47 protein-coding genes and 1 pseudogene are annotated in these 54,833 nt (G+C 39.8%); 24 read left to right on the top strand and 24 right to left on the bottom strand.

Going from position 1 to position 54,833, the window contains the following annotated elements:
* A pseudogene (gene cca / locus FNZ24_RS21495) lies at positions 1-191 on the top strand (multifunctional CCA tRNA nucleotidyl transferase/2'3'-cyclic phosphodiesterase/2'nucleotidase/phosphatase); the annotation flags it as partial.
* Between the two features lie 39 nt (positions 192-230).
* On the opposite strand, the gene FNZ24_RS12330 reads toward cca, so the two are convergent.
* Both FNZ24_RS12330 and FNZ24_RS12325 read right to left on the bottom strand, forming a co-directional pair.
* Complete coding sequence (locus tag FNZ24_RS12330) at positions 231-800, bottom strand: hypothetical protein (RefSeq protein ID WP_153914784.1); 570 nt, start codon at positions 798-800, stop codon at positions 231-233.
* 258 nt (positions 801-1,058) lie between these two features.
* Complete coding sequence (locus FNZ24_RS12325; protein WP_153914783.1) at positions 1,059-3,296, bottom strand: acyl-CoA dehydrogenase; 2,238 nt, start codon at positions 3,294-3,296, stop codon at positions 1,059-1,061.
* Between the two features lie 319 nt (positions 3,297-3,615).
* On the opposite strand from FNZ24_RS12325, the gene FNZ24_RS12320 reads away from it, so the two are divergent.
* Entirely contained in the window at positions 3,616-4,182 is a 567-nt protein-coding gene (locus FNZ24_RS12320) for an SOS response-associated peptidase (protein ID WP_153914782.1), read from the top strand.
* A gap of 607 nt (positions 4,183-4,789) precedes the next feature.
* Positions 4,790-5,020 (top strand): cytochrome c3 family protein, encoded by a 231-nt coding sequence (locus FNZ24_RS12315; RefSeq protein WP_153914781.1) that lies wholly within the window; start codon positions 4,790-4,792, stop codon positions 5,018-5,020.
* Positions 5,021-5,220: 200 nt separating this feature from the next.
* On the opposite strand, the gene FNZ24_RS12310 is transcribed toward FNZ24_RS12315, so the two are convergent.
* A complete protein-coding gene (locus FNZ24_RS12310; protein WP_153914780.1) occupies positions 5,221-5,850 on the bottom strand; it encodes a DsbA family protein in 630 nt (209 codons plus the stop codon).
* 193 nt (positions 5,851-6,043) lie between these two features.
* On the opposite strand from FNZ24_RS12310, the gene ppiC reads away from it, so the two are divergent.
* The 4 genes from ppiC to FNZ24_RS12290 all read left to right on the top strand — a co-directional run bounded on the left by ppiC (position 6,044) and on the right by FNZ24_RS12290 (position 10,944).
* Positions 6,044-6,322, top strand: coding sequence for a peptidylprolyl isomerase PpiC (ppiC, locus tag FNZ24_RS12305; protein WP_153914779.1), 279 nt, complete (start codon positions 6,044-6,046; stop codon positions 6,320-6,322).
* 84 nt (positions 6,323-6,406) lie between these two features.
* Positions 6,407-7,048, top strand: a complete 642-nt coding sequence (locus FNZ24_RS12300) for a sulfotransferase family protein (RefSeq protein WP_153914778.1) — start codon at positions 6,407-6,409, stop codon at positions 7,046-7,048.
* A 522-nt stretch (positions 7,049-7,570) separates the two neighbouring features.
* On the top strand, positions 7,571-8,269 hold the full coding sequence (locus FNZ24_RS12295) for a DUF2057 domain-containing protein (RefSeq protein WP_153914777.1): 699 nt from the start codon (positions 7,571-7,573) through the stop codon (positions 8,267-8,269).
* A gap of 407 nt (positions 8,270-8,676) precedes the next feature.
* A complete protein-coding gene (locus FNZ24_RS12290) occupies positions 8,677-10,944 on the top strand; it encodes a penicillin acylase family protein (RefSeq protein WP_324187475.1) in 2,268 nt (755 codons plus the stop codon).
* 197 nt (positions 10,945-11,141) lie between these two features.
* Here the strand turns inward: FNZ24_RS12290 and FNZ24_RS12285 are convergent, their stop codons facing one another.
* On the bottom strand, positions 11,142-12,104 hold the full coding sequence (locus FNZ24_RS12285; RefSeq protein WP_153914775.1) for a TDT family transporter: 963 nt from the start codon (positions 12,102-12,104) through the stop codon (positions 11,142-11,144).
* Between the two features lie 186 nt (positions 12,105-12,290).
* Between FNZ24_RS12285 and FNZ24_RS12280 the strand changes: the two genes are divergently transcribed.
* Positions 12,291-13,187 carry a LysR substrate-binding domain-containing protein gene (locus FNZ24_RS12280; RefSeq protein ID WP_153914774.1) on the top strand — a complete coding sequence of 299 codons (897 nt, stop codon included), beginning with the start codon at positions 12,291-12,293 and terminating at the stop codon, positions 13,185-13,187.
* 239 nt (positions 13,188-13,426) lie between these two features.
* Positions 13,427-13,849: a thiol-disulfide oxidoreductase DCC family protein gene (locus FNZ24_RS12275; protein WP_324187476.1), complete on the top strand. Its 423-nt coding sequence runs from the start codon at positions 13,427-13,429 to the stop codon at positions 13,847-13,849.
* A gap of 126 nt (positions 13,850-13,975) precedes the next feature.
* Here the strand turns inward: FNZ24_RS12275 and FNZ24_RS12270 are convergent, their stop codons facing one another.
* From FNZ24_RS12270 to FNZ24_RS12255, 4 genes are all read right to left on the bottom strand, one after another.
* A complete protein-coding gene (locus FNZ24_RS12270) occupies positions 13,976-14,347 on the bottom strand; it encodes a hypothetical protein (protein WP_153914772.1) in 372 nt (123 codons plus the stop codon).
* Between the two features lie 129 nt (positions 14,348-14,476).
* The gene (locus tag FNZ24_RS12265; RefSeq protein WP_153914771.1) at positions 14,477-15,241 is read right to left on the bottom strand and encodes an alpha/beta fold hydrolase; all 765 of its coding nucleotides are present in this window, start codon (positions 15,239-15,241) and stop codon (positions 14,477-14,479) included.
* A 51-nt stretch (positions 15,242-15,292) separates the two neighbouring features.
* Entirely contained in the window at positions 15,293-16,312 is a 1,020-nt protein-coding gene (locus FNZ24_RS12260; RefSeq protein WP_153914770.1) for a M14 family zinc carboxypeptidase, read from the bottom strand.
* 281 nt (positions 16,313-16,593) lie between these two features.
* On the bottom strand, positions 16,594-17,016 hold the full coding sequence (locus FNZ24_RS12255; protein ID WP_153914769.1) for a PACE efflux transporter: 423 nt from the start codon (positions 17,014-17,016) through the stop codon (positions 16,594-16,596).
* A gap of 141 nt (positions 17,017-17,157) precedes the next feature.
* Here FNZ24_RS12255 and FNZ24_RS12250 point away from each other — a divergent pair, with 141 nt between their 5' ends.
* Both FNZ24_RS12250 and FNZ24_RS12245 read left to right on the top strand, forming a co-directional pair.
* A complete protein-coding gene (locus tag FNZ24_RS12250; protein WP_153914768.1) occupies positions 17,158-18,072 on the top strand; it encodes a LysR family transcriptional regulator in 915 nt (304 codons plus the stop codon).
* 418 nt (positions 18,073-18,490) lie between these two features.
* Positions 18,491-20,401 carry a putative bifunctional diguanylate cyclase/phosphodiesterase gene (locus tag FNZ24_RS12245; RefSeq protein ID WP_228768467.1) on the top strand — a complete coding sequence of 637 codons (1,911 nt, stop codon included), beginning with the start codon at positions 18,491-18,493 and terminating at the stop codon, positions 20,399-20,401.
* Between the two features lie 91 nt (positions 20,402-20,492).
* Here the strand turns inward: FNZ24_RS12245 and FNZ24_RS12240 are convergent, their stop codons facing one another.
* On the bottom strand, positions 20,493-21,959 hold the full coding sequence (locus FNZ24_RS12240) for a carbon starvation protein A (RefSeq protein ID WP_153914767.1): 1,467 nt from the start codon (positions 21,957-21,959) through the stop codon (positions 20,493-20,495).
* 1,075 nt (positions 21,960-23,034) lie between these two features.
* On the opposite strand from FNZ24_RS12240, the gene FNZ24_RS12235 reads away from it, so the two are divergent.
* The 4 genes from FNZ24_RS12235 to FNZ24_RS12220 all read left to right on the top strand — a co-directional run bounded on the left by FNZ24_RS12235 (position 23,035) and on the right by FNZ24_RS12220 (position 30,142).
* Positions 23,035-24,858: a polysaccharide lyase family 7 protein gene (locus tag FNZ24_RS12235; protein ID WP_153914766.1), complete on the top strand. Its 1,824-nt coding sequence runs from the start codon at positions 23,035-23,037 to the stop codon at positions 24,856-24,858.
* Positions 24,859-25,475: 617 nt separating this feature from the next.
* Positions 25,476-27,533: a TonB-dependent receptor plug domain-containing protein gene (locus tag FNZ24_RS12230; RefSeq protein ID WP_416384835.1), complete on the top strand. Its 2,058-nt coding sequence runs from the start codon at positions 25,476-25,478 to the stop codon at positions 27,531-27,533.
* A 7-nt stretch (positions 27,534-27,540) separates the two neighbouring features.
* Positions 27,541-28,080 carry a YfiR family protein gene (locus FNZ24_RS12225; RefSeq protein WP_153914765.1) on the top strand — a complete coding sequence of 180 codons (540 nt, stop codon included), beginning with the start codon at positions 27,541-27,543 and terminating at the stop codon, positions 28,078-28,080.
* 4 nt (positions 28,081-28,084) lie between these two features.
* On the top strand, positions 28,085-30,142 hold the full coding sequence (locus tag FNZ24_RS12220) for an EAL domain-containing protein (RefSeq protein ID WP_153914764.1): 2,058 nt from the start codon (positions 28,085-28,087) through the stop codon (positions 30,140-30,142).
* A 150-nt stretch (positions 30,143-30,292) separates the two neighbouring features.
* On the opposite strand, the gene FNZ24_RS12215 is transcribed toward FNZ24_RS12220, so the two are convergent.
* Positions 30,293-31,318 carry a sodium-dependent bicarbonate transport family permease gene (locus tag FNZ24_RS12215; protein ID WP_153914763.1) on the bottom strand — a complete coding sequence of 342 codons (1,026 nt, stop codon included), beginning with the start codon at positions 31,316-31,318 and terminating at the stop codon, positions 30,293-30,295.
* Entirely contained in the window at positions 31,309-31,530 is a 222-nt protein-coding gene (locus FNZ24_RS12210) for a hypothetical protein (protein ID WP_153914762.1), read from the bottom strand. Before FNZ24_RS12210 ends, FNZ24_RS12215 begins: the two co-directional genes overlap by 10 nt.
* 181 nt (positions 31,531-31,711) lie before the next feature.
* Here FNZ24_RS12210 and FNZ24_RS12205 point away from each other — a divergent pair, with 181 nt between their 5' ends.
* Complete coding sequence (locus tag FNZ24_RS12205; RefSeq protein ID WP_153914761.1) at positions 31,712-32,659, top strand: LysR family transcriptional regulator; 948 nt, start codon at positions 31,712-31,714, stop codon at positions 32,657-32,659.
* 45 nt (positions 32,660-32,704) lie between these two features.
* Here FNZ24_RS12205 and FNZ24_RS12200 read toward each other — a convergent pair whose 3' ends face one another.
* From FNZ24_RS12200 to FNZ24_RS12180, 5 genes are all read right to left on the bottom strand, one after another.
* Positions 32,705-33,280 carry a hypothetical protein gene (locus FNZ24_RS12200; protein WP_153914760.1) on the bottom strand — a complete coding sequence of 192 codons (576 nt, stop codon included), beginning with the start codon at positions 33,278-33,280 and terminating at the stop codon, positions 32,705-32,707.
* A 445-nt stretch (positions 33,281-33,725) separates the two neighbouring features.
* The gene (locus FNZ24_RS12195) at positions 33,726-34,730 is read right to left on the bottom strand and encodes a hypothetical protein (protein WP_153914759.1); all 1,005 of its coding nucleotides are present in this window, start codon (positions 34,728-34,730) and stop codon (positions 33,726-33,728) included.
* A gap of 228 nt (positions 34,731-34,958) precedes the next feature.
* Positions 34,959-36,452, bottom strand: a complete 1,494-nt coding sequence (locus tag FNZ24_RS12190; RefSeq protein WP_153914758.1) for an FUSC family protein — start codon at positions 36,450-36,452, stop codon at positions 34,959-34,961.
* Positions 36,453-36,495: 43 nt separating this feature from the next.
* The gene (locus FNZ24_RS12185; RefSeq protein WP_153914757.1) at positions 36,496-37,359 is read right to left on the bottom strand and encodes an HlyD family secretion protein; all 864 of its coding nucleotides are present in this window, start codon (positions 37,357-37,359) and stop codon (positions 36,496-36,498) included.
* 23 nt (positions 37,360-37,382) lie between these two features.
* The gene (locus FNZ24_RS12180; protein WP_198589612.1) at positions 37,383-37,586 is read right to left on the bottom strand and encodes a DUF1656 domain-containing protein; all 204 of its coding nucleotides are present in this window, start codon (positions 37,584-37,586) and stop codon (positions 37,383-37,385) included.
* 448 nt (positions 37,587-38,034) lie between these two features.
* Between FNZ24_RS12180 and FNZ24_RS12175 the strand changes: the two genes are divergently transcribed.
* The 4 genes from FNZ24_RS12175 (at position 38,035) to pdxY (ending at position 44,056) form a co-directional block, all read left to right on the top strand.
* Positions 38,035-38,937 carry a LysR family transcriptional regulator gene (locus FNZ24_RS12175; RefSeq protein ID WP_153914756.1) on the top strand — a complete coding sequence of 301 codons (903 nt, stop codon included), beginning with the start codon at positions 38,035-38,037 and terminating at the stop codon, positions 38,935-38,937.
* Positions 38,938-39,389: 452 nt separating this feature from the next.
* Positions 39,390-41,093 carry an aspartate-alanine antiporter gene (aspT, locus tag FNZ24_RS12170; RefSeq protein WP_153914755.1) on the top strand — a complete coding sequence of 568 codons (1,704 nt, stop codon included), beginning with the start codon at positions 39,390-39,392 and terminating at the stop codon, positions 41,091-41,093.
* Between the two features lie 112 nt (positions 41,094-41,205).
* The gene (locus FNZ24_RS12165) at positions 41,206-42,822 is read left to right on the top strand and encodes a bifunctional aspartate transaminase/aspartate 4-decarboxylase (RefSeq protein WP_153914754.1); all 1,617 of its coding nucleotides are present in this window, start codon (positions 41,206-41,208) and stop codon (positions 42,820-42,822) included.
* Between the two features lie 379 nt (positions 42,823-43,201).
* Positions 43,202-44,056 (top strand): pyridoxal kinase PdxY, encoded by an 855-nt coding sequence (gene pdxY, locus FNZ24_RS12160; RefSeq protein ID WP_153914753.1) that lies wholly within the window; start codon positions 43,202-43,204, stop codon positions 44,054-44,056.
* A 117-nt stretch (positions 44,057-44,173) separates the two neighbouring features.
* Here the strand turns inward: pdxY and FNZ24_RS12155 are convergent, their stop codons facing one another.
* The 3 genes from FNZ24_RS12155 to FNZ24_RS12145 form a co-directional block, all read right to left on the bottom strand.
* Positions 44,174-45,370 (bottom strand): alginate export family protein, encoded by a 1,197-nt coding sequence (locus FNZ24_RS12155; protein WP_153914752.1) that lies wholly within the window; start codon positions 45,368-45,370, stop codon positions 44,174-44,176.
* A 305-nt stretch (positions 45,371-45,675) separates the two neighbouring features.
* The gene (locus tag FNZ24_RS21880) at positions 45,676-46,170 is read right to left on the bottom strand and encodes a pilus assembly FimT family protein (RefSeq protein ID WP_153914751.1); all 495 of its coding nucleotides are present in this window, start codon (positions 46,168-46,170) and stop codon (positions 45,676-45,678) included.
* 186 nt (positions 46,171-46,356) lie between these two features.
* Positions 46,357-46,887: an NUDIX hydrolase gene (locus FNZ24_RS12145; protein ID WP_153914750.1), complete on the bottom strand. Its 531-nt coding sequence runs from the start codon at positions 46,885-46,887 to the stop codon at positions 46,357-46,359.
* A 333-nt stretch (positions 46,888-47,220) separates the two neighbouring features.
* Between FNZ24_RS12145 and FNZ24_RS12140 the strand changes: the two genes are divergently transcribed.
* Together FNZ24_RS12140 and FNZ24_RS12135 are read left to right on the top strand one after the other, a co-directional pair.
* Positions 47,221-47,631, top strand: a complete 411-nt coding sequence (locus tag FNZ24_RS12140) for a putative porin (protein WP_153914749.1) — start codon at positions 47,221-47,223, stop codon at positions 47,629-47,631.
* Between the two features lie 120 nt (positions 47,632-47,751).
* Positions 47,752-48,234, top strand: coding sequence for a hypothetical protein (locus FNZ24_RS12135; protein ID WP_153914748.1), 483 nt, complete (start codon positions 47,752-47,754; stop codon positions 48,232-48,234).
* Positions 48,235-48,443: 209 nt separating this feature from the next.
* On the opposite strand, the gene FNZ24_RS12130 is transcribed toward FNZ24_RS12135, so the two are convergent.
* From FNZ24_RS12130 to FNZ24_RS12120, 3 genes are all read right to left on the bottom strand, one after another.
* On the bottom strand, positions 48,444-48,848 hold the full coding sequence (locus tag FNZ24_RS12130) for a YgiW/YdeI family stress tolerance OB fold protein (protein ID WP_153914747.1): 405 nt from the start codon (positions 48,846-48,848) through the stop codon (positions 48,444-48,446).
* A 187-nt stretch (positions 48,849-49,035) separates the two neighbouring features.
* Positions 49,036-49,356 carry a hypothetical protein gene (locus tag FNZ24_RS12125; RefSeq protein ID WP_153914746.1) on the bottom strand — a complete coding sequence of 107 codons (321 nt, stop codon included), beginning with the start codon at positions 49,354-49,356 and terminating at the stop codon, positions 49,036-49,038.
* 506 nt (positions 49,357-49,862) lie between these two features.
* Positions 49,863-50,408, bottom strand: a complete 546-nt coding sequence (locus FNZ24_RS12120) for a prepilin-type N-terminal cleavage/methylation domain-containing protein (protein ID WP_153914745.1) — start codon at positions 50,406-50,408, stop codon at positions 49,863-49,865.
* A 536-nt stretch (positions 50,409-50,944) separates the two neighbouring features.
* Here FNZ24_RS12120 and FNZ24_RS12115 point away from each other — a divergent pair.
* On the top strand, positions 50,945-51,748 hold the full coding sequence (locus FNZ24_RS12115; RefSeq protein ID WP_153914744.1) for an SDR family NAD(P)-dependent oxidoreductase: 804 nt from the start codon (positions 50,945-50,947) through the stop codon (positions 51,746-51,748).
* Between the two features lie 308 nt (positions 51,749-52,056).
* The gene (locus FNZ24_RS12110; RefSeq protein ID WP_153914743.1) at positions 52,057-52,932 is read left to right on the top strand and encodes a radical SAM protein; all 876 of its coding nucleotides are present in this window, start codon (positions 52,057-52,059) and stop codon (positions 52,930-52,932) included.
* 126 nt (positions 52,933-53,058) lie between these two features.
* Here FNZ24_RS12110 and FNZ24_RS12105 read toward each other — a convergent pair whose 3' ends face one another.
* Positions 53,059-54,051 carry a hypothetical protein gene (locus FNZ24_RS12105; protein WP_228768466.1) on the bottom strand — a complete coding sequence of 331 codons (993 nt, stop codon included), beginning with the start codon at positions 54,049-54,051 and terminating at the stop codon, positions 53,059-53,061.
* Between the two features lie 389 nt (positions 54,052-54,440).
* The coding region (locus FNZ24_RS12100; RefSeq protein ID WP_194945059.1) for a substrate-binding domain-containing protein at positions 54,441-54,833 on the bottom strand (393 nt) is incomplete at its 5' end.

The raw sequence follows: 54,833 nt of genomic DNA, 5'->3' as shown, positions 1-54,833 counted from the left end.
AAGATAAAGACTATGTGGTCGTTGGCGGCTCAGTCGAAGAAATGTTTGATTTAGGCTTTAGCCAAGTTGGTAGAGACTTTCCTGTATTTTTACACCCTAAGACCCAACAAGAATATGCGCTAGCTCGAACAGAGAGAAAAAGCGGTCAAGGCTATGGTGGTTTTAGTTGCGAGGCCAACAAAGAAGTAACATGTATCTTAAGCAAAGTAAAATAATAACACTCAGCCAGTTTAAAAAATAAAGTCCACTCCCCAATACACTTGCTCTGCATCATTAACAGATAAAGAAATTGCATCGATACTTTGATCTGAAGAAGTAAAATTGTGCTTTAAATAGCGAAATCCTATTTCTGAAGTAAACGCATTACCAAAATCAAACATCAAACCTGTTTGACCGCCGTAAACGTAACAGCTGCTTGAATCATAATAAGTTTGATCAATATCAGCCATTTGAAATTCATGACCACTTAACCCTGCAGATGCACCGATAAACCAACTGATTTGATCGGTTTCATCTAAAGAAAACAATCGGTCATAAGACACCAATAAGCCTTGATGCTGGATCATATCTTCAGAATTGAATGAGTAAGTGCCATAAAGTCGGCTAATATCATTCAGTTTGTAACCATTCTTTATTTGATAATTTATGCCACGTTCTTGAGCACTCGATAAACCTGAAGAAGATGAAGTACTGTGAGTTTGATAACCCACAGTTCCCCCAATAATGGTATCTGCAGCGTGTGAAATCCCAGGAAGTAAACACATCACAATGACATTAGTCATCAAAGATAATCGTGCCATTTTGCCTCCTAGATTAGTAATAAGTACTTTATTATTTACCAAACTAAGCTAAGAAAAATGCTGCCAAGCTCAAATTTTCACCTTATTAAATATCCAAAAGGTAAAATTGATCGCAAATTGTGATCCGCTTAAAATTTACTCAGCAGCAAACCTAATGACACTTTGTTAGTTTCTTTAAGGCACAAAAAAGCCGCCTATCAATTTTAGATGGCGGCTTTAAACAATATCTCTTGTTATAAGTCTAACAAAAGCATCAGCTTAGTTTGCGATTTTTAAGTCTGCTTTGTCTGAGATTAAGTTTAAGTCAAAATCAAACTCATCAACACGAATAGCACGTTCACGCTTTAAATTATAATCTTGCAATAGCTTGTGCTCATCAGCTGTAATGACATTAGCTTCAAGTGCATTATCAAGTGTAATAGAGAAGCGAACACCCGCTTTAAATACACGTTGTTTAAGTGCTTTTTTCACTTTAGAAAGTAATGGTAAGCACGCCATTTTAGCAAGGTAAGCTTGCTCATTAATGTAGTTACCATCACCTGCAACAGGTTTAATCAAATGAGTCAGCTGCTTCTTAAACGCGGTATCAAGCTGTGCTTGCTCAGCAAGTTCGCGCACTAAGTCATCATTCACTTTTACCATTTTACCTGAGTAAGTCATGGTAATTAAACGCATGAACTGACCAGTTGGCTTAGATGGGAAGTTTTCTAAAAATGCTAACAAGGCTTCTTCAGCTTTACATAATGACCAACGCGTAGCGTATTCAAAATATGGCTTAGCTTGGCTGCGCTCACCAGCAGAAACTTTTTGCTCGTAAAAACGAATCGATGCCATAGCTGCATACAAGTAACTCATCACGTCACCTAAGCGAGCAGATAGCATTTCAGCCTGCTTAAGTTTGCCACCAAGTACCAGTAACGAGAAGTCAGCATATACAGCCAGTTTTGATGCAAGCTTATGAACTGATTTTTCATAACCAATCACTTCAGGCAATTTTGACTGAGCTGGCGCTGTAAACGGCAACAAGCCTAATTTAAATGCGCGTAAGCTATTACCCACACTGTAACCAATCGTTTGTCTAAAGATGCGGTTAAAGGTTTTATCAGCATCACTTTCATCGCTGTGAATAGATTCAACCATGCTTTGTAAATGTGGATGACAACGCATCACACCTTGACCAAAAATCATTAAGTTACGTGTAAGGATGTTAGCACCCTCAACCGTAATAGCGATTGGCTGAGCAACATAACCTGAAGCTAGAGTATTTTGTGGGCCACGCTGGATCGCTTTACCCGCTTGAATATCCATCGCCGAGTCTAAAATATCACGACCTAATTCAGTCATGTGGTACTTAGCAATCGCTGTAACAACAGACGGTTTTAATCCTAAACCTAATCCTTCTGTGGTTAATACACGCATCGCTTCTTGTAGGTAGGTTTTACCCGCTATATCAGCAAGCTTTTCTTGGATACCTTCAAACTTACCAATAGATAAACCAAACTGTTCACGCACAGCGGCATATTCAGCAGAAGACTTAAACGAGCACTGACTTACTGACACACCAAGTGCAGGTAATGAAATACCACGACCCGCGCCTAGACAGCTCACTAGCATCTGCCAGCCACGACCAATTTTCTCTTGGCCACCAATAATAAAGTCCATTGGGATAAATACGTTTTCACCACGAGTCGTACCGTTGTAAAAACGGCAGCCCATAGGATCATGACGATTACCTAATTGCACACCTGGATGCGCTTTAGGGATCAACGCACAAGTGATACCAAGTTGTTCTTTACCGCCAAGCAAACCCTGTGGATCTTCAACTTTAAATGCTAAGCCCAATACTGTCGCGATTGGCGCTAAGGTAATGTAACGTTTGTCCCAAGTTATCGATAAACCCAGTACTTCTTTACCTTCGTATTCGCCCATGGTGACAGTCCCGATGTCAGGAATACCACCAGCATCAGAGCCCGCTTCAGGACTTGTAAGCGCAAAACAAGGGATTTCTAAACCATTAGCTAAACGTGGTAACCAAAAATCACGTTGGCTATCTAAACCGTAATGCATCAATAACTCACCTGGGCCTAGGGAGTTAGGTACCATTACGGTTACAGCTACAGCTGAACTTTTGGCAGCAATTGTCGCTACAATCGTTGAGTTTGCATAAGGGCTAAACTCTAATCCGCCGTATGATTTAGGAATGATAAGTGAGAAGAACTTGTTCTCTTTAAGGAAGTTAAGCACATCTTCTGGCAAGTGTTTACCATTTTGAATATCAAAATCATCGACCATTTCAATCAATGTTTGCACAGGACCGTCTAAGAAAGCTTGTTCATCAAGACTCAATGTCGCATTTGGAATATCACGCAATGCGGCGAAGTCTGGAATACCTTGATAAATTGAGCCTTCTAACCAAACATCTCCCGCATCAAGCGCTTCTTGTTCAGTCGTTGAAATACTCGGCAATACTTTTTTAAATGTTGTTCTTATGCTCATAGTTCTACACTCATCAGACCAGAATAATAGTGTGCATTACGTCACAAAAATTAAATTAGATCAAATATTCTAATTGTAAAATAAAGCTAATATTTACAGTAACAAAGCACTCACTAAAAATAATTATCGCCATTTCATGAACTTACACGTGTACGCTGAAGATAAAAATAATTTAAAAATTTATACGCTCGTTTGAATTTTTATAAAAATTGACCAATTATCGAGAGGTTTTTTATGAAAATAATCGCAAGAAATGGTTTTATAATGCTAACGTTAACGGGACAATATTGTTCAAGAACTGAAATGGAAAGGACAAATTATGTGTGGCAGATTGGAGGTCTTACTTGATGGAATGAAAGGGCTACTCGATCCACTATTTGACCAGCCATTGAGTATTCAAACGAATCTCGATTTAAGACCGACAGATCCAGTTACTGTGCTGAGTTCTACAGATGGTGAGCTTATTACCACTCAGCAAAGTTGGGGCATACAACCTGAATGGTCTAAAAAACTCATCATTAATGCCCAAGCTGAAACTGCCGCAGAAAAAGCCACCTTTGCTCGCGCCTTTGAGCAACATCGCTGCATAGTGCCTTGCAGTGGCTGGTTTGAGTGGCGGGATGAAGGTAAAGCCAAAAAACAAAAATATCGCTTTTCTCATGCTGCTAATAAACCTTTATTCATGGCTGGCGTTATTTATCCAGAGCTAAAGCAATTAGTCACTTTAACCATTAAACCTAATGATAAGTGCGCCCAATATCATCACCGCATGCCGCTATTTATCCCCTCCACAGCCATTAGCAGTTGGCTCAACGATACCCCAGAGCAAGTCAGTGAATTGATTCAGGCATTACCTGATAAATGGATCAAAGTTTCAGCAGCATAAACCCCTGAGCCTACGATTTAAGTCAACTATTATAGCCGTCATGAATTTATAGCCGTCATGAATGTCGCAACCAAGCATTTCAATACCTGTGATTTCAAGCCTATAAATTCAAAAGCCTGTTAATTCAAAAGTCTGGAATTTCAATGGCTGTAATTTCAATGGCTGGAATTTCGAGAATGGCAATTCGTTCATCTTAGGTTCATCTAAGTACCAATATACTGCACATAAACAGATCAATTGATGCTTAGATACGATCCTCAAAACACATTTTAAAGTTTAAGAATTTTATTAAGCAGATCACAACCTTGAAATTTAACTATGCTAGAAGATGTAAAAAAGTGGCTTTAAGCGCTCTTTTAAGTTTTAATTAACATAAATCAATAAGATGGTTTCGTAGATAAAGTAATTTAAGTTTAGGAGCTTGCTCTTTTTCTGAAAGTTACATTACGAATACTAAATTAAAATGTGCTAACCAATATTCAGTGTCCTTAGTTATTAAGTAACGGATTTATTTTCATTAAGAGATGCGGTCATTGAGTCAGCGCGAATTGCTAAGGTTACCACTTAGCATGGGCGATACAGCCCCTTAACTGATGATGGAGTTACTATGAAATATTTAGCTATGATTGCTGCACTTATGTTTGCAAGTTCTGCTTTTGCTGTTGACTGTGTTGATTGTCATGAACCAATCAATGTTGAAGAACATGCTGAAATGGAAGCAAACATCGAAACTTGTAATGATTGTCACAGCTTTGCTGACGCTCACGAGTTAGATACTGACTTACACACACCAGACCTAACAATCACTGAATGTGCTGATTGTCACGGTGTAGACTAATACCTTAAGGTAATTTAGTCCTTTAACCTTGATTTAAGCACTGCAATTTGCAGATTGACCATTACCAGATTTGGCCAAGCTAGTTCACTAAATCAAGCGTTAACCTCTCTGTAAGAGAATAAAAACCAGTTGATCGCTCAGCTGGTTTTTTTATGCCTGTCTTTTAACAAATCATTTATGTATTTAATCACTAGCTAAATTTAGCCTATTGCTTTCACTATGGCATCAAAGCTAGTTTGTGGGTTGGTATAATCCAAAGGTACGCCAACTGCTTGACCGTTCACTTCAAGTACCAAAGATGGAAAACCTCTAATAGGTAGTTGATGCACTGCGTGTAATTCAGTAATGAATTTTTGATTCAGTTCAGTTGACAACAATCGTGCCTTAAATGCTTGTTCATCTATGCCGATATTCACAGCCGCATCAATCAGTGTATCGATATCTGAAGGGTTTTTAGCCTGTAAATAATAAGCCTGCTGAATGGCCAATATCATTGCTTGTTCAAGCCCAAACTCACGTGCAATTAAACACGCACGGCAAGCGGGATATGTCGAACGTCTTGGTTGGCACTCTTGCCAAAATGCGTGATTAAATTCTGTCCCCAACTGGGCAGAAATCTTATGCCAAGTTTGCGATAAAAACTGCTGCATATCTTGTGGCATAGCAACATCAGAGTCCGGTGCCAGCCCGCCAAGACGATAATCAATTTTCAGCGATGGTATTTGTTCATTTAGCTGTTGCTGCAGCGCAAGCCATGTTGGCTTGTAGCCCCAACACCAACTACACATAGGATCGTAAACATAGATGAGTCGTGCGGATTCTGTTGTCATTTTTTTCTCTTTAGAATCATTTTATGAATGCAAAAATCTGCATCCATCTTATCCCAAAAAAGCAAAATAAGCTGACTTTAGCTTAAGCAATATTTATCACTCTCATCTAATTCACCCGTTAAATTTACTCGCTATGGCTTGCTAACAGGGAATCACGTTATAATTAGCGCCAACATTTTTGGAGAGTAATATCATGGCCAGAACAGCCGCAGCATTGCATATTTTAGTTAAACACAAACAACAAGCTGAAGACCTCATTAAACAACTTGAGAAAGGCGCAAAGTTTGACGTTCTCGCTAAAAAACACTCTTCATGTCCATCAGGTAAAAGTGGTGGCAACTTAGGTGAATTCAAAAAAGGTCAAATGGTGCCTCCGTTCGACAAAGTTTGTTTTACTGGTGAGCTCATCACCCCACACCTTGTTAAAACTAAATTCGGTTGGCATGTGATTAAAGTCTTGTACCGCACTTAAATTGAATAAATTATTTGAAAGAAATAGTTGAATCAAATAGTTGAATTACAGCGCTCACCTCAATTTAAGGCTGCTACCCAGTTTATGAATAAAGTGTTTATCATCGGTTTACCAAGAACCGGCACCACCAGCGTCAGTGTCGCTTTACTTGAACATGGCTTTAAAGTCGCTCATATCGGCCTAACAAAACGCGCTTTTGAAGTGGCTGATGTGGTGTCTGATGTGCCTTGTTTTTGTGATTACCCTCAGTTAGACAAACTTTTTCCAAATGCCAAGTTTGTGTATGTTGACCGACCAATCGATGCTTGGGTTAACTCTATACAGATGTTGCTGACAAAAATGGCGCCCAACTTGGCAGATAAAACAGGCACTTTTCACCCAATATTAAAACGTTGTTTTAAGCAGACATTTGGCGATTTAAAGGCTAATGACTTATTAGATGAAACTCGACTGAAGCAATGTTACCTCTCCCACCAGCAAGCTGTTTTTGACTACTTTGAAGGCCGCAATGATTTGCTCACCATCGCGCTAGATGATCCCAATAGCTTGCAAACCTTATTGCGCTTTATTGGCGTAAGCGACGAAGCGATTACACGTAATGACACTGTAGACTTTCCAGTCCTCAACGTAGGTACTCATGTGGCTAGCTGGGGAGAATATAAGCACCCAAATAAAGTGAACACCAATTTAGCTGGCCCTGAACATAGAAAGTTCTTTGATTATTAGGGGCTGCTGTTCTTTGCTGGTTAAGCTTTGTTCGAAATAAAAGCGTTTTAATCGAGGCGAATGAATTAATGCCTAGTCATCTAAGCACCTTTCATTCACAAAGATGCATTCAACAAAGAGTAAAACGCTTTTAGGCGACCCCTTCGGGCAGCGTTTGTTGGCCATTTTTACTGCGTTATCTACTTTTTATGTAGAATAACTACACACACAAAGTCTCTGCCTTGTACAAATGACCTACAATTCGCTGCAAAAACAACCTTAAAAGATCAACAGGCCCTAAAAACTAGGTTTAGCCAATTACTCCGCAAATTAATATTTTGTCATTATGTAACTGTCGCTAGATTTGCTATAACTTAACTCATAATGACTTATATCCTGAGGCAATGTGTTGCTCATCACTCGCAAAGTAAGTGTGTAACTCATCGCTCACTGAAAATGTGTAGCTCATTAATCATTGAAAATGCTTAACAGTAAATTCCTTACTGTATGCTCACCTAACCGTCATAGCCAAAAGAGAACCCCATGAACAGCAAAGCCTTTTTTATCGGACTATTTATTTTTGCTATTAGCCCAATGTCGTTTGCGGCAAGTGTATTAGAACTGCCCAATACCGTTGAAGTGCAAGTCTTTAATGGCAAAGCATATGAGGGAAATGACGATATCGCCCTTGTGGAGGGGCAAAACCAAATCGTATTTCGTTACGTAGTGAATTACCGTGACAGCGGAATGCAGACTCAGTTTAATTCAAGTGCCATCGTGCTGACCTTCGATGCTGATGATGCTCAATACCAACTTACACTGCCCAGCATTCGTAATAAAAATGCCGCTAACCAATTCAATCGAGAACCTAAAGTCAATTTGAGCAGTAATCAAAGTGACTCAACTCCGCACCAAATTGATGTATTACGTAAATCAGGCATGCAGATTGGCCGAGACTATACAGAAGAAATGCTGAGCTACAATCAAACTCAGCAAGTCGCAGCTGTAGCCGCTTTCGCTCCAGCTATAACAGTCCCAGCAGTCAAAGTAACTGAAGCAACGCCCCCTGTAGCAGTTGCTCCTGTTGTGGCAACATCTGCTGCAATTGCAAGCCAGCCTAAGATCGTGACACCAAAAACCATTGCTGAAGATCAGGCTGAAATTAGCGAGATGCTAGATTACTGGTATAACAAAGCAAACCCAGACACCAAGGCGAAGTTTAAAGCTAAGATAAATCAGTAATTCTAAGCTGATTAACCCTAAGCCCTTTAAGAACACTTTAAGAACACTTTAAGAGTGCTTCAGTTAGCTCAATGCTAAATATCAATGGCTATTTGGCCATTTACTATTTGGCCGTTTACTTTTTAGCATTGAGCTTTAATGTATTGTCCCAATTTAGAGCAAGCATCACCTTAAACTGCAACTAACCAATTCATTCTGCATTACTTTTTATCAGCTAAATTCAAAAACAGCTTTTAACATTTCGGCAACCTTGGTTATGATAGACAAGTCATTCCAATGGGTAACTAAACATGTCTTTCAGCCTGACTAGGGTTTTACAATCAAAGCTAACCAAGTACACGCTTGCGACAATACTGCTATTGTCTTCAGGGCTCATCTTAGCTGTTTACTGTATTTTAAGGCTCAGTATGCCGAGCTTATCCACCACAGTTAATAGTTCAGACATTGTCAAACCCGTCACCATTGAACGAGATATCTTAGGCACCGCGATAATTACCGCCAGTAACCGTATTGATGCATCTTATGCCATAGGTTACGCCCATAGCCAAGACCGTTTTTTTCAAATGGATTTACTTCGCCGAAATTCAGCTGGTGAGTTATCAGAAATATTTGGTAAAGCGGCATTAGAACTCGATAAAAGCCGTCGATTCCACCAACTTAGAAAACGTGCTCAAACCATTTTCGAAAAACTTCCAGAGCAAGATAAAGCCTCCCTAAGTGCATACACTAAAGGTGTAAATCAAGCCTTAGCTGATCAAACAGTATTATCTTTTGAATACTTGCTGACAAACTCAACCCCTCGTGAATGGCATGAAACTGACAGCTTATTAGTGATTTACAGCATGTACCTTGATTTACAAGGCAACACGATTAAGCGTGATATGGCACTCACTCAACTTCAGCAAGCTTTTGGTAATGAAATGCTCGATTTTCTAATTCAGCCCAGTCATCACCAAGCTGCACTCGATAATAGCCAAATCCCGCTCTATCAAGGTGATATTCCTGAGTTAGAAGAGCAAATACTCATAAGTGCACTCAAACAAGATATTGAAGAGCCAGTCGAAGTCGGCAGTAATAACTGGGCAGTGACAGGCGAGTTAACCCAGTCAGGGAAAGCAATGCTATCTGATGACATGCATCTATCATTTGCGGTTCCTATTATTTGGTACCGTGCTCAGCTCAACTATCCTGAATCATCAAATAGCAACAGCACTGAAGAAATGATGCAAATAACTGGAGTATCATTACCCGGTGCCCCTGCTATTGTTGTCGGCTCTAATGGCAAGTTAGCTTGGGGCTTTACCAACAGTTATATCGATACTGCGGATTGGATTGAAATTAGTTCAGATACTGAAATAGAGCTTGAATACGAACCAATCAATTTACCAGAAGACCAAGTAAATTATACCGTTCAAGTATCAAAATACGGCCCAGTAAAAACCGTCGCAGGCATTAGCTACGCGTTATCTTGGGTTGGCCATACAGACTATGCAGTCAATATGGCTCTTATCGAATTAGAAAATATAGAAACCGTCGAGCAAGCCGCTGAGCTTGCCACGCAATTGGGTATTCCGGCGCAAAATATGCTGCTTGCAGATGATCAGGGTAATGCTGGCTGGATAATCGCTGGCGCAGTGCCTGCACGTAACAACCCATCTGATACGGCTCAGTCAACTAATGGTTATCAAAGTAATAACTGGCAGCAACAGCAACAAGTCATGCCAGAAGTTATTAACCCTGATAACCAACGTATTTGGACCGCAAACTCAAGAGTTCTCTCTGCCGAAGAGCAATTAAGGTTCGGAGATGGAGGTTATGCTCTTGGTGCGAGATCTGCCCAAATTCGCTATAGATTGATGCAAAAAAACAGCTTTAATGAAGATGATTTTTATCAATTACAGCTTGATAACGAAGCATTGTTTTTAGCACCTTGGCAGCAATATTTACTTGAAGTATTAAGTGAGCAACCTGTCGTGTTTGCAGAGGATATTAAACTGATAGCAAACTGGGGCAATTGCGCCTGTGCAGACTCTGTCGGTTACACCTTAGTTAGACACTTTAGAACTGCATTAATCGATCAAACATTTGCCCCTATTGAAACTGAACTAAAAGAGCGTGATAGCGGCTTATCAGTAATAAAGCGTTATTTAGAAACTCCGATGTGGCAGCTTATTAAGCAGCAACCAAGCAGTTGGCTCCCGCGTGAACACAGTAATTGGCAAGCGTTTGCCATTAGTGCATATCAAGACTCAACAACGTCGCTACTGGAAAAACATAGTAAAAAACGCAGATTAGCAGATTTACGCTGGGGTAAAGTTAACCAACTCCATATACAACACCCGTTTTCAAAACAGTTACCACAATTAAGTCGCTGGTTAGATATGCCAACCATCGAAGGCTTTGGTGATAGCTTTATGCCTGCAGTGCAACGCAAATCATTTGGCGCATCACAGCGCTTTATTGTTCAACCAGGAGCTGAGCAAGATGCCATTATGTCGATACCTGGTGGACAGTCAGGCCACCCGTTATCGCCTTATTACCGCAATGGCTTTGAGCAATATGTAAAACAACAACACACGCCATTATTGCCGACGGAAATTGAACATAGGTTAGTCATTAACCCGCTCACAGATAATCAAGTAAAGCTGTCTAACTCTGAAATAGCAGATGACTAATTAAACAAATTCAATAGACCAAATAGCAAAGTAATCAAAATTTATTAAAACAAACAAAAAGCAACGAGTGACTATCTCGTTGCTTTTTTTGTCTAAAATCTTTTAGAAACCGATTGATTGGATGTTATGAGCGAATACTGAAATAGATAAAGAGATAAATAACGGGATATGTACCGAAATAAATCCCCTCAAAAAAGTTACCCACTCACCTTGCGATTCACTTGAAAAAAGTTGGCATATCTTAATGCCACATAAGCGACTACGACTGTGGCAATAGCCAATTCAACACTTGCCAGTAATCTCACTTGCTGAACATATTCATCCGCGATTCCAATAGTTTCCATCCAAGTAACCATTTTAAATAGTGCCGTCGCGCCTATCACAATAGGGAAAGTAAACGCAGCGTAACCTGGGCTAAAAGGCAGTCTCAGTAATTTAAAAAAAGCGAAGTAAATTATTGCCGTCATCAACACAGCGATACCAAACAACAAAGCGATGATCACTGGTGAAGGCTCAGGTGTCACTGTGAGATATCCCGCAAGTGATAAACTTGCAGGCGCCGCAAGAATAGCTAGCGTAGGTTTTGCTGCATCTGGTATTTCATGGGTAAACATCAATCGATAAATCATCATAGGCAGCATAATGGCATAGGCCAGCATCCCAAATACTAAGGCTATCTGGGCTAAAAAGGCTAAATGCGGGTTACCTGAAAATGAAACATCGGCAACAATAATTCCAACTGGCGGGACAAACCAGCTTGGCACCATATGATGTAGCTCAAATGCTTTAGCACGGTGATATAAAAAACTCACCAAGAAAACTATGTGTAATCCAAGCCCAATAAGCCATAACGCATCACCCGCAAGCGCTGATAAATGTCCTAATGAATTAGACACTACCATGAGCGCCATAGCAAAGGTAGGCACGACACTACCCACAACAGGATGAGCCAAATCTTGTTTTAATGTGTGAGTATGAATTAAGTACTTAAACGTCAACACCAGCAGTAAAACACTGGCAATTAACGCACTAATCCACTGGCCTAGCCCATGTAAATTAACAAGGTTTTCCCAGCTCCAACCTAAACTGGCAATACCTAAAGCGAGACCCGCCATTGGCGTTGGAGCGATGAGTAACTTAAGCTTCGCTGACTGGATCATATTGACCTCTTAATAATTGATGTTCATTGAGCTAAATAACGTTCTATGAAACGAGTAAAAATGAATTAAGTTAAGTTTACGCTTGCCATTCGTTTATTTATATCCAACAATTTAAAACCATGGTTAATAAAAACTTAACGATTATCAAAATAAGATATCGCTGATATCAGAATTTAGGCCAGCATCATGACTCCAAATATATCGTTCAAGCAGCTCAATGTTTTTAGCTCAATCACTCGATACAAAACCCTTACAGCGGCTGCTGAACACCTTTTTGTTTCAAAGGCTGCAGTGAGCCTCGCATTAGCTGAACTTGAAAAACAACTTGGGCATCAATTATTTGATAGGGTTAATAATCGCTTAATCCTTAATCAAGAAGGAACCAAACTATTACCTTTAGCAGATGAGCTCATTCATCGTCTGTCGTATATCAATAGCGTGTTCGCCGACAGTCAAGCGTTAACAGGACAGCTTCGCATAGGCAGTAGTGACACTGTTGGTAATCATTTAACGCCTAATATCCTCAGTGCTTTCAGGCAGCAATATCACCATGAATCACAAAGTTTGTTCGTATCAAACTCAGCACATATCTGCCAAAAACTGGTGGATTTTGAACTAGACATAGCCCTAATTGAAGGCGAGCACCATCACCCAGATATTATCGCCATTCCTTTTAGCCAAGATGAGATGTGTGTGATTAGCGCGCCTAATCATCCTTTAGCAGCAAAAAGCGTGATTGAGTTAAGCGCATTAGATAACAGTCACTGGGTATTACGAGAACAAGGCTCAGGCTCGAGAGACTGCTTTATGCAAAACCTAGCACCCTACATTGACCATTGGCATCAAAGTGTTGAGCTCAATACTACTGAAGCGTTAATTAACTCAGTCGCAGCTGGATTAGGGTTTGGCTGCTTATCTAATATTGCAGCGCAATATGCATTAGAGAGCCAACGCGTCAGTAAAATAAATGTGTCGATTGAAATGCCAAGGAAGTTTTGGATATTGATCCACAAAGATAAATACCAAAGCCCATTATTAAAGGCTTTTATCGAGTTTTGTATGGAGTGGGGAAAAAACCGATAATTACATTATCAAACCCATATTTAGTTAAAGATTTGTCTCAAATAGAAGTTATTGCTTATAAAGCTTAAATCTAACACCCCCAATTCATTGCTAAAATAAAAGCTGAACGCGTTGTGACTGCAGCTTGAATTGGGGAAATAATAGCCAGCTACCATTCAGCTAAACCTATAAAAAAGTAAAAGCTCAGATATGATAATATTTGCGTATAAACAAGCTCTCTCCCCTTTCTTAATCACCGTATCAAGCGTCATAAGGAGCCAATTATTTCAAAGTACATTATTATCTTTGATGGCGTTTGTAATCTATGCAATGGCGCAGTCAACTTCATCATTAAACGTGACCACAAAGATGTATTTGCTTTTACGCCTATGCAAAGTAAAACCGCGCAGGCATTAATGACTGAATATCAATTGGAAGATATTGGATTTGATTCGTTCATTTTAATAAAAGATGGAAACTATTTACTAAGAAGTGATGCTGCTTTAGAGATAACTAAAGATCTGTCAGGGCTTTGGTTTTTATGTAGGGTATTTAAGGTGTTACCCACTGGGTTTCGGGATTACTTTTACCGTCTATTAGCTAGAAATCGTTACCGTATCTTTGGAAAAAAAGAGACTTGTATGCTGCCTACACCTGAGCTGAAAAGTAAATTTTTAACATAGTGAGTTTATTAATACTCAGTTACTAAAGCTCAGCGACTAAAGCTCAGCGACTAAATCCCAGCTACTATATCTCAACTACTATATCCTAGGTGCTAGTTACTAGCTAAGTAAACGAAGTTAAATCGCTTACTGATTTTCAGCCGATTTGACCGTAATACGTTCTTGATTTGATAAGCGGATTTGAATGCCATCAACGGTAGTAATTCGCTGTGCTTCAATATCTTTTTTACGCACTTGATAACTGGCTGACATGGCTTCGACAGGTGATGATATCGTCACTTCTACTACAGTATTATCGTCATACCAAGTCCAGCCCCAGAACCCCGCTGATGCAATCATCGACACTGCTATCATGGCATAAATAACTGCACGGCTTAAAAACGGCGAGCTTTCAACAGCAAGTGCTTCGCTGCGACTCACTTTACTGCCACGGCCACTGCGCAAATATGCAAAAGCACCTACTATCACTAAAAGTGTGACTAAAATTTTTGTCAGCACGTCATCTTCCACCCGTCATTAATTAAACTCGATTATAACTAATCTAGATTAATTTAACGTTATCTAGCCCACATCACCAGTGCATGATTGAGTTGATAAGCGAATATGCACTGGGCTGGATAACAAAATCTATGATGTCGGTTCTGAAATCGCAGCTTGAATCAATTGTTTTATTTGCTCTGGGTGGTCAAGTGTAGCGTCATGACCGCACTGCTCCACTTGCAGTAATGGGGTATGATAAAATTCCGCTAATGCTTTACTGCATTTAGGGTTCGCCAATTTGTCTTGATTAGCTCCGATAATGCTCACACGGCAATGACCAAACCAAGTACATTGATAACGTGCGGCGGCGTAAATTTGTCTCGCACCATTGAATAAACTGGTGTGCAATTGACTGCGCATTTTGCCCCAATCGCTAATAACCCTTTCGTCATGGGCTTTTGTCACTGTGGTGTAGTTGAGAACACAAGACTCAATAAAGCTTAAATTAGCTGCTTTATGTCGATGCCAAATTGAACTGATTAGTGGTCTTAATTGAAAACGTTGATACCAAGGTGACAAGTTACCGGCACTGGAATTAATCAAAACCACATGACGCACTTGTTTATGGCGTTGTCTGGCCATCTCTAAAGCAATCATGCCACCCATCGACACGCCAATGATCACTAATTCTCGGCTAAACTCAGGGTTATCGTTAAGTCCTTTATCAATTTGCTGCCAAATATCATCGCTGTAATTACCAATCGTTAAATGACTTGGCTTTGAAGCTAAAATTCCATTGCCTGTTGCATCGGGGGTTAATACGTCTATACCTTCATCTCGCAACTGATCATCAAAACCATACCAATGACGACTATCTCGCATCAATCCACGCAATAACACCCAAGTTGCCATCAGAATACTCCTTTGCTTCGCCAGCGAATTAAGCTGTTACTATCAAGATGCTTAAGACTTTTTAGCCCAATATCGCTCAGCGTCAGTTTGTAAACGCTCAAATTGTGCTTGGTTAATGTTTTCAAGCACATTAGCGTATGCCGCTTCAATTAAGAACTGCATTAATACCACGTGTCGGCGTAATATTCGATGATGTCGATGTGTTTTTTGCGGATTAAAATAACCAGAGAAATTAAAAATTTGCCGTGGATTCTTCTTTACCCATGCCCAAGACCCCATCTCAAGCGTTAATGGAATAAAAGGCGTTTCACTTTGATTAGTTTTAGCAAGGTAGTCCCAGATATCACCATGAGTCTGATAAAAATGACTCTGAGGCGACAATTTATAATGACCATGATGAGGATAACCAAGATCAAATAATTGCTTCAAATGATAGATATAACCCATACCTTCGAAAGGCTGGCGGGTGTGGGCATAAGGGAACCAAATATGATCACTGAGACCAAACCCAGAATGAGCATCTAACGCAATCACACTGGTGCTGCTTTGTTGTAGTTGGTGAACGTAATCGACCAGCACTTGGGTTTCATCTTCCATGCCTTTGTTACCACGAAACCAGGGGAGTTTATTACTAATGCGGTGACCGCCAACAAGAAAGGTCACTTTTTCTTCTGCATCTATGGGGGCATTGCGCATTAGGTCGACATAATTACCATTACTGCGTGAGCCTTGTAAAAAGCCTACAGGATTTGCCACAGGTACAAACGCAAGCCGCACCTCTTTTAACAAGTTCTGCAGGTGTTTATCCCAAGACATACGATTAAGTAAACTGCCTAAAAATGACAACACTACCTGTGCACCAATTCGTTCAACACCATGCACACCACCGACAAACAGCACTGTAGGGCAAGGTTTATCTTGCTGGCCTAACTCGATTGCAGTCACTGACAATGACTCACCACGGTAGTGTAAATCGAGCAGAGATTGGTGGCGAAATAGCCCTTGATGCTTGGCGATTAAGCGCTTGAGCGTATCTATTTCAAAACTGTGCTCGAATGAAAATTTTCCCATTAACCTCGCCTATTCACCCATTAAGATTAAGCCTGAACGTATCCCCCCAATAATTAACTTAATACTTAAATAAGACAGACTTATGACAAGTGAGTAAACCCAAAAAGCAACCCACAGTACATGACCAAACGGATTGCTTTAATGGGTTCTTATTGATAATAAAAGTGATGACAAAATTGATGATAAAAGTGATGCAACACCGCTAAATTTATAGCCCTTAAATCTACAGCTCTAAATCTAAAGCTCTAAATCTAAAGCTCTAAATCCACAGCTTTCTAGGACTAAGCCATTTGACGGTTAAGCACAATGCGAGCACGAATATGATCGTAAGCATAGTTATAAACATAAGCATAAATGGTGATAAATATGGTCACACTGATATCCAACCAGAATGCTTCGATAAGCGAAATATTAAGAATGAAAGCCATGACAGGAATAGTGAGTAGCAATAAGCCACTTTCAAACCAGGCAATATACAAGACTCGCTGTTTTACCGTTCTTTGTTCGCGGGGCGCATCATAAAACTTATCGAAAATAATATTAAAAACAAAATTCCAGCCCATCGCAATGGTGGCAATTGCTATCATTGTTCCTGAAAGGGACACTAATTCATAATCGGTGAACATCATTAAACCAATGACCGATCCGATAATGGCCAAAAATTCAAATAACACAGCATGAAACACACGCTCTAGGGTAGACATCTCAACCTCAACTCTCTCAAAATTTCTAACTTCAGGATTAAATCAAGGCTGATTATGCCAATTGGCAATAGTATTCAAAAGTTAACAGCTATCACAGTTCGTGATACCTTGAGTTAAACAAAACAAACCTAAAACAATGCCATGTATAGCTTTGAACAACTGAAAATATTTATCACAGTCTGTGAAACGGGTTCTTTCTCTGCAGCGGCCAGAAAACTCAAGCGGGCTCAATCAGGTATAAGCCAGGCGATTGCCAATTTAGAAATTAGCATCAATCAAACCTTATTTGATCGCAGTGGAAATACTCCCACACTGTCTAAAGAAGGCGAAGCACTATTGCCCGTCGTTAAAGCCTTGATGCTGCAACAACTTCACTTTGAACAAAAGATAGCTTCACTTGAGCAGCAACACGAGCACGAGTTAATTATCGCCATTGAAGAAAGCTTAATTAGCCCAGCATTATTGTCTCACTTAGCTGTTTTAGCTGATGAGTTTCCTATTACTAATATCGAAATCATTGCGGAATCGACATTAGATATCGGTCAATTAGTGGAAGATGGCTGTGCTCACATAGGTATTGTTTATGCTGACGGTAAAATTCATCATCAAGTGGACTTTACCACCATAGGCTATACCCGTTTCATAACTGTGGCAGCGCCCACTCATCCGTTATCAAGCATGAAAAGCATTAAAGATATCGACCTACGTCATCATCGCCAAGTTGTCTTGCGGGCAACCGCAGGTCAAGAGTTATGGTTTAGTAACGGTATTAGTTCACAGCTATGGTACGCCAATAATCACAACACCATTAACGAGTTAACTCAGCAAGGAATTGGTTGGGCAATATTACCTGAAGAAATGGTAACCAGCCCCATTGAAGCGGGTAAGCTCATCAAGCTCGATATCGATTACGAACCCAATGGCTGGATTAACACCGTTGATTGCTTATCTAGCCGCAGGCACCCTTTAGGCCCCGTATACGAGCGCGCTATGGTGTTACTGAAACACTATATGAATCAACAAAATCAGCATAATAGCTTTCATATAGACCATTAGTTTTAAAGCATATTTTAGCTAAAACTTGATGAATAGCGTGATAAATACACTAGCGCCCTACCAGTTATTCAGCCGCAGTATTTTCTTCGTCACGCTCGCGTAAAGATAAGTGATTAAAGTTAGTTATCATTAAGCCGATAGCATGAAGGTAGACTACTTGAAGGCAGAATACCTGAAATTAGAACACATAAATTCACTGCTTATCTGTTATCGCATCGTCTTCTTCATTAGCTTAACCAGCTAAAAAGACTTGCACCCCCAACTTACCTCAAATTCTTGAATTTATTAACCTTTTAACAAATAGGTACACATTTCATTATTGTGTTCATTGTTGTTTCCCCATATAATCCCAAATCACAAAAAGTAAACACCCTTTAAACCACAAACCAACATTTAAAACATTGCATTAAGATATTTTATGACCCGAATTTCCAAGTTTATAGTGACTTTTTTAAGCTTCTTAATGATGCTTTATGTCCTGTTGGTCATTAGCTTTAGCCAAGGTTTAGAAGCTATTCACAGCGATAATTTTCACCATAAAATCACTTCAGTAAAAATGACTGACGTGGTGAATGCGAATGCCAGCTGGGAAACCTTACTTTTCCTTGAAAGCGATATAGTCAAGTCAGAGCTGTATTATTTTGCCGTGTTAGAACGTACAGAGCAGATGTTAAGCGTTGTTAGGGTAAAAGATGTATTCAGTGAAATGCTCATGTTCAGCAATATTCCATTACTACTAATGGTTCTACTCGCTTACGCGATTCCTTTTTATATCAAGTCCAAATCAGATCGAAAGAATAGCGCTTCACTCGGTTTCATTATTAACGAAACCGATAAACTACTATCAAACTTTAATATTAAGCTCCCTCAAGACAAGCAACCTAACACCCTCAGCCAAATTAGCGTGGCCCTTAACGAGTTAAATAAGCATGTTAAAGAACATAATATTAAAACCCAATTAAGTATCTATCAGGATAAACTGACAGGACTTATCGACCGTCATGCTTACCTAGAACATCTAGAAAACCAATTACAAAAAGCAGAAAAAAACGGAATTCGACAAGCATTATTATTTATTGATTTAGATGGTTTTAAGCAAGTAAACGATTCATTCGGTCATAGTTTTGGTGACGAGATATTAATTCAAGTTGCCCAGCGACTTAGCACTGTAGTACGCAATAATGATCTGAGTAGAGTCAGTGAGTCTTTTGAATTAGAACTCAACTTATCCCGTTTAGGTGGTGATGAGTTCTCAATATTCATTGAAAATATTGAAGATGATTTACGCGCAGTAGAAGTATCAAAAAATGTCTTACAAGAAATTGAACGCGACTTTGTACTGGGTAATAAAGTCATCAAAATTGGCGCGAGCATTGGTATAGCAACCTACCCTGATAGCGCTTCAAATCCGAATACTCTATTGCAAATGGCCGATGTTGCCATGTATCGAGCCAAGACTGATGGTCGTGGTATCTTCAGAGTATACTCACCAGAAATGGGCAGTAAAATTCGTCGTTTCCATTATCTACTTGAAGAAATGCGCCTCGCTATTACCAGCCAAAATTTCACGCTTTCTTTTCAGCCTATCGTTAATGTAGATGACTGCAGTATCGACTATTTCGAGTCTCTTGTTCGCTGGAATCACCCAGTTGAAGGACCTATTTCACCTGCTGAATTTATACCAATTGCGGAAGATTCAAATCTTATCCTCGAACTGGGTAACTGGATTTTATTTGAAGCCTGCCGTCAAATGTCAGCCTGGCATAGCGCAGGAATGAATAAGGTCAGAATGTCAGTGAACATCTCTGGTGTGCAACTGAAGCATTTACCTATTTATGACTGGGTAATGGACACCCTTGCTAAAACAGGCTTACCCGCACGTGCTCTAATGCTTGAAATCACTGAGTCTTGTTTATTCCACGCATCGGAAAAAATCATCGAAGATCTTGAAAACCTGCGTAAGCAAGGAGTGTTGATTGCGATTGATGACTTTGGAACTGGCTTTAGTTCATTATCAACTCTAGGTAATTTACCAGTAGATATCATTAAAATTGATAAACTGTTTATCGACCAAGCGACGATCAACCCTAAATACGAGAAGATATTGAATTCAATTAGTGATTTAGGAAAGACCCTTAACTTAAAAGTGGTTGCTGAAGGGGTTGAAGTGGCGTCGCAATTTGAACTGGTTAAAAACCTCGGTATTCATTGTGTTCAAGGTTTTCTCATTAGCCGCCCAGAGTCTTCCTACGATGTTGGCTCCAATTTGATTAAAAAGAACCTTAACCACATAGCATTAACGGGGACAGGTGTTTGTAGTCCTAAGTAAAACTTATCAAGTACTCACATATCTTAAAGTGACTACCCTCTAGGTACAAAAAAGGACTGCATTTGCAGTCCTTTTTGATTAAAGCTAAATCTTATTGAGTCACTGCTTTGCGCTTATTATGGGTAATAATAAGTCCGACTAAACACACAATACCAGTTGCAATACCCACAGGCTGACCAAACGATTGCGGTAAGCCAATACCAATGCCCGCTGTCATAATGTAAGACACTGTCACACATGTACCGATAATAGCAGGTAAGCTTACAATCCAGTGGAAGGCACCACGGTCAAATAAGTACTTAGTCGCTAGCCACAATACACTGGTTGAAAGCAGCATATTTGAGAAGGCAAAGTAGCGCCAGATCAGTGAGAAATCAATCTTAGTCATGAAGTAAGCAATGATTAAAATCGGGATTGCCACTAACAGACGGTTGCGCATATTCTGAGGAATACTAAACGCATCAATGATGGTTAAGCGCAGTGAACGGAAAGCTGTGTCACCTGAAGTAATCGGGAAAATTGCCACTGCAATAATCGCCATAACACCACCCGCGACACCAAGATAAGTACTAGCCACTTGGTTAACAACTAATCCTGGTCCACCAGCATCAAGAATACTCTTAAGCTCGACATAGCCACCTGGGAAGGCTGCAATACCCGCTAATGCCCATACACACGCTACGATACCTTCAGACATCATTGCGCCATAGTAAACAGGGCGAACATATTTCTCGTTAGTTAAACAACGAGCCATGATAGGTGCTTGGGTAGAGTGGAATCCACTGATTGCACCACAGGTAATGGTCACAAATAGTAATGGCCAAACTGGTAATCCATCTGGATTAGGCTCAAGTAAATCATTGTTGTAATGGCTATGGTCGAAGTAAGCAAAAATATCACCCATTTCAGGCAATTGAGGAGCACTAATTAATAATGCCACTGCAATTGAAGTTGTCATCACAATCATCAACAAACCAAATAATGGATAAAGCTTGGTAATAATTTTATCGATAGGCAATAAAGTTGCTAAGAAGTAGTAACCTAAAATTAAAACAACCCAAAACACATTATTGGCAAGAATAGTGCCTTCGAAGTAATCAAGATTACTCAATAATCCTGCTGGGCTCATAATGAATACGACACCAACGAAGAACAGTAGCATCGCGGTGAAAACCAGCATCACACCTTTAAAGTAAATATTAAAGTATTTCCCAGCTATTTCCGGCAAGCTTTTACCGTCATTTTTGATACTCAATACACCGGAGAAATAATCGTGTACAGCACCACCGATAATATTACCCAGTACAATCCATACTAAGGCGATAGGACCATATAAGGCACCTAAGATAGGACCAAAAATGGGACCGACACCAGCGACGTTTAGAAATTGGATAAGGTACGCTTTAACGGGATGGACTTCGACATAGTCGACCCCATCTTCAAAACGCTTTTGGGGTGTTTTTATGTTGGGGTCAATGCCCGCTTGGCGCTCTACAAAAGGACTGTAAAACTTGTAAGCGAGGATCAACAACGCAATACAAATGAAGAAAATAAGCATGTTATTGTGCCATCCATAACTTTATAGGGTATTAGAATAGCCTTGAGTGTCAGCCACTATGTAGCATTGGTCAAGTGTCACTGTGTTATACCAAAGTAGGGGTTGTCAGCCGCAACCCCCTAGTGCAGGCGGGATGTTAGATAAGTGTAAACTATCAAAAAACGTTTTATTTTAAACTCTGAGCAAATAGCAGAGATAAACACTAGGTTGATTGCTTTTGTTAGTTGTTTTAATAACTTGCTTTAATATTCAGCTAGAAATACAACCAGAGATGTTAATACAAAATACTTTCAAAACAGTAAGTTTTGTCACCAAGATACAAATTTATAACCCTGTTAATAGATGTTCAAAAATGAGAGTAAGCTCATACCTTAAAGAGTGTAAATATCACTAATCTTTTACAGTTCTCCTTGGCACTGCCCTACTTTACACCGTTCTCCTTCGCACAGCCCTACTTCACACAGCCCTACTTCACACAGCGCCCCATCGAGTGAACCAAGAAATAATTGCCCATGGCTGAATAAGAGTTGGCTAAGTGACTTCTAATCTCTATCAAATCTTTGATACCTGAACTGCTCGCATAAAGATTATCTTGCAAGAAATCATCGATACATGAAAGCGACCGAACACAATCTACCTTACCAATTTATATATAATCGACATATTTCAGTTTAGCCATTTATTGTAGCTAATACTTATATAGATAGATTAAAAAAGTATAAGAATTAATCCGTTGTTCAACTAAATTTTGACGACATATATATTTTAATAAATACAGAGCCTTAATGGTTCTAATTTTCTCATCAAGGCTTTAGCGTCAAAATAATATTACCAATTTACAATATTTACATACAAATTAGTTTTACAAATTGGTAACACGATCATATAACCAATAGCACCTAATGCTTCAAATAGTGTATTACATTACTGAGGTCATTTTATGTATTAGGCAGCAACAGCTTATTCAGTTGCCATTCACTTGTCATAGAATGATCAGATCAAACTGCTGAGATAAAGCAGTCGATCTTGCTGAATAGGTTGTTAACTCTATGGGGAAACGACCTAAGGTATAATAATGATAAAACGTTATAACAAGACTCAACTTGCCATTACTCTGGCAACAGCGTTCACCGCAAGCTTTACTGCAGCTAATATCAGTGCAGCAACAATCAACATAACCAACTCAGGCTTTGAAAGTAGCTTTGATGGCTGGATTGATACCGACCCATCTTCAGTTTCGGGTGTGGCCTTTGAAGGCAGCAACTCAGCAAAAATGTCTGGCTCAAACGGCAGAGTTGAACAAACAATTAATATCGATTCAAACAGTGATTACACCCTAACAGCCTATGTAAAGGGTGGTGGTAAAATTGGTGTATCAGCAAGTGGTGTGAGCGAATCAACCAACATCAGTAGCAGCGACTGGCAACAGGCCAGTGTATCGTTTAATAGTGGCTCAGCGACTAGCGTTACCATATATGGGGAATACTTTGGTAATGAAGGTCGTTTTGACTCTTTCGAACTTACAACATCATCTGATACAACTGAACCTTCAGAGCCGACTACACCAGTCACTTGTACAGGCAGTAGCGCCCTAACCATTGTAGCCGCAACAGATAATGGCACTAATGATGGCCACGGACCCAACAATACCATTGATAACAGCTATGATACTGAATCTCGTTGGTCATCTAACGGAGAAGGTAAAACCATTACCTATGATTTAGGTGTACAGTCAGAAGTGAAATCTGTGTCTGTTGCTTGGTTTAAGGGTAATGAGCGCGCATCGTACTTTGATATAGAAACTTCTGCAGATGGTAGCAGTTGGTCATCAGTCTTATCTTCAGGTCAATCAAGTGGCAGTAATGCTGGACTAGAAGAATACGATGTCACGGATACCAGTGCTCAGTTAGTGAGAATAACCGGTTACGGTAATTCATCTAATACTTGGAATAGTATTATTGAAACTAAAATTAATGGTTGTTCAGATGGTTCTGCACCCACTGATCCTACAGAACCTACTGACCCAACCGAACCCAGTAATCCTGTCGGTAACTTAGATCCTGATTTACCCCCTTCTGGAAACTTTGAATTAGTGGACTGGACCTTAGGTGTCCCAGTTGATGAAAATAGTGATGGTAAATCTGACACCATTAAAGAAATCGAATTATCCAGTGGTTATAGTCGTACTCCGTATTTTTATACTGCTGCAGATGGAGGCATGGTATTTAGATGTCCAATTGATGCACCAAAAACCTCAACTAACACCAGCTACGCCCGTACTGAGTTACGTGAAATGTTGCGCCGTGGAGATACCAGTTATAGCACTCAAGGTGTCGGTGGCAACAACTGGGTATTTGGCAGCGCACCTTCGTCAGATCAAAATGCAGCAGGCGGCGTTGATGGCGTTTTAGAAGCAACGCTTGCCGTTAACTATGTGACGACCACAGGTGACAGTAGCCAAGTAGGACGTGTGATTGTCGGCCAAATTCATGCTAACGATGATGAGCCGCTACGTCTGTATTACCGCAAACTACCATCAAATAGCAAAGGTTCAATCTATATTGCCCATGAGCCTATTACTGGTTCTGAACAATATTACGAGATGATTGGATCTCGCAGCAGCTCAGCTTCAGATCCTGCTGATGGCATCAGCCTTGATGAGAAGTTCAGTTACCAAGTTAAAGTAGTGGGAAATACCTTAACTGTGACTATCATGCGTGAAGGTAAAGCTGATGTAGTTGAAGAAGTGGATATGAGTGGTAGCTCTTATGATGCAGGCGACCAATATATGTACTTTAAAGCCGGTGTTTATAACCAAAACAACACGGGTGACGCAGATGACTATGTCCAAGCGACCTTTTACAGTTTAAGTAATAAACATACTGGTTACGCATACTAAGTATATAGAAGTGACCTATCCTCTCCGGCATAGGTCACTTTTTGTATTTGCCACAGTTGCTCAACGACTAGTTATTATTCAAAGCTAGCAACCCTAGCTTTTTCCTAGATTTAAACCAAAAAGCATAATGCTAATGTTTGGTATACACTTATTTATATTAAGTAAATTATAGCTAAAGGACCTCAAGCTAAATAGGAATTTGTGAGCACTCAACTCATGAGTATTTACCTATACATGATCCATAAATGAATGGTCCATAAATGAATGGCTGATAATTGAATGGCTGATAATTGAATGGTCGGTAAGTGAATTGCCTGTAAATGAAAGGCCAGTATATGAAGGCCAATAAATCGCTAATAAATAACTGAGCGATTAATGATCCTCATTAAGTGAAAAGTGGTTTTCTTATTCTCTCACTTAAAAGCTCATCTCAGCATTCAGTAATAAATTGATTAATACCAGCTTCATGCCACTTAAAGGATCTATATCGCAAAAGGTAATAATACAATCACACAAAAGCACTCAACAATTATTTAACATGATAAGATAAATTGTAGTAGCGCGACAAAGGCACATTGCGAATAACAGTGCATATGCACACTGTCGGAGAGTAAACTTTGAAAAGACACTTTAACTTATTAATCCCCTTAATGGTTATATCTCCTATAGCTCAGGCTGTCGATTCACTGGAAGATTTAGATTTAGAGTTATTAATGGCAATGGATGTCCAAGTCACGTCTGCAATGAAACGTTCTCAATCAGCCTTCGATACCGCAACTTCCATTTATGTTTTAACTAAAGAAAGGATCATACATTCTGGTGCATCCTCGGTCCCAGAAGCATTAAAAATGGTGCCAGGACTCGTGGTTCGCCAACTTGATAACAACCAGTGGGCTATTTCAGCTCGCGGGGTCGCTTCAAGGTTTTCCAGTAAAATGTTGGTCATGATTGATGGCCAAAGTCTTTATACCCCGCAGTTTTCAGCTGTGTATTGGGAAACACTCAACGTTCCACTCTATGACATTGAACGAATAGAAGTCATTCGCGGCCAAGGTGGACAGCTTTGGAGCAGCAATGCCAATAATGGCGTCATCAATATTATTACCAAAAACAGCATTGATACTCGCGGCCTGTTTGTTGATGCAGCTAGCGGTAGCCAAGTTAATATTGATGCTAACATTCGCTATGGTGATGATATAGGTAGTAATGGAAGCTACCGAGTTTACGGCCATGTAAAAGATGGCAATGCATCTAAAAAAGGCCTGACTGTTGAGCCTAATGACACCACAGAACAATACTCTTTTGGTGGTCGATTAGACTTTTCGCACAATGATGATTGGTCGGGGTTTATTCAAGGGGACATGACAGAGTCTACACTTGGACAAAACTATCGCGGCGTTGTCGATGATACTAATCAAAATGTGACCTTTTCCGATGAGCTAGAACGCACAGACTCACGGTTAATGGCTCGCCTTGAAAATAGAATCTCAGACTCAGCAAATCAGATGTTCCAAGCTTCATGGTTGAATCAATCTGGCTCGCAAACCTACCTCCAAGAAGAATTTGAGTCATTTGACATTGATTATCAGATGAACTTTATTTATCAAGCTTTACAACTGGATTGGGGATTAAATTACCGCTATAGCACAATTTCATTTGAAGACAGTTTATTTCTCCACAGTGATAAACACTTCGATAATTTACAGCAATACGGCGGCTTTGTTCAGGCACAGTTTGCGCTCATTCCGGAACAAGTTGATTTTATTCTTGGCACTAGAGTTGAGCATAACGACTTAACGGATTGGGAGTATCAACCTCTCGCAAGGCTGTTATGGAAACCCGAAGAAAATCAAGTGCTATGGTCCTCTGTATCCCAAAGTGTTCGTATCCCCTCACTCATTGAATTTAATGATAACTATGCCATTAATGGTCAAAAAGTTAGCGAAGTACTACCTTTTGCTACAGGCATTGAGTCGATAGATGATTACCACATAAAGACCTATTTAAATGGCAATGATCAGGTCGAGGCCGAAACATCATTATCCTATGAAGTGGGTTATCGTTTATCACAGGATTCATGGAACCTTGATGTATCGCTTTATCATACAGACACAGAAAACGTTGCTGTTATTGATATTGATCCAAACATGGAGCAATTTTTACCCATCCTAGCTCTTTTCCAAGCAGGTCAAATACAACTGGCTTCACAAGCCTTAACCCAAACGACCATTCAATTTGATATTGTTTCTAATGCAGATGTCACCACTCAAGGCGGAGATATTGTTTTGTCTTGGGTGCCAGCCGAAATGTTTAACGCTGAATTAGGTTATAGCTACAATACTTTTGATTATGATCTTGCTGAGAACACCTTCCCAGCCATTGGCCGAGACTCAACCACACGACAAATATTTGCCAAAGCAGATGTCCACGTATTTGATAGTCATAACATTTTCGCCACGGTAAGAGTCGAGAACAGTGATGCTTATCAAACCGAGAATTACACCTTACTTGATTTAACTTGGAACTGGGAACTAAGCCAACACTGGGGGCTATCTGTTACCGGCAAAAACTTGTTTGCAGGAAGTCACCTTGAATATGCAAATCGTCAAGAAACCTACACTATCCCAAATTACATTGATGAAAGTGTGTTGTTTAAAGTAACTGCGAATTTCTAATTTTTAGATGCGTAATATCATTCAGCTTTTAAATGTATTACTACTCTCACTTTTGCCGCTAAGTAGCCAAAGTGTAATTGCTGCTGAACAAGAGCATGCACTCAAAGCTGGCTTTTTATATAACTTTGCCCGTTATGGCGACTGGCAAGAAAATACCGCTGAAAATAATGAGTTTATTCTATGTAGTTCAGACGAAGCATTTATCAATACCGCTAGAAAAGTGCTAAACCATCGAAGCGTTGATAATCAGCCTATTATCATGCAGCAAATTACACTTGAAACAGAACAAGTTAACAAATGCCAATTGCTCTTCATTACGACTAAGACATTTTCAGACTGGCTCAATTTGAAACAAAGCCAATCATCTATTTTGGTAAACACTATGGTGGTCGGTGAGTCACAGGGGTTTATTGAAGCAGGTGGACACATTCGTTTTTTCATCGCCAGCGGTAAAATAAGGTTCGAGATATCACCCAAACAGTTACAGCAATCCGGCATCACCATGAGCTCGAAAGTATTGCGACTTGGTCGCGTACTGGATAGGTGACGCCATGAAAAAATTCTTTTCAATGAACACCATCAGCAAAAAATTACTCATGATATTAATGGGAGTTTCTTTTGCATCTATCATTACCGTCACTTTTGTATTTAGTGCCTATGAACTGACCACCGCCAAACGTGAACAAGTTGATGGACTAAAAACCGTCGCTAAAATGATGGCACCTAATATTACTGCTGCGGTGTTGTTTGATGATCAAGACGCAATTCAAGAGTTAATCCAGCCAATACTGCTACGTGACGATATTGTTTCTGTCACTGTCACTGATAATCAAGACAACGTCGTGGCATTTGTCAGTCAAGAACACGCCCAATCTGACAGTATTTTAAGTCCTAGTTTGAATGTCACCCAAATCACTAATCCACTCGCTTTGGATGGGCTGGAATACGGTCAAATCCTCATTTTGGCAGATGATAGCTATATCAATGCACGCGTTAAATTTTACGGCCAGTTTATTATCATCTTATTGATATTCGCCCTTGGAATCAGCTTTTCATTATCACTTATTTTACGTCGTCGTTTTTTAACGCCGATTTTGCATCTGGCGACCATCGCAGAACGAGTCTCTGATTCCAACGACTACAGCCTTAGAGCCAAGGAGCTATCCCATGACGAAGTCGGCAAATTAAGCTCTCACTTTAACGACATGCTCGAAAACATTGAGCAGCGTGATAAACGACTGGAAAGCCAAGTAAAGCTTCGTACTGAGGAGCTTGAAAGTGCTAATGAGAAATTACACGAATACGCCTATCAAGATGGGCTAACAGCTCTGCCAAATCGCCGCTATTTTTATGAGAAATTACAGTCATTAATTGATACTGAGAATATGATATTCACGTTAGTTTTTATTGACCTTGATGGCTTTAAAGAAATTAACGATACCTTAGGTCATGACTATGGCGACTTGCTTTTGCAGCAAGTGGCTAAACGCCTCAAAAATTGTGTCCGCAGCCATGATACTGTCGCTCGATTAGGTGGCGATGAGTTTACCCTTATTGTTGAAGGGATAAGCGATCAGCGCCGCGCCAGTGAAATTGCCGAGGTGATAAAAAGCAGCTTAATTCAGCCTATCACAATTAAGAATGAGCAAGTTTATATTACCAGTAGTATCGGACTCACCTTTTATCCAAGTGACGGCAAATCCATTGAAGATGTGGTTAAACATGCCGATCAAGCTATGTACTTGTCTAAAAATAAAGGCCGCAATCGTTACGAATTTTTCTCTTTTGCCATGGAAGAACAAGCACTAGGAAAAAGACGATTAATAGAAGAGTTAAGGCAAGCCATTAAATTAAATCAATTTCAATTACTCTATCAACCCATCGTTAATATTGAGGGCGGTGAAGTCAAAAAGGTTGAAGCACTGATCCGCTGGCATCACCCTAAATGGGGCATGATTGAACCTAATGAATTTATTCATGTTGCAGAAGAAAATGGCTTAATCGTTGATATTGGTAATTGGGTTCGCCAACAAGTCATTGCCGATGCTAAAGAGTTTTATCAAATAAGTGGCAAGATTATCCAAATTAGCGTGAATACCTCACCAATTGAAATCGATAAAACTGGTAATTGGATTGATCAGTGGATATTAGACTGTAATAAATCCAAATTACCCCATGGCTCATTCTTAATTGAAGTGACAGAAAATACCTTGATGACACCTGATTCGTCGATTAAACAGCAATTGAAGTTGCTCAATAATAACGGTATTAAGGTCGCTATTGATGACTTTGGCGTAGGCTACTCTTCTCTTGCCTACCTGCAAGAATTGGATATCGATATCATTAAAATTGATCGTTCCTTTATCACCAATATTTCTAGCAATGAAAGTAGTGTCGCCTTGGTAAGAGCCATTATCACCATGGCACACAATATTGGCGTTAAAGTCGTCGCCGAAGGGATTGAGAACCCATCACAACAGCAACTACTGAAACAATTATCATGCGATTATTTGCAAGGGTTTATGTTTTCAAAACCACTCACTAAAGCTGATTTTTGCAGCCGATATGTAAAAACCTCAGCTAGTAAATCCAATTTAATAAACGGTTAGTGCGGCATAGAAATCAAGCTTTACTGTGTTTGCTAAAACGTCTTAGTTCAAGTCTTATAATTCATCTGTTAACTCAAGTTGTTAGTTCAAGTTCCTAGTTCAGTTTTCTTATAACAAGCTACTTAGAGCAAGCCTTTTAGATTAAGCTAGTTAGCTTAAAAACCATAAGCTCATAACCGTATAAACGGGTATACCCAATATCACGTTAAACGGAAAGGTGATGCCTAAAGATGCACTAATCGACACACTGTGGTTTGCATGAGGTAACACCACTCGCATTGCCGCAGGAACAGCAATGTATGATGCGCTAGCGCCTAACACCGCAATAAGTATCACCCCGCCACTAGACAGTCCCATCAACACACCCAAACCACAACCTAACGTGCCACCGATTAACGGCATCGCCATACTGAAAGCCAAAATAAAGCTACCAGCACGTTTAATATCACTCAATCGACTTGCTGCAACCATCCCCATTTCTAATAGAAACAGTGCCAGAACGCCATTGAATAAATCAAAAAATAACGGGGCAATAGTTTGCGTTTTTTCTGCCGCTAAAAAACCAATAACCAAGCTTCCAACCATCAGCACAATACCTTGATTAAAAAACATTTCGTGCAGCAACTTTTTAGATGAAGACGAGTTGATTGAAGTCAGCTTAATTGAAGGCAGTTTAAGTGAAGCAAGAGTAGAACTGGAACATTTAGCTTCATCGTCTGTAGCATTACCCGCGCTTATTGAAGAAGGTTTTGCCAGCATAATCCCCACCACAATCGCAGGCATTTCTAGCAACACAACAAACAATGGAATATAGGCTTCATAAGCAATATTTTTGCTCTCTAAATAAGCCACTGCCACCGCGTATGTTCCCACACTGACCGAGCCATAATGCGCTGCTATTGATGCCGCATCATGACGCTCAAAAAGGCCAATATAATGCAATATTGGAAAAGCAATAAAAGGCAAAAGCAGCCCAAAGAGCAATATATAAATCGACTGTGTTAACAATGCCCAAGAAGCATGTTCAGCCAATGCAACTCCACCCTTAAGCCCAATAGCAATCATTAAAAACAGCATTAAGGCTTGGTATAAACTTTTAGGAAACTCGATCTTAGCGCCAGCTAAAACGGCAGCGACACCCAGTAAGAAAAAGCCAATGCTGACATCTATCTGCATGGGCTATCTCCTACTGATACAGCTTGAGTGAGCTCCATAAGACGCTGCGCTTTTCTTTTCTCAACCCGAAATGAGAACACGCTTAGCAGTATTAGCCCTGTTGCGATTGCAACAAGCCCTAACCCTGCTGCATCACTCTTGGCGACTAACAGCCCTAACACCAGCATAGAAAATGCAACGACTAGATTAAAAATAAGTTGTCTGTATGCCATTGCGTATTCCTCTATTCAAGTCTGATTAAATTATTGAAGCAGCAGGATTATGCCTAAATACATAAATAGATAAAAATAGATATTACCTATACACTTAATAGATAAAAATCTATACATGTAACCAGACTCAGCAAAGAACAGCATCAGAGCCTCATCAAATAAGCAACCTATGTGGAGCATTATGGAATCTCGAATACACGCACATATCGGTACCATTAGACAATTAGAAATACTGTTAGCCGTGCACGATAAAGGCGGAATTAACGAAGCTGCAAAAGCTTTGTTTCTGACCCAACCGACCGTATCGATTCAAATGAAGAAACTGACAGAGGCTGTTGGTGAACCTATTTACCAGTTCACAAATCGCAAACTGGTGTTTACTGATATTGGCTTAGAAATGGTAAAGACAGCAGTAGAAGTGCTAGATAGTTTTGCTCGATTAGATATGTCATTAGGTAAAATGCGTCAGTGTAAATCTGGCACTTTACGAATTGCGGTCGTCACCACATCAAAGTACTTCATTCCGCACTTACTTGGCCCTTTTTGCGAGCAATATCCAGAGATTGATATTCAACTAAATGTGGGCAATCGAGAACAAACCATAGATCGGCTCAAGCAAGGGATTGATGACTTTTATGTATTTAGTCACCCACCCATTGATAGTGATTCAGATAGTATTGAGCTACTGCAAAATCCTTTAGTGGCTATTGCCCATAAAGCTCACCCGCTTGCTAAACATAAACAAGTAAGTCTTGAGCAACTTTGCCAAGCCCCCTTTCTCATTAGAGAAAAAGGCTCGGGAACCCGTCATGCCATTGAAGGTTTTTTTAAACAACATCAAGTTAGCCCAAATGTAAAAATGACCATTGAGAGTAATGAAGCCATTAAACATTGCGTGATGGCCAAATTGGGCATTTCAATTTTGTCAGCTCACACACTGACCTATGGGGGGCAAAATGACTTAATCCGCCTGCCCATTAAAGAGCTACCCATTAATGCTAAATGGTTTTTTGTATGGTCTAAATCAAAAAGACAAACCTTGATAGCTAATCAATTTTTAGAACATATTCAAACCAATGGCAGACAATTATTAGAGCAAGAATTACAAAGAAACGGCATAGAGTCGTAGCGAGTAAGCCTTGCTGCTAGCCTAAAAAACTCTTTTAATAAAAGCCTAATTAACACTATAGCCTTTACCCTCTAGGCAAGCTGCGCGAGCTTGATAAAAGTTTTTCTCGCCTTGGGCATTAGCAGTTTGTACCTGAGCCTGTTGTTGCGCAGCTTGCTGCTGAGCCGCTTGTTGTTGCTGTTCAGCTTGTTGAATATTACTGCGGCGACTTTGACGTCTTGCTGCCACAGCGCCAATAGCTGCTCCATTTTGCGCTGCGTCACTACGATCATCATCACCAAATTCGGCAATCATAGCGCCAGCGGCTGCACCAGCCATAGCTCCTCGCATGCCAGAGCCTCTTTCAGCAGAGTCACTACTATCAGGTGTAGCTTGTGTCGGTTGCGTTGTTGTGGCGACAGTTTGTGGCTGACTTGGGTTATAGCCAGTTTGCGATTCAGCCCAACTATTACAGCTTGCCTCATCACTAGCCTGTAGCTCTGAACTTTGATTTTGCTGAGGAAAAACATACTGCTCAGCATAACTAGTATTAATGACGGTAAAATTCATCACTGCGGCAACGGCAAAAGTAGATACAAGACCTGCAGTTTTTAGCAATAAAGTCTGATTAAGCTTAGACATAATACCTCCAATAAAAGTTAGATAATCAATTGTTGTTCAAGAGCGCAACTGTCATTTTCAACATAAGCCATTTGCAACATAAGCCTTTTCAATATAAGCCATTTGCAAAGTCAGCTCTGTTTGGCAACCAGATGAATAACTGCGCTTTAACAGCACAAATAATCGCCTATTATTGGCGAATATAGTTACCATTTAACGCCAAAAATAAAATCAAATGAAACCTAACTGAGATATGAATCCCCCCTAAAAGGCATGAAGGGAAAGCCAAAGGAAAACGAAAAGGAAAACGAAAAACGAAAAACGAAGAAGAATTTAGAAACGATGCTTTGCAGAAGAGCGAGTCTAATTTGCTAAAACGAGCAAGATGCTCGTTTTGTATTTACTGACATCCCAAAGAATTGAGCGCAACGAACTGCAAGTTCAAACTGCCAAGAAAGGTGGTGAATTAACAAAAAACCAGTACAGAACCAGCTGTTGTATTTCTAATGAACATCATGTCTTTTCCATGAATAAAACTGCAAATACTGTTCTGTCTTTTAGCGCAGCTTTCTTTCAATCTATCGATCATTTTTTGCAAATTAATGCTTTGTTGACTGACTAGATATAGTTTATGAAGTTGAATGATCGAATAACGTTTTAACGACGATTTCTTGAAACAAACTTTTTGATGAGTTCGGAAATAGTAAGACAAGGTTCTTCTTTTTCTTGCTGCTTGGTAAAAGCGAGCAGCGTTTATCTCACCGACTCTGAACTCTAAAACAGTGCTTTTTAACGAACCTAAATCCTGTAAAGCGCGCACGATTCTATGGCCGACGCCTGGCACAGTATAGCTTGCAACACAATTTTCAAAACGCTGCTTATGCTGCCTATCAGGAAAAAATAGTGGGTCATAGATAATCGTTAGCGGTGTTTTACACTGGCTCACATCTAAATGACTAATATCGCGTTTTTGAGATTGGCTATGATTTTTAAGCTTAGGATCCCAAGGTGCTAAAGCTTGCCAATAGGTACTCAAGGGCATCAATAATAATGCTTTAGTTAGGTTCAACTTGTCCGCATGCAGCGCAGTGGCAAATCCACCTCGACTGGCACCGTAGCCAATACGGCTAGAAAAAACGGCTATTGCTGACGAGAGTTTCACTAGAAATTGTTCGAATGCTAGCGAGTCAAAGTAATTGTCATCACCGATATGATTAAAGGATATGACATTCATTTTTTGCTTAGCAAAGAATTGAAAACTCCAAGCTGATTTTTGTTCATCAACTTGCTCTTGAGACATCACCTGACAACCTGGGGGAAATGTCACCATTAAAGGCTCATCAGCATCAAAGATATGATATTGGACCAATACATTATCAACTTGTAAGCGCACAGATTGGTGATAAGTCAGCATTGTTAATTCCCCAGCTTGCGGCACATCATCTAAAGACATGCACTTGCTAAACGACATAATTTACATCGCATGCTACAAGACTAAATGGGGATTAAAAGTGTTAACTCACTTAAGGTTAAATCGACACGCAGCGTGTAAAAAAACAGCAAGAATGGCGTTACATATGTTAAAGGAATGAGTTTGTTACGCCATTAAAAATTAATTCAACTGTTGAAGTTATCGCCAGAAAATTCACAAGCTTGATCTCAGTTGAGTCAAGCATTGCAAAATTATTGTTCTGACAGCCTAACCCTCTTTAAATACGCCCACAAAAAAGCGGATTACTGCTATCGCCATGAACACTTCAACTAACATATTTAATGACGCCGTAATATCAAAACTCGGTGTGAGGTGCAGTGCACTCATGGTTAGCACTACCAGTAAATTAGCTCCAACCACTTTTTGCAAAGCTAATTGAGGCGCTGCACAAAGCCGCCAAATCACTACGACATTGATAAAATAGAACATAGCTAATTGCCAAACTTCAGTAAAAGAAGGCATTAAAAATACGTATTGTAATGTCACTAAAGTGCCAAAAATACAGATACCGACCAAAGCTTCATTCACAATAAATTTTGGTAATGCAATTAAATTAATAGCCATTACCGCAGACAACATAGGGAACATATAGCCATTAGGTAACGGCGTGTATATCCACAAAGCAAAACTGGTCGCTAACGACGCCATGACAATTAAGCTATCTTTAAAACGCTGCGGCAAAGGAATAGCGTTATCCCACTGCTTCACTAGCTCCTTCCATGTCAAAGTCACTTTAATATCAGTAAAGTTTCTACTGTTTTTATCAATACGTGTTGAGGTGCTCAGCAAATAATCTTTAGCAACCTGAATACGCGTCAGCATTGATTCAATCTGCATCAACTGATCGTTCAGTTGAATAAGGCTATCTTCACTAGAAACGGCTTGCAATAATGACACTTTAATCGCTTCAGGATCAGCCTCAGTGTTGTCGACGATAGACTTTGCTTGCTCAAGCCATTGAGTTAAACGCTCAATCGTTTCGTAACTCGCTATGGTCAATAACTTCCACTGTTTACGTTGATGCGATAATTGGTAACTCCCTGCACTGGGCAAATCTAAAATTAAACTTTGGGATTTGATGCTTTCGGTCATCTTAGCTAAGTTAGCCTGATGTGCTAAAAGCCCATCTATACTCACCTCTTTTTTGCCATTTAAGCATTCTGTTAGCTCTGCAACTAATTCAGTTAATTGCGCTGTGATGCTTTTATGTTGTGTATAAAAATTGACTTCAGAATTAATCGGCCAGACAAATCGAAATACAAGACTAAATACAGTGACGCCTAACAATGTTTCTTGGAGGCGCAGAAATATCATATTGACCGAAGTGATATCGTCAAAGCTGCCCATGAAACATATTAAAGTACATACAATAAACGTAATTCTGAAAAAATAGCCATGTTTGCGATCATAGGACATTAAAGTACAAATGCCTGCAAGCAATATAAATGTCCCAATGAATAGCATTCGCTCTTGGGCCAAAAAGGCAATCATCCCGATAGCAAGACTGGCACCGACTAACGTGCCCATAATACGGTTTTGTGCAGTTTGAATCGAATGGCTATATGATTCATTTGCCGCCAGCGTTACAACAGTAATGGCTGCCCAATAGGGCTTTTCCCAGCCAAATAACAATGCCAATACAATGGCACTGGTAAAAGCGAGGGCAACTTTGATGGCTTCTTTCGTTGCAATACCCAACATATTAATCCCCTATTCGCACCTTAATTATCACAGCTGTATCGAGTTAAACACCGCTAAATATTTTCACTGAAGCAGTGGTACCTACACGCAGTTGCACGTTTTCAGGCACATGTTCAATATGGATCTTAACGGGAATACGCTGTGCTAATCGGATCCATTGAAAGTTAGGATTAACATTAGGTAATAAGGTATTACCTGTGCTGCCATCTGATTTAGCAATACCATAGCCAATGCTTTCAACTTTCGCTTCAATCGGGCTATCTGGGTTCATCATTAACGTCACGCGAGCTTCATCCCCCATATTCACCCCTTGTAAATCAGTTTCTTTAAAGAAACCTTCAATCCAAAAACTATTCTCATCAATCAAGGCAACCACGGGGTTATTAGCAACAACCTGAGCGCCTTGTCTAAGGTTCAAGTTGGTAATAAAGCCGTCTGTCGGTGCAGTAATATGAGTGTAAGCAACGTTTAATTCGGCTTGTTCAACCACAGCATCAGCTGCTGCGAGGTTGGCTTTAGCGGTTTGAACTGCATTTTGAAAGTTATTCAAATCAAGCTCAGATACAGTACCGTGCTTACGGTTTTCAAGTGCCATTGCGCGATGATTTTCATTTTTAGCTTTATCTAATAATGCGCTCGCCTGCATCTGCTTTGCTTTAGCATTACTTAACTCTGCTTGGTAAATACTTGGGTCTATTTCAAACAGCAATTGACCTTTTTTAACGCGACTATTATCGTCCACCAGCACTTGCGTCACGGGACCCGTCACTCTTGGGGTTATTTGAATTATGTGCGCTCTCACTTGGCCATCACGGGTCCAAGGGTTTTCAGCGTAGTTTTGATACTGGCTTAATACTGCGACTGCAGCAATTACAACCATCACCAGTGTGGTAATTATACGAAACATAACAAGCTCCAAAATCTGATGAGTTAGGTAAAAGCGATAAATCGACTTAATAACACGGTAAATATCACCACCATGCAAAGCTCAACTAATGCTGGCAACGCTATCACACGCTGCCAACCGAGTTTGCCAGCAACAAATGTAACCGCAACGGTAAGAAAATAAGCTAGCATTACAACAATTAACAATGGTGGAAAGTACACTTCTCCAATCGCAAATTCATGAGGCATTTGTGTCACCAATCGAGTTATAACTAAAAAGGGAGCAGCATCTCTAGATAAGCAATGCTGCTAATGACGACTATTGTATCGATTGATTATTGTTTAACTGAATCGCTTAAAGAGGATGAGACCCGTCAAAATTATTCCCAAGACTGACTCTTGTACCAATGGCTAAATAAAGACTATCTTTAACAATGTAATGTGACTGACTCATATTCAATGAGCTTAGCGTCGCTCAAACAGACGCATTTGGAGTAGGTTTGTTAAAACTAATAATGACAATGAATAACAAAAGTAAAGAAATACACATAAGCAACTGAATACAATTACTTACTGTTTCAATTGATACAGGGTTTAATTACACTGACTTTTGAAGATAATTTTCTCAAACAATATCAAATGACATCGCGCGCCGAGTCACTTAGCCAGACATAATGATAAATGGAGCCTATACTCAATGAATTTTAGCTTAGAGCAATTACGCGCATTCGTTGCGGTTTATGAACAGCGCTCATTTAGTAAAGCTGCAGTTAAGTTAGATAAGCACCGTACAACCATTGGGCAAGTGATTACTAACTTAGAAGATCAAGTCGCAGTTGAACTGTTTAATCGCGTCGGTCGCAGTGTCGAAGCAACTGAGGATGGTGAGCTGCTATACAGTTACGCTAAAACGACAGTGCAGCAAGCACTCACTTTCGATAAAGTGGCGCTCAGTTTATCTTTTGGTGGGCTTGAATCTATTACTATCGCTTATGGCAGCTTCATGTCTCCTGGGATCTTAACCGACATTCGTATTAAGCTATTGGAAGAGTTTCCCAATATGAAAGTGCACTTTGTAGTGCGCACTAAACCAGAAATCAAAAAAGGCATTGCAGATGGCAGTATTCATCTGGCTATTGTCAATGTTTACAACAGCAAAGTGGTCAACAGTATCGACTTTACCTTTTTAAAGAATTTAGATTTTTATTTATACACAGGTAAAGAGCACCCATTAGCTACGGCACCTATCAGTAAAACCATGGCTATGATGAAATCATCAAAGCAATTTATACTCAAAGCGATGCTCGATGACGAAATGGAAAGCAAAGTCATCTTATCTTCAGATCATGAAATGATCGATCAAATGACATTAATACTCAGATTACTCGAAGCGAATGTTGGCTGGGCTTTATTGCCTAGCTTAGTATCCATATCACCAAGCTTCAAAGACAAAGTCGTCACGTTCACATCTGAACAAACTCTTGACCATATTAGTGTCCCTGTAGCGCTTTGGGCACCGCATTCAAAACAAATTGCGCCAATTAAAGCGATTATCTCCAACATATTTGCAGAGTTTGTCTACCCTCAAAGTTCAGAGTAATTTAACTGTTAGTCACTTTTCTTTTAACGGCTTATTGGGCACAACCAATAAGCCGTTTTTCATCCGTTTTACTCTTCATTTTTCACTTTTCACTTTTCACTCGGTCTGAATAGGGTGCAGCTTCACGACTTACCTCTTTTCATATCTCTTAAGGGATATTTCTGCAAAAAATTGCTCAAATATAATAATCTCCCCCTCTAGGTTCCTACCTTCAATTTCACTGATAAAAATCAATAACCTAATACATCAAACCACACTATTTTCTCTCTGGACAAAACACTATGAAGGGTTCGATCCATCAAATGAGATTAATTGTGTCTAGTTTACTGCCCTAATATTGCTGCCGAAACCACGAACTATCACTCACATTCAGTTTAATAGTGAATAAGTAAATGGTTCAAATTAACCAGTGATTATTCACTTTTGAATTAAATTTTAAGGCAGCAAATATTATGAGCATTATCGAAAATCTATTTGCCGTATCTCCTTACATCGCTTTATTTATTACACTCGCGTTAGGTTACCTCATCGGTAAAATCACCATCGGCCGTTTTGTGCTTGGTGGCGTAGCAGGAACCTTAATCATGGGCGTGTTAATTGGCCAATTTGGAGTACAAATAGATCCAGGTGTTAAAACCATCTTCTTCGCGTTATTCATTTACGCAGTAGGTTATCAAGGCGGACCACAATTCTTCAGTGCGCTTAACTTCAGAACCATCAACATCTTGTTATCTGCAGTTGTTATGACAGTCACAGGTTTACTCTGTGTACTTGCAGCAGCATTGATGTTTGATCTTGATAGCGGTACAGCAGCAGGTCTTGCAGCAGGTGGCTTAACACAATCAGCGATTATTGGTACCGCAGGTGATGCTATATCACAGCTAGGCAACGTCACCGAAGAAGCTAAACAGCTTATGCAAACTAACGTTGCAGTTGGTTATGCCGTGACCTACATCTTTGGTTCATTAGGCCCAATCTTGATGGTGTCATGGTTAATTCCGACCTTCATGAAATGGGATATCCGTGGTGAAGCACTTAAGCTTGCTGAAAAAATGTCAAACGGGAAACCTGAGCTGGCAGCAGGTGAGTTTAACGCTATTACCGACCTTGTATCTCGTGCCTATCAAATTGATGACAGCAGCGATTTTATTGGCCGCACTAGTCAACAAATTAATAAAGATTTGCTCGATGTCGCTATCGAAATGATTGACCGTAACGGTAATGCCATTGAGCTTGATAAAGACATCACAATTCAAGCTGGCGACATTGTCATTGTCACTGGCCGCCGTGAAGCGATTGCAGGTTATATGAACACTGCAACTCGCGAAGTCGTTATGCCAAAAGGCATCAACTTAATTGAAGAAAACCGTCAGCTTATTGCTAAAGATGCCAGCTTAGTGGGTAAAACCATTGCAGAAGTTAAAGCAAAAGCGAATGCGGATACTTACCGTGGTGTTTATGTCACAGACATTATTCGAGGCGGTCATTCACAAGACGTTGATGCTGACTTTATCGTCGCTAAAGACGACATCATTCAGTTAACGGGTACCGCAAAAGACATCAACCGTGTAGAGAAAAATATTGGTAAGCGTTTAGGTTCAGCCTTTGCCACTGATTATATCTTCTTTGGTTTAGGTATGGTGGCTGGACTACTAATTGGCCTAATCAGTTTCGAAATTGCCGGTATTCCCGTCACGATTGGTTCTGGTGCAGGTTGTTTAATTTCAGGCTTATTCGTGGGTTGGTTACGTAGCCGTAAGCCTGCTATTGGCTCACTACCTCTAGGTGCATCTAACTTCTTACGTGACTTTGGTTTAGCTGTGTTTGTCGGCATTGTTGGTCTACAAGCGGGTCCAGAAGCCATTAATACCATGAAAGAACACGGTTTAACTTTATTGTTCTTGGGTATGGCAGTGACCATTATTCCACAAATCATTTCATTCTTTATTTCTTACTACGTATTGAAAATTAAGAACCCAATTGAAGCATTAGCTTGTGTTTCTGGTGGCCGCAGCGCTAACCCAGCATTCGCAGCCTTACTTGAAAAAGCGGGCAACGCGACACCGGTATTTGCTTTCACAGTGACTTATGCCATTGCCAATGTATTGCTCACCCTTTGGGGCCCAATCATCGTCGGCATCGTGTCAACACAGTAGCTTCAAAGTAATAGCTTCAAAGTAATAGTTTCAAACTTAACAACATTTCGGCGAGTGAGTTCACTTAACTAGCTCGCCAATATCAAATTTTTAAATATCAAAGGTACATACTATGAACAACCAAAACACAAACGAACTAATGGCAATCGACTTCACTCAATTTGCAGACTTAAGCCCATTTGAACTAAAAGATAAACTTATCGAAGTTGCACAAGCAGTACCTGATCGCACTTTATTAGATGCTGGCCGTGGTAACCCAAACTTTTTAGCCACCTTGCCACGTAAAGCGTTCCTTCGCTTAGGTGACTTTGCACTAGAAGAGTCAGAGCGCAGCTACTCATACCTGAATGAAGGGTTTGGCGGTATTCCAGATGGTGATGGTGTTGTTGCCCGTTTTGATACCTTTGCTAAAGCAAATCAAGGTCGCGACGGCGTTGAGTTTTTACAAAAAGCGATTAGCTATGCCAAAGACCGTTTAGGCATCGAAAAGCAATCTTTCTTACATGAATTTGTTAACGCATTCCTTGCTTGTAACTACCCAGTACCATCACGCATGCTAACTAACATTGAAAAAGTCGTTAAACAGTACATCGGCGAAGAAATGTACGGTGATTTGCCAATGAATTCTGACTTTGATTTGTTTGCAACTGAAGGAGGCACTGCGTCAATGACCTATACCTTCGCAACAATGGCAAACAATGGCCTACTGAAAAAAGGTGACAAAGTAGCACTTATCACGCCAATCTTTACCCCTTACTTAGAGATCCCTGAGCTTGCAGAGTACGATCTAGAAATCGTTGAAATTCGCCTTGATGAAACCACATGGCAGCTACCACAGTCAGAAATTGAAAAATTAGCTGATACTGATATCAAGCTACTTTGTGTGGTTAACCCAGCAAACCCAGCATCAGTGAAGTTTTCTGACGATACGCTGAACCGCTTAACAGACTTTGTAAACACCCAGCGTAGTGACTTATTTATCATTACTGATGACGTATACAGCACCTTTGCAGACAACTTTGTGTCACTGTTTGCAAAACTGCCATACAACACTTTATGTGTGTACTCATTCTCAAAATACTTCGGTGCAACCGGCTGGCGTTTAGGCACTATTGGTATCCATCACAGCAATGTGTTTGATGATGCTATGCGTGCCCTACCAGAAGCTCATCAGCTAGAGCTAGATAACCGCTACAAAACGATCACTCCAGATCCACGTAGCATTAAATTTATCGACCGTATCGTTGCTGATAGCCGCGCGGTTGCACTAAACCACACAGCGGGTTTAGCATTACCGCAGCAAGTTCAAATGGCGTTGTTCTCTTTAAATTGCTTAATGGATTTAGAAGACAACTACAAAGCAGCTTGTAAACGCATTATCCGTGAACGTTACATTACCCTTTACAAAAACATGGGTGTTGAAGTTGAAGAAAACGTCGACCGCGTTGATTACTACACCTTACTAGAGCTAGATACTTTAGGTGGCAAACTTTACGGTGAAGCATTTGTTGAATGGTTTAAAGCCAGCGGCAAAGGCAAGGACTTCCTATTCCGTTTAGCTCATAAAACAGGGGTAATCTTACTTCCTGGTAAAGGCTTTGATGTGGTTCACCCATCAGTGCGCGTTTCTTTAGCGAACTTAACTCATCACGAATACGAGTTAATTGGCCGCGAAACACGTTCAGTATTGAACGACTACTTTACAGAGTTTCAAGCAGCTACTGCATAAAGAAGACGAGTATTTGCTCACTTAACTGAGCCAGTACTCGTGACAGTACTCGTGACAGTGCTATTGTTAATACTAATGCTGTTTTAAATACTAATGTCACTTCTAACGCCAATCATCAGATTGGCGTTTTTTATGCTCGCCCCCTTTTTATAAGAATCTTCATAAAATCTTACCAATAAGAGAGCTTTACTGGTGGGTTTCATCCATCAACAAGGATTATGACTATTCAAGATCACAGACTATCATTAGCCATATTGAAATCAATCGCGTTAGCCTTTATAAGCTAACGTTAACCAGCTCCATCATTGTCAGAGCACAGCATTCTTCCATTATTGTGCTCGCATTGTTCATCACAACATTACTTATAATAGGTCATTACATGAAAGGTATTATTTCGATTCAATCCCACGTGGTATTTGGGCATGCAGGTAACAGTTCTGCAGTGTTTCCTCTGCAGCGCATGGGCATGGAAGTGTGGCCTATTCATACGGTGCAATTTTCAAATCACACCCAATATAAACAAGGTTGGAAAGGTCGCGCATTTTCTGCTGACGACATCAACCAACTTGTCACAGGTATCGACAACATAGGTAAACTGGCTGATTGCCAAGCGATACTTTCTGGCTATCAAGGCAGTGCAGAACAATGCCAGGCAATTATCCTTACCGTTAACAGTGTTAAACAGCAAAACCCTGATGCGATTTATGTGTGCGATCCAGTGATGGGCGATCCTGAAAAAGGCTGCATTTTGGCAGACGGGATCACTGAGCAATTAATCAATGATGTCATGCCTATCGCAGATGTCATTGTGCCTAACCAATTTGAATTAACTCAATTTACAGGCATGGAAATCAATAACCTAGAACAAGCAAAACTCGCCTGCCAAAAAGCACTGACTCTAGGACCTAAAATCGTATTAGTAAAGCACCTGCACTCTATAGCCGATGACACCTTTACCATGATGTTAGCCACTGCAGATGGCATGTATATTTCCCAGCGACCACAACTTGAATTTAACCGCCAGCCTGTTGGCGTGGGGGATTTAATATCTGCTTTGTTTACTGGTGGACTATTACAAGGCATGAACGCTGTAGCAGCATTTGAACATGCTACTAACGCTTGTTATGGGGTATTAAAAGAAACCCATAGAAGACAAGAATGGGAACTACAAACCATTGCGGCTCAAGCTGAATTAGTTAATCCGAGCGAGAAGTTTAACGCTAAAGCGGTATAAATAATGTCATAAAAAAGCAGGAATCAAATAGATTCCTGCAAACTAGGTGCAGGGGGGAGTTACAACAGCCACCACTCACCCAAAGGAGTGACTGCAAGATGTTTATTTCGATTGAAATTAATAGTTAGCTTGGAATGTTAACCATAATTTATCGGTATCATTTGAGAAATCATAACCTTCATCTGCACCACTGAAGCTGGCATATTTCACACCTAAACTGTAATGCTTAGCAAATGGATAAGTGGCCGCAACGCCCCACTCTGTTCCCATATCAATATCGCCATAATCTGATTCAAACTGGTGATATTTGGCGAGTAATTTAACACCGGCAACTTTACCCGTTAAGATCACATGGGTATCGACCAAACCATTATCCCAGTTGCCTTTGCCGCCAAATAAGAATTTGTCAGTCCACCCGTTAAAGGCATGAAGTGTTGCCAAAGGCGTAATAAAGCCAGCTTTACCACTATCAGAACCTAGTACTTCATAACCCACTTTGGCGCCAAATGCGTCAAAATCAATACCCGCAGCTAACTTGTAGTAATCTGCGCTGTAACTTACTGGGTTATCACTCCCTTCTGACTGCTGTGCATATTCAGCTTCATAACTGACTTTCAGCGCATCTAATTTGATATTACCCGCAGCTCGAATACCAAAGGTATCTGTAGAGAAGGCTGCAACATCAGTATTGTCAATCAAGTAACCGTAACCGGTTAAATTTACGAACTCTAAACCTTTATAGTTGATATTGATTAAACTGGTTTCGTTTTCATGTTCTTCTTTACCTGAACCTTCAGGGAAAATACGATTTACATTTGCCACATACGCATAGTAAGCCGTTAAGTTTTCAATGGCGGTATTTTTAATCGATACCGCATCGTAAGTTTGCTCATTTTGACGGAATCCCACACCACCCACAAAACGCTGGTTATCTAATAAAATGCGTTGGCGGCCTAATTTAGCTAAGGTGTCTGCAGGGCCTTTATAACCAATAAACCCTTGGTTGATTTGAGTATATTTGTAATCAGCAATCAGTGACTCATTATCTGTAGAGCGAACATCATCAACTTCCGCTAATGCAAATAAGTTATAAATATCACCAGTTTGGTAAGTCAATCGTGTACGTAAAGTCGTTTGGTTTTGTTGATCGACGTTGGCAACATCAACATCTTCATAGCGCAATCTAAATTGCACATTCACTGACGAGTCATCGATAAAGGCTTTTTTCAATGGGTCGACAGTTTCAGTTTCAGCATAGACGGCCGATGTCGCTAAACTGGCAAGAACGGCTAATGTGAGGGTACTTAATTTCATTTATTGTAATCCTTTTATTTCATCATCTCGGGTGATGTTATAAAGGTGAAATGAAATGAAATAATTGATCTAGAACAATATTACAAAAGAGCTACAATTATGCATCAATATTTGTGAACCAGATCATTAACTTATACTAATTTAGCATACCTCGAAATAGGTATTTTCAGCATTAGCTCATATATTTTTTACTAAATAATCGATTACCGTTTTACTTTTATTCTGCCAATAAAGCCTAAATAAAAATGACCATCCAAAAAAAAGCCTGAAATAAGCATTTCAGGCTTTTTAAAACACAGGAAAATTTAACAGCCAGTATCGGTTATTTGATAGAAAACGGGCTCTGAATTGGTAACATCAACCAAGTAGCGCAATGAGCAATTACTGCTTATGTCGTAACCTTGAGGAAATATATACACACCAGAGTTTGGAATATTGTAAATGCCCCAATCTTCACTAAATTCATCAGTTACTCCTGCCATCTGAGCGAAAGAGCCTTCTATAGCTTTAGGTAAGTTAACGTTAGTTGCTGTGATATAACCTAGGGTAGTCGATATTTTGATGCCGTTATGATCAATCTCACCGGGATCAAGTGCCTCTTGAGAGCCAATAACCGCTTTTGAATAAACTAACGAATTAGCTGATTGAATACTGCCTTGTAAGCTGCTTAAATTCGCCTTAACGGCATCGGATTTAATATCAATAAATTTAGGGGCTGCAACAACCGCTAAAATACCAAGAATAATAATAACAACCACAAGTTCAATTAAAGTAAAACCGCGTTGAGTGGGGGATTTCATAACAAATATTCACTGACAGCATCATATTGATCTAATGGAAAAATATGAAATAGTTGAAGGAAGGCCGATAATACCCCAACCATGAACACGCCACTACAACATAAGTGACACCGCTAAGCACATTTATTAACTTTTACGCAGTTTTGTTATCAAGATCTTATTTTATGCCGTCAGCTCTACAACTTATTAGAACAATTCTTGTTTAATTAATTTGAGTAAAAAAGTTTCACGCTCAATGGATAAACCTTTTTTGTCGCTGTTGGCCATGGTATTGAGGTTATGTTGAATAGCCTCATCAATATCCATCCACACGGGTTTCATGCCATTATTAATCTCGTGGGACTCAAACTGGGTTTCACCCAATTCACTATCTATCTCGCAGGTATAGCAGAATGACAACATATGGATTAACGTCATGCCATCACGTGCCCAAGGACGATATTCTTCGTAAAGGCCAAATTCATTAATATTACGAATCGATTTAGCGCCAGTTTCTTCTTGTAGTTCTCGTACTAAGCCCTGCTCAATGTCTTCATGATCATCAACCCCTCCACCGGGTAAAGTGTAATCATGATAACGCTCGGTATAGAGCATTAAGATGTTATTCCCATCAAGCACTACTGCTCTAGCCGCTCGACGAGTCAGCATAGTGTCTTGCTGTTGAGCGACCAATTCAGATGGCGTATCAGGATGATGGCTGGTTTTTAAATGACGCATTACAAGTTCTATTTAATTCAAAAAGCGCATCATACGCTAAATTATCCCAAATAACTTTCTCTCAGCCTTTACGCTACCCCTGAAATCACCCTAATCGCTCTTACCGCATTCACTTTATTAACAATAACCCATCAGCTGTTAGCTGAACGGATAACCACGCAGTTCACTTCAAATCTCGCTAATTTAGCCTTTACATTGAAAATACTTCGACATACATTAAATACACATAAGGCACTAAAAATAAAAGAATTTTTATACAGATTAATACAGGGGTTAATAAAAAGTAACCAATCGTTATGTGCATTTTCGATATTGACTAACAAGGATGTAAATATGAAACCACTCAAATCTCAGCGACTCAAACTGGCATCAGCGATTGCTATCAGCTTTTCGGCTTTTTCTGCTCAAGCTAGTGATACACAAACATCTAAGAATGATAGTTTCCATCACGATACTAGTGCTTCATATATCACTGATACAGACAATAGCGACAATGCTTCAGTATTTGCTGGTTACCGCTATTACTTAAATGCAGTCGATACTGATAAAGGACCTTTGGCGCTGAATACCTTTTTGGCACAATCATCCAATATTGGGGTGAATTATATAAAGTCAGATTTATCCGAAACGACAAACTATCAAATTGATGGTACCTATGTATTTGCTTCAAAATGGTTTATCGGTGCTAATTACCAGCAAATCAATGATGATTTAGATGACTGGTTTTATCCGTATGATGAGTAACTTTACGGCATTAATCTTGGCTATTATTTTAATGACACATCATCCGTCTCGGTTTTCTATCAAAACCAAAGTGGCTCTGACAATTACCAAAACCCAAATGCTGATAGCCAAGATTGGGTGATGAATGCCAACTTTGATAATCAAGCTGACATCTTTGGTGTTAATCTACAAAGTTATATTCCGATGGAGTCATTCAGTGGGATTAACTTATTTGCGAGTTGGCAATATCGCGATAGTAACAACAGCTATTTCACCCAATTTGTAGCCAATGATTATCAACCTCAACGAGCTTTTACCAATACCAATGAGCAAACAATGCATCACCTATACCTTGCTGCTGATTTTTATATTAATCATGCATGGTCAATCGGTGTAAATTACGCTTGGCAAGATGTCGATGGGACTTTTGTAATTAAAAACAGCTTGCTTCCTGATGACTCCGTAAACCACTATTCCGATAGCTTTAATCATTATGGGGTCAACACAGCTTACTGGTGGCAAATTTCTCAACATTTTTCTGCTAAATTTAGCGTAGCAAAGCTATTTAATGATGAACTCTCAGACAACTTATTGCTAGGAGTTGACATTAACGCTCGCTTTTAAGTGAACATTATTTCAACGTTTCCTAAAACAGCCTGCTGTACGTGGGCTGTTTTAACAAAACCCGCCTTTGGGGCAAATTGATAACGGTCACGCTAGATATATAAACCATACTATTCATAACAAAACGGCAGCCCTTGAGGCTGCCGTTTACAAGTAAATCTTTGTTGTATTCGTGTAGTTAGCGTTATTGATAACATGAATAACCCAGCTTAATCTGCCATTCTCACTACATCAACATCGATGGAAGTCGAAGTCCATTCGCTATCAATTTCGCCAAGCAAAGTGAGTTTAGTTTCTGGGGTTGCACTAATGCCTTTCCAATTGTCGTTATCAATTTCTACAACGATTTCACCGCTATCATCCTTAAAGCGATATTCTTCATCACCTAAAGACTCAACGATATAGCCAGTTAAAACTGCAGGAGTGTCATCTTTTGCTTCTAACGCTTTAGCTGCGGTATTCACCTCACCACGGCTTGGCCCAATAAACCCACCAGCTTGTTTAATACTTGTATTAGCCGTTGGCGAAACGACGTTATCAGTAAAACCTTCAGACGGGCTGGCAATAGCCGTTGTTGAAGCAAATAGCACGCCGCACACTAATAATTTCTTCATTTGATGACCTCAAAATAGCTAACTTTTAATAGGCGCATCATACGATAAATTAGCTGAACATAAGCTGACATTTACAATCGTTAATATTAATCATCGTTAATGGTTAATTTGTGAAGTTTATTAGGCAGTTTAATGCCTGTCTTAAAAAGAATATTTCAGCACTGACTTCCTAAATCGGAGCTAGCAGCTAGTCATTCACCATCGACTCACACTCAAAGCCTTGGCGCATGGAATCAAACCGGCATTTAGAACCACACTGCCAAGGTGCATTATCATATTTAGCTGATACAGTCTGAGCATGTGCTTTACAGGATTCATAGTCAGTAAAGTCAGTTTCCATTTCATATTTTGCTGAGTTATAGCCATTTTTATACACAAATGAGTTCCATATTACTGGCCCCTCGTGCTGATTTGATAGGTTAATCATCACTACCGATGCAATAACAGCGATAAGTAAACCGATAATAACAATCAGTGAAATGAGATTTGAATTTTTAGCAGTCGTCATATTAGGGCCTGTTGATCTTTCAAGATTGTTTTTGCAGTGAGTTGTTGGCCATTTATACAAGGCTGAGACTTTGTAGTGTAGTTATTCTACATAAAAAGCCGATAACGCAGTAAAAATGGCCAACAAACGCTGCCCGAAGGGATCGACTAAAAGCGTTTTACTCTTTGTTGAATGCATCTTTGTGAATAAAAGGGGCTTAGATAACTAGGTATCAATTCATCCGCCTCGATTAAAACGCTTTTATTTCGAACAAAACTTAACCGGCAAAGATCAACAGGCCCTGATAGTGGCATTGGGATCAATTGAATCAGCATAAGACTATCTCATTGAAAAGCAATCTTCATTGAACTGATTCAGCTAAAAATCAAAACATGTAGCTTAAGTTAAAGCAGCCTCGCATTGAGGCTGCTATATTAACCAAATTAAGATTTTTGCCTCCTAGCTAAATTGACTTAGATGTGAATGAGCTTGATTGTTTATAGATAGACTCTGTATTTATAAACTCCTTAGCATTTGCTCGGATCGGTTTGTATTTCATAAACGGGTAAATCTGTTGTACTGGTTACCTCCTTATACACTAACTTACATTCTGCAGGTGCTCCTTTTTGCCAAATAGTGGCTTGCCCATTGCCTTCATACATGGTCCAATCTGCACCTCTATCTACCGCCATCGTTGGATCAGTTTCTGATATCGCTGAATTAAAATCAGCTTGCAATACATTATCTAGATCTAATTCAGACGCAACAACGTAGCCATAAGCGGTAAACAAATCCGTTCCAGTACCAATATCTAAATCAGTCACATTAGCTTCATTTTCAACTCCAGCTAAACTCGCCTTCGAATAAACTAAGGTGTTAGCGCCTTTAATCGCGGACTGCATACCAGCCAGTGAGCTAACTCTGGCATCACCCTGTAGATTGATAAATTTAGGCGCTGCAACAACCGCTAAAATACCAAGAATAATGATAACAACCACCAGCTCAACAAGTGTAAAGCCTGCCTGCTTTGACGATAGCCCATTAAGACGATTTACAGAATTATATGTATTCATATTGACCTCGCTAAAGAGAATCACGATTCTCTTACAATGAAGGCTCTCTGAAAGGTGTTAGGCAAACAGAAAGAGCCAAAAGTGCCTTCCTAGCGTTAGGGTATTTACAATCGATTACTCTGATCATTCTTATACAAGACCAATAAGTGACTCTATTGATTTAGGCTATTAAATCCCTTATCGAATAAAATCACTGATTGAATGACTCATCCCATGTTCCTGTTCAGTAACCTTATGGAATAGTGAAAGCCATAAGCTAGCAACAAGCCTGAGTTGACAAAAACAATTAGAGTAAAGACTCTATTTAACCATGAACCCATTTTTCATCTTCTGCAAATTAATTAAAGTTAACCAAAATCCATCTATACTCAGCTACATTAACTTTATGTTTTGAAGTGATTATCAATTAATTCTATAAAGTGATTCTGCATCTTCAGCAATTATCTCTTTATCATTAAATGTTAATCTTATTGTATTAGATGATATCTAAGCGCCTCATTTCGAAGCACTCTCTTTTGATTAGTTAGGAAGACGACATGCAAAAAATTATTCTTGTTACAGGTTCAACTGACGGTATTGGGCTGGAAACAGCAAAGATGCTACTTGCTGAAGGTCACAAAGTCCTTTTACATGGGCGTAATCCTGACAAGCTTGCCAGTGTTAAACAACAACTCGAATCATTCAGTAGTAACCAAATTGAAAGCTATGTAGCAGACCTTTCAAGCATGAGTGATGTAAAAACATTAGCTGCACAAGTCAAAGCTAATCATGGCAAACTTGATGTATTGATAAACAATGCTGGTGTTTATAACCCAACGACTTTAATCACTGTTGATGGCCTAGATTCGCGCTATGCAGTTAACACATACGCCCCCTATTTACTCAGTCAATTACTGATGCCAATCATGGATACTAGCAGTCGTATTGTGAATTTATCTTCAGCTGCACAAGCTGCTTTTTTAGCAAAAGATATGGCACAACCAAGCCAGTTATCTGATAGTACGGTATATGCTCAAAGCAAGCTTGCGCTGACCATGTGGTCTCGTGATTTGGCCTTATCTGTTCAAGGAACTGGGCCTATGATTGTGGCTGTTAATCCAGCTTCAATGCTTGGCAGTAAAATGGTCAAGCAAGCATACGGTGTATCTGGCGGGGATTTATCTATTGGGGCTGACATCTTAACCCGTGCTGCATTATCTGATGAGTTTGCAGAAGCGACAGGCCAATACTTTGATAACGACAGAGGACAGTTCGCATCACCTCACCCTGACGCATTAGATGTGGCTAAAACTGCAAAAGTAGTACAAGTGCTTGAGCAGGTATTATCTGAGTTAAGTTAACACCGCTATAGGTTTACTCCTTAAAAACAAATAAAGCTAATGACGCCCGTCATTAGCTTTTTTATTTTTATCACAACTACTTGGCTATTTACGCGTTATAGCAGTTGATAAATAGTCATTACCTATACCCGCAAATTATCAACAAAAACTATAAACTGATTCCTTATTAAGCTCAATTATCAACACTAATATCTCTTGGTAATATTATCGTCATTGTATTGCTGCGCCAATTTTTCGCAGCTTTGCCTAAAGCGATGGTGCTTTTAGGCTATGTATTATCAATAAGACTTAAGTCTTAAGGAAACGTTATGCGTTATGAAGGCAAAGTTTATCGTCCATGGCCTGAAGCGGAAAGTGTGCTAATTCAAACCACATTAGGTTGCAGTAACAACCAATGTACTTTCTGCAATATGTTTAGCGATAAACGATTTAAGATCCGTGAGTTAGAAGATATTTTTGACGATATCGAAGAAGCCAGAAATACCCACGCTCACGTTGAATCTATTTTCTTAATTGATGGCAATGTCATGGCAGTAAGAACCGAGTTTTTATTGAAAATTCTCAATAAAATAACCGAAACTTTCCCAGAAATTCAAAACATTGCTTTGTATGCAGGTTTTAATGATTTCCGCCGTAAAACGGTAGCTGAGTTAAAACAAATCCGTGCCGCAGGATTAACAATGGCATATGCAGGGTTAGAGTCTGGCGATCCTATCGTGCTAGACAATATCAAAAAAGCCATGAAACCAGAGCATGCTATTGAAGGCATGGCAATGGCGAAAGAAGCTGGCATTAAAGTACTGGCTTCATTTATTTTTGGCTTAGGTGGACGTTATCGCTCAAAAGAGCACATTCAAGCCACCACCGATATTTTAAATATCATGCAGCCTGAAGAAATCGCGCCTATGGCGATAGCAATTCAACCTGGTACTGAACTTGAAATGCAAGTTCATCGGGGTGAATTTGTTATGCCAAGTCCACTTCAGGTATTGGAAGAAGAAAAGTATTTACTAGAAAACTTAGCAGATTTTGACTGCTATTACTGGGGCGACCATGGCAACAATATCTCGCCAATGCGTGGTATGTTACCTCAGGCTAGAGTGCCATTTAAAGATAGAATTGAGCACGAAATAGCAACTAATCCAGTGACGAAACAAGAAATCATTCAAACGTTTTCTTGGTAACGCAAATTAGTATTACGCACTCTTCATTAGTGTATTTGATTCAGTAAAGTGTTGTAGCAATCGTTACAACATTTTGTTGCTTTACATAGATCTAACAGGGCAGTTATCACTCATTACAAAACACTCTTAATTAACTGTGTACCTCAGTAAAACTTCGTTATCTAAAACCACATTAGTAGACCAAATGAAACTGGCACCTGCTCCACTGAATTTCTCAATAAAATTCATGTATGCTTTTTTATTGTTTACCCCGATTTCATCATCAGAATACAAGCTCGCTTGCGGCCAAGCAGTTGAGTCAAAAGTTTCACTCATCCAATTATCAGCCTGTTTCCAATGGACAGCGTAAGCATCTTGACCATTTTCCTTACCTGTAGCAGCGCAATCAGCTGATAACCTTGCTCCCTCTTTTTCCGATAAACAACTTAAATCGTAAATAGGAGAGGTGTAGAAGGTTTGTGCCTGCCAATCACTATTTGTTACGGTTCCATCACTAAAGCTGGCAATAAAACCACCATCACCGGCATGGTAGGCGCTACCCCTATTGCTTTCAGAGCCCAAACCTAGATTTTCTTCCCAATCAATGACTTTTACTGCAATAGTGTAAGGTTTACTGACTTTAAATTTTACTATGCTTGAATTGAAAGGAGTAAATGGCACGCTATCAACTGCAATCAGTTTGCCGTTGATGTATAGCTCAAAATAATTGTCGGCAAAAATATAACCTGTAATCACCTCCCCTTGCGGGTCAACTGTCACGACAGGAACGTCATCTTGATTAACTTCAGCTAAATTTTTTGGAGTCACTCCAGCACATTGTTCATATAAATCCACCGCTTTAGGCGCAGTAGTAAATTGGTTGCTACCAGGCACAGTCCAGACATTACCCTCAGCATCTGTTACCTCACCAATACCAGCAACTCGGCTACGACCATCCTGACAATTAAATAAATTAGTAACGATTGTAGTCGCTGGGCCTTGGGTAATACTCCCAGAACCTGCATAGTTAGAATGACGTAGTTGAATGTCATCTTCTGAAGCGCAGCTAATGGCTGTACTGCCAACCATGACAATACCGCCTACTGAAAATATGATATTTTTAAACAATTCGTTTTTCATAAAACCTTCAGTCCAATCAAGTAAGTAAGCTATTTAATACTAGTTTATTCATGGCAATAATGAATAAAGTTATTTAAACCCAGCTAGGCAGAAAGCCCTAGGGCCTGTTGATCTTTCAAGGTTGTTTTTGCAGCGAATTGTTGGCCATTTATACAAGGCAGAGACTTTGTGGTGTAGTTATTCTACATAAAAAGTCGATAACRCAGTAAAAATGACCAAYAAACGCTGCCCRAAGGGTTCGACTAAAAGCGTTTTACTCTTTGTTGAATGCATCTTTGTGAATAAAAGGTGCTTAGATAGCTAGGCATCAATTCATTCGCCTTGATTAAAACGCTTTTATTTCGAACAAAACTTAACCAGCAAAGATCAACAGGCCCTAGAACATAAAATTATCGAGTTGTTGAAGAATCCCTGATAACTGGCTCTGGGGTAAATATCAATGACTTTTTCTCAACTGTTTCCTTACTGTTAGCGATCAGCAATTCCGTAGCATCTCTAGCAATTTTGACATTCGGTTGATGCACTGTTGTCAGTTTTGGCCAAGTTTGGCGTGAGGATGGACTGTCCGCAAGGCCAACAATTGAAAGATCTTTKGGTATATCTAGTCCTGCTAATCTTGCAGCAAATAAGSCYCCTGCTGCAATCTCATCATTACACGCTACAAGTGCTGTAGGTCGTTTAGATAAGTTAATTATCTTGTTGGCACCTTCAACGCCAGATTCAAATGAGTATTGCCCATACAATACCCAGTCATTAACAACAGAAAAATGTTTTAGAGATAA

This window comes from Shewanella sp. TC10, from assembly GCF_009663145.1.
In the GTDB taxonomy this organism is placed as follows: Bacteria; Pseudomonadota; Gammaproteobacteria; order Enterobacterales; family Shewanellaceae; genus Shewanella.
The sequence above is the reverse complement of the archived record's forward strand: the minus strand, read 5'-3'. Positions and strand labels throughout refer to the sequence as shown.

Excerpts from the sequence above, each read along its gene's own strand:
- FNZ24_RS12330 (WP_153914784.1), bottom strand. The coding sequence starts at position 800 with ATGGCACGATTATCTTTGATGACTAATGTCATTGTGATGTGTTTACTT.
- FNZ24_RS12325 (WP_153914783.1), bottom strand. The coding sequence starts at position 3,296 with ATGAGCATAAGAACAACATTTAAAAAAGTATTGCCGAGTATTTCAACG.
- FNZ24_RS12320 (WP_153914782.1), top strand. The coding sequence starts at position 3,616 with ATGTGTGGCAGATTGGAGGTCTTACTTGATGGAATGAAAGGGCTACTC.
- FNZ24_RS12315 (WP_153914781.1), top strand. The coding sequence starts at position 4,790 with ATGAAATATTTAGCTATGATTGCTGCACTTATGTTTGCAAGTTCTGCT.
- FNZ24_RS12310 (WP_153914780.1), bottom strand. The coding sequence starts at position 5,850 with ATGACAACAGAATCCGCACGACTCATCTATGTTTACGATCCTATGTGT.
- ppiC (WP_153914779.1), top strand. The coding sequence starts at position 6,044 with ATGGCCAGAACAGCCGCAGCATTGCATATTTTAGTTAAACACAAACAA.
- FNZ24_RS12300 (WP_153914778.1), top strand. The coding sequence starts at position 6,407 with ATGAATAAAGTGTTTATCATCGGTTTACCAAGAACCGGCACCACCAGC.
- FNZ24_RS12295 (WP_153914777.1), top strand. The coding sequence starts at position 7,571 with ATGAACAGCAAAGCCTTTTTTATCGGACTATTTATTTTTGCTATTAGC.
- FNZ24_RS12290 (WP_324187475.1), top strand. The coding sequence starts at position 8,677 with ATGCCGAGCTTATCCACCACAGTTAATAGTTCAGACATTGTCAAACCC.
- FNZ24_RS12285 (WP_153914775.1), bottom strand. The coding sequence starts at position 12,104 with ATGATCCAGTCAGCGAAGCTTAAGTTACTCATCGCTCCAACGCCAATG.
- FNZ24_RS12280 (WP_153914774.1), top strand. The coding sequence starts at position 12,291 with ATGACTCCAAATATATCGTTCAAGCAGCTCAATGTTTTTAGCTCAATC.
- FNZ24_RS12265 (WP_153914771.1), bottom strand. The coding sequence starts at position 15,241 with ATGGCAACTTGGGTGTTATTGCGTGGATTGATGCGAGATAGTCGTCAT.
- FNZ24_RS12260 (WP_153914770.1), bottom strand. The coding sequence starts at position 16,312 with ATGGGAAAATTTTCATTCGAGCACAGTTTTGAAATAGATACGCTCAAG.
- FNZ24_RS12255 (WP_153914769.1), bottom strand. The coding sequence starts at position 17,016 with ATGTCTACCCTAGAGCGTGTGTTTCATGCTGTGTTATTTGAATTTTTG.
- FNZ24_RS12250 (WP_153914768.1), top strand. The coding sequence starts at position 17,158 with ATGTATAGCTTTGAACAACTGAAAATATTTATCACAGTCTGTGAAACG.
- FNZ24_RS12245 (WP_228768467.1), top strand. The coding sequence starts at position 18,491 with ATGACCCGAATTTCCAAGTTTATAGTGACTTTTTTAAGCTTCTTAATG.
- FNZ24_RS12240 (WP_153914767.1), bottom strand. The coding sequence starts at position 21,959 with ATGCTTATTTTCTTCATTTGTATTGCGTTGTTGATCCTCGCTTACAAG.
- FNZ24_RS12235 (WP_153914766.1), top strand. The coding sequence starts at position 23,035 with ATGATAAAACGTTATAACAAGACTCAACTTGCCATTACTCTGGCAACA.
- FNZ24_RS12225 (WP_153914765.1), top strand. The coding sequence starts at position 27,541 with ATGCGTAATATCATTCAGCTTTTAAATGTATTACTACTCTCACTTTTG.
- FNZ24_RS12220 (WP_153914764.1), top strand. The coding sequence starts at position 28,085 with ATGAAAAAATTCTTTTCAATGAACACCATCAGCAAAAAATTACTCATG.
- FNZ24_RS12215 (WP_153914763.1), bottom strand. The coding sequence starts at position 31,318 with ATGCAGATAGATGTCAGCATTGGCTTTTTCTTACTGGGTGTCGCTGCC.
- FNZ24_RS12210 (WP_153914762.1), bottom strand. The coding sequence starts at position 31,530 with ATGGCATACAGACAACTTATTTTTAATCTAGTCGTTGCATTTTCTATG.
- FNZ24_RS12205 (WP_153914761.1), top strand. The coding sequence starts at position 31,712 with ATGGAATCTCGAATACACGCACATATCGGTACCATTAGACAATTAGAA.
- FNZ24_RS12200 (WP_153914760.1), bottom strand. The coding sequence starts at position 33,280 with ATGTCTAAGCTTAATCAGACTTTATTGCTAAAAACTGCAGGTCTTGTA.
- FNZ24_RS12195 (WP_153914759.1), bottom strand. The coding sequence starts at position 34,730 with ATGTCGTTTAGCAAGTGCATGTCTTTAGATGATGTGCCGCAAGCTGGG.
- FNZ24_RS12190 (WP_153914758.1), bottom strand. The coding sequence starts at position 36,452 with ATGTTGGGTATTGCAACGAAAGAAGCCATCAAAGTTGCCCTCGCTTTT.
- FNZ24_RS12185 (WP_153914757.1), bottom strand. The coding sequence starts at position 37,359 with ATGTTTCGTATAATTACCACACTGGTGATGGTTGTAATTGCTGCAGTC.
- FNZ24_RS12180 (WP_198589612.1), bottom strand. The coding sequence starts at position 37,586 with ATGCCTCATGAATTTGCGATTGGAGAAGTGTACTTTCCACCATTGTTA.
- FNZ24_RS12175 (WP_153914756.1), top strand. The coding sequence starts at position 38,035 with ATGAATTTTAGCTTAGAGCAATTACGCGCATTCGTTGCGGTTTATGAA.
- aspT (WP_153914755.1), top strand. The coding sequence starts at position 39,390 with ATGAGCATTATCGAAAATCTATTTGCCGTATCTCCTTACATCGCTTTA.
- FNZ24_RS12165 (WP_153914754.1), top strand. The coding sequence starts at position 41,206 with ATGAACAACCAAAACACAAACGAACTAATGGCAATCGACTTCACTCAA.
- pdxY (WP_153914753.1), top strand. The coding sequence starts at position 43,202 with ATGAAAGGTATTATTTCGATTCAATCCCACGTGGTATTTGGGCATGCA.
- FNZ24_RS12155 (WP_153914752.1), bottom strand. The coding sequence starts at position 45,370 with ATGAAATTAAGTACCCTCACATTAGCCGTTCTTGCCAGTTTAGCGACA.
- FNZ24_RS21880 (WP_153914751.1), bottom strand. The coding sequence starts at position 46,170 with ATGAAATCCCCCACTCAACGCGGTTTTACTTTAATTGAACTTGTGGTT.
- FNZ24_RS12145 (WP_153914750.1), bottom strand. The coding sequence starts at position 46,887 with ATGCGTCATTTAAAAACCAGCCATCATCCTGATACGCCATCTGAATTG.
- FNZ24_RS12140 (WP_153914749.1), top strand. The coding sequence starts at position 47,221 with ATGAAACCACTCAAATCTCAGCGACTCAAACTGGCATCAGCGATTGCT.
- FNZ24_RS12135 (WP_153914748.1), top strand. The coding sequence starts at position 47,752 with ATGAATGCCAACTTTGATAATCAAGCTGACATCTTTGGTGTTAATCTA.
- FNZ24_RS12130 (WP_153914747.1), bottom strand. The coding sequence starts at position 48,848 with ATGAAGAAATTATTAGTGTGCGGCGTGCTATTTGCTTCAACAACGGCT.
- FNZ24_RS12125 (WP_153914746.1), bottom strand. The coding sequence starts at position 49,356 with ATGACGACTGCTAAAAATTCAAATCTCATTTCACTGATTGTTATTATC.
- FNZ24_RS12120 (WP_153914745.1), bottom strand. The coding sequence starts at position 50,408 with ATGAATACATATAATTCTGTAAATCGTCTTAATGGGCTATCGTCAAAG.
- FNZ24_RS12115 (WP_153914744.1), top strand. The coding sequence starts at position 50,945 with ATGCAAAAAATTATTCTTGTTACAGGTTCAACTGACGGTATTGGGCTG.
- FNZ24_RS12110 (WP_153914743.1), top strand. The coding sequence starts at position 52,057 with ATGCGTTATGAAGGCAAAGTTTATCGTCCATGGCCTGAAGCGGAAAGT.
- FNZ24_RS12105 (WP_228768466.1), bottom strand. The coding sequence starts at position 54,051 with ATGAAAAACGAATTGTTTAAAAATATCATATTTTCAGTAGGCGGTATT.